Here is a 57,671-nt window from a genome sequence, read left to right on the forward strand (position 1 = left end):
CGCTTCCGCCAGATATAAAAAACCCCGATCATTGATCGGGGTTTTTATTTTTAACTTATTAAAATAATTTCAAATTTTCATTGTTCAAAATGATGTGAATATTAAGGCTAAATTCATTCTGAAAATAAAAATATCAGCACCAAGATTCTGTGTATAAAATTTTATCTACTCTAAAATTTTCGTCTGATTTTTGACTGAATGAACTGATTTTTACAGAAGTTTTGCGAAAATTTATTGCCAAGAAACAGAAATATTTATATGATGGCGGCCATGGAAGCGTGGCAGAGCGGTTTAATGCACCGGTCTTGAAAACCGACGAGGGCTTATACCCCTCCGTGAGTTCGAATCTCACCGCTTCCGCCATACAACACTTTCCAACATTGCTTGGCGCAATATAAGCGATTGATTATATTGGTTAAAGTTGGAATATAACGGTACGACGCACGTTGACACTTGACGTAAATCGACAGTTATAAAGTAGTAAGAAATGTAGTAAGTTAAAACTTACTACATTTTTTTTTGCGTGGTTTTTTATCATGGCACGTACTCAAAATAAGCTCACAGCGCTACAAATTAAAAAACTTAAAGCTGATCCTCAAAAGAGCATAAAGATTGGTGATGGCGGAAATCTTTACTTTCGTGTTGATCCGAATGGTAGTCGGTATTGGATATTTAATTATACCCGCCCTTATACAAACAAGCGCAATGAGGTATCCCTCGGTACGTATCCCGAAATCTCTTTAGAAGATGCACGTAGATTTAGAGATGAGTACAAGATACTTATTCAACAGGGGATTGATCCAGCAACAAAACGTTTACAAGCTAAACACCAACGCCGACATGAAATAGAAAATACCTTTGCCGTGATTGCATCTAAATGGCTAGACAAGCGAAAAGTAGAACAAAAGCAAGACAGCGAAACAATTCGTCGCTTAGAGCATGACGCACTGCCATATATAGGGAAGTTGAGCTTTGATCAATTAACATTGGAGCTATTAGAGGATCGGGTATTTCAGCCTATTCTTGATAGAGAAGCTTATGCTGTTGCTAAAAGGTTAAAGTCAGACTTAAATCAAATCTTTAAATTTGCTAGAAAAAGAAAACTCATTACTTACAACCCGATTGAAGATATTGAATTACCAACACCACCGAAAAAAAATCATCCAGCCGTAACTGAGGCGAAAGACTTAAGTGCATTAGTCAAAGCAATATGGAGTTACCCTGAGCAGTTCCCAAGAAGCATGATTACGACACAAGTGGCACTCAAGATCTCTTTATTGATCTTTCAACGCCCTGGAGAGATTAGAAGCCTTAAGAAAGCATATTATTATAAAGATGAACGATGCTTAAAATTTGTAAGCAGTAAAACTAAGCAAGATCATATCGTACCACTGTCAATACAAGCTATTGAATTGCTTGAATCCATCATTGACTTATATCCCGATAGTGAATACTTCTTTATTGGACGAGATGGAAAGAACTATATTTCTGAAAATACCATGAATAAAGCACTTGAAAGATTAGGCTTTGCAGGAAAGCATACAGCCCATGGATCTAGAGCATCAGCAAGAACAATCCTTGATGAAGTGTTAAAGAAGCGTATCGATTATATTGAGCATCAACTGGCGCATCGAGTCAAAGATCCAAATGGACTTGCTTATAACCGAGCAAAGTATTTAGAAGAGCGTAGATATATGATGCAGGATTGGGCAGATCACTTATATGAGCTTATGGGTAAACCGAGACTAAGACCTAAATATAATTTATATATATTTAAGCCTGTCTAGTGACAGGCTTTAAGAGAAATAAAATAGTCGCTATGCAACTGTATTTTTACTTGCTAACCATTCATTGATTTGATTCTCAGACCATGTTGGCATGCTTGCAGTAATATAGGTCGGAGCGGGGAAGTCTCCACGTCTTACAAGCTTCCAAAGCATGGACTCTGAGATATTGAGTAAGCCAGTGGTTGCATCACGATGGGAGAGCGTTCGTGTGCGACCAGAACGGTCTACATAGACCTTACCAGCACGTGCTGGATAGTTTACGAGATCTTTCACTCGATAAAGTTTTGCAATAGACATTGTTTGTCTACTCCTTATTTTTATAACTAAGCAAGATTGCTTAATGAGGAGCTTAGCAAAAGAAAAAAATAGACAAGTCCAAAAGTATAAAATGGAAGAAAAATAGATAAAAATTTATATAAAGGTTTCTACTAGAATTAATATGTAAATTTTTTTAATTTCTTCATATAGGATTTTTTTAACAAAAGAAGATGGTAATACTCCCACAATTTTTTATTGAAAGTTAAAATTAAACTCTGATTTTATTGAAAATTATTGTAAAATATGGATATTAATGAAAATCTTTAAGTTTAAAAATGAATAAAATTAGAATTGTATTTACTGCTACTATGAGTGCAGGCAAAACTACATGTATTAATGCGCTTTTAGGCACTGAATTATTACATTCAGCGAATGAAGCAACTACTGCTACGATAACAGAGATACAAGCTAGTGATGTAGAGTTGATTAGAGCTTTTGATAGCAATAAAGCAATAGTGAAAGAAGTAGATGCGTTAACTGCTGATACTTTAAAAGTATTAAATCAAAGCCAACAGGTACAGGAAATCTTAGTTAAAGGGAAATTTAATTTCTCTGAGAATTTGGTGCTTATTGATACTCCTGGTCCAAACAATAGTCGAGATGAAAGTCACAAAAACTTAGCGTATGAATTCATTGAGGAAGAAAATTTTGATTACTTGGTGTATGTGATAAACGCTACCCAACCATTCATTAATGATGATGTCAGTTTTTTAAAATTCATAAAACGAACTATAGATTCGGATAAAATAATTTTCTTGGTTAATAAAATTGATGATTTTGATTTAGATAAAGAATCTATTGAGAGTTTCATAAATAACTTAAAAAATTATTTGAATGATCTCGGTTTTGTAAAGCCGATAATTTTTAGTATAAGTGCTTATAGGGCATTGCTAATTAATAAATTTATTAGACAAGAGAAACTTTCTAAAAAAGAAAAAAGAGAATTATTTAGTTTTTTAGAAAATGAACATGAAATTATTAACCTTGCTTATACTCCTTTTTCACCTGAACAAATTGCACATATTAAAGCACAGAAACGATTTGAATGCCTCGGTGATGAATTTGAGGATTATGAGTATTTGAATCATATATACTGTAATACAGGTTTTCCATACTTTGAATTTTCTATTAAAAACCAAATATTTTTATTAAATAAGTAGGGGCGGTTAAGTGAATTATATTGAAATTAAACATAATCCATTTTCAATTGAAACACAGTTTTTTGTGAATGGTCAGGAAGTTTTAGGAAATAATATTTTATCTCATCTCAAACAACGTAGATTACAGTTGTGGGTAGATCAGCTTCCTAAGCTTCTATATGATTTTTTTAATCAAGATAGCAATATAGAAATCAGTTTTATAGGATTAGAATCGGATTATATTGATCTTAAAGAAGAAATTGAAAAAGCAAATTTAGAGCATAGAACTAATTTTAAATTAACTCCTTACTTTCCTGTAGAAAGTGTCGATATTCGACTTGAAAAAATAAAAGGAATGATTGAATTCGCAAAGAAAAATCCAAAATTTTTTAGTTATTTACAGAATAATTCGAAAGTTTCAGATGCTTTGAATGAAGCATTTAATAATGATTTTGATGCTTATGTAGTTGCTACAATGTCATCAGGGAAGTCAACATTCATTAATGCAATGTTAGGCACAGATTTATTACCTGCTCGTAATGAGGCGACTACAGCAACTATTGCAAAAATTTATGATACAAAATCAGATACTTACTATGGTAGTCGTTATAATTCTGATGGTGAGATTCTAGAAGAAAATATAATTTTAAATAGTGAGGTTTTGAATTCTTGGAATGATCAAAAAGATACACATACAATCAATATTACTGGTCCAATTTATGGAATGAAAAAAAGAGACAATGTAAGACTAGTACTTACTGACACACCTGGGCCAAATAACAGTCGTGATGAATCTCATGCTCGTTTGACAATGTCTTTCATTCAAGATTCGCAACGTAGTCCTTTAATTTTATATATTTTAAATGCCACACAATTAGGCATTAATGATGATAAAAACTTATTAGAGCTAGTTGCTAAGGAGATCAAGAAAGGTGGCAAGCAAGCTAAAGATCGTTTTATTTTTATCGTAAATAAATGCGATGAATTTGATCTAGAGAAAGAATCTTTGGAAAAAGCTTTAGATAATGTAAGAGCCTACTTAATAGAAAATGGTATTCAAGATCCTTTGGTATATCCTATTTCAGCATTTGCAACCCGACTGATGCGCAATGATGAACAACAGTTAACAAGACGTGAACGTAGCAAAAAGAATGATTATATTGATCAATTTTTGGAAGATGAATATAACTTTATTAAGTATATGCCTTTAACGTCAAAGGTTGCACATAAGGTTGAAAATTTAAAGCTCATTGATGATGATGAGTTAAATACCGCATTAAAAAATAGCGGCATACCAGCTGTAGAAATGATGATAGATGAATATATTGAAAAATATAATCTTCCACACCGACTAAATCGGGCAAAAGAAGCATTAGATACCGCAATAGGGTTAGCATTAAATGAAGAGCAAATGAATGCCGCATTAGAACAAGATGAGAAAGAGTTAGAGAATATTTTAGCATCCATTAAGCATCTAGAAGCTAAGCGGGCTAAAGGTTTTGAAACAGCCTCATATAAGGCAAAACTTAAAGAACGTAAAAATCATGTCCCTGAGACTATTCAGTCTAAGATCAAATCACTAAGACGTGGAATAGAAGACAAATGGAGTTCGATTACTAATACCATGCAAGGTGATGTGAGTATTGATCAAGCGAATGACAAATTAGAAAAGTTAGAAGATGATTTGAAATTTAAATTTAATGAAGTCATTAATGAGTTGGATAATGCATATTTGGCTATGCAAAAAAATATTCATAAGGAATTAAATACAGAATATCAAAAGTATATTTCAGATATTTTTGAAGATGTGAAAGACTTGAAAATTCCTGTGTTGAGTGGATTAGAAAGTAAATTTAAAAATTTCGATATCGCAGTGACTAAAACTACGCGAAATGAAATCAAATCTCGCACTGTTGTAGTGGGGCAAAGAGAGGTTAAAACTTCAAAATGGTATAACCCATTTTCTTGGGGTAACAAGAAAATTGTAGATGTTACTGAGGAAAGAGAGTTCATTTCCTTAAAAACTGCTTGGGATAAACGTGGAGCAGAAATAAGAACGCAATTTAATAATCTTATTCAACAGGGTACAACGCATATCACTGAAGGTGGAAATAAAATTATTGATATGTATACAGAATTTTTGACTCAAGAGTTTGACAAAAAATTTGAGCAAATCATAAAAGAGATCAAAGGGAAAATTCAGGATAAAGATTTACGTATAAAAGCTATCGATCAGGCAAAATCTGAATTAGTTTGGATTGAGAAAATGCGTCAAGATTTAGATGATATTTTAAAGATTTAAGGAGAAATACCTAGTGTTTAAGTTAAAAGAAGAGATCATTGAAACTCTTGAAAATTGTAATCAAAAAACAGAAATAAAAAAATTAATTGAGATTGATTCGGATTTCGCTGAATTGGATCTTGATTATGGCGAATTAATTTCTACACATACTTTATATAATGAAAATGATTTTTATGGATCATTAGATCTATTAAAGAGAAATTTTAGTAAGGAGAGGCTTGATAGTGTAATTGGCATAAAACTTTGGTTAATTGATCATGAAATTCAAGGTTTTGTAGATGTTGTCCAAAATGAAACTATTGATATTGAAGAAAATTTCATTAACACTAACGCTAATTTAGAGGAAAGTGTAGATCAATTGAATCTTAAACAGAAAGAAAATAAATTTTCAAATAATTTATTTGATCATGCTTTTTCATCAAAAGATCTAGATAAGATTAAAGCTATTCTTTTAAATCTAATTATTGATCGAGAAGTTAGCACTTTAAAGTTGACAGAATATGGAAAAGTTCTTCATGAGAAAATTCCCGAAATATTTGAAGTTTATAAGGAAGATATTTTTAATGAAAAAATGAAGATCGATCAGGATAAATGGGATTCACAATATTTACAGGATCAGCATTTATCTTTACAGACAAATTTTTCCTTAGATCGTTATAACCACGTACTTGAAGTTAGAAAATTTCTAGGTATAAATAATGATGGCTTTTTGAATAATCCAAATCCAAATCCAAATGTGGAATCAGATAATGTGACTGATGATAAGAATCCTAATAGAGATGATTCTGGTAAAAGTATTATTGAAGAACTTCTTGATAAAATTGTTGATGGTTTGAATAAATTAAAAGATGTTGGTTGTAATTTAATTGAAAAAATTAAAGCTAAGTTTAAGTAATTTAAATAATAGGGGGGAGGATATGAATAATCAATTTAACCGAAAATTGGTAAGAGAGGAAAGAACAGAAAATTTAGAAAGATCATTATATTCAGCTGAATATATGATCAAGAAAAGTTATCTAACTGACTTACCAAACATGTCTATTCTCCCTACTTTTAATATTGAGCAGATTAATTTTAGTGCAGAAGTTCGTTTATTTAGATTAGAGCGTTTAGTACAAAATAATAAGCAATCAGTATTAGAAAGTTTAGTTGCTATTTACACTGCGCTTGGTAAAGCAGGTCATAGTATTTTCTTTATTTTTGAGAGTAATGGTGATACTACCCAAATTTATATTGGTGTAAAAAGTAAATCGGGAGATTTTGAAGGGCAGAATGCTGGTGAGTTGCTAAAGTCAACATTTGATGGGCAATTCTCCGGTAGTAAATTAACAGGAGTATTAAATACTGAATTAAAGGAAATTTTTCAAACTACCGTAAATCATGAAAAAAATGATTGTAGTGGTGTTACGGCTGTGACTTTGATTCCATCATTATCAGTAGATAATCGAGAAAACTTTATCCAAGGTATGGAGCGATTTATTGATGCTGCTGAAGGAAAGATCTATCAAGCAATTTTTTTAGCAGAAGCGGTCGAGGAAGCTGTTTTACATACTATTCGCCGAGGTTACGAACAAATATATACTCAAATATCACCTTATTCGAAGAATACATTTAGTTATTCAACACAAGAGTCAGAAAATATTGCTCATGTACTTGGTTCAAGCGTAACAGAGACTCTAGGTAAAAGCATTGCTTTAACTGAAACTAAAGGAACTAGTATTTCAAATGGGGTAAATGAAAGTTCACAACAAGGTTCATCTTCTTCCCGAAATAAAGGGGGAGCTGTAGCTAGTGCTGGGGCTGGTATTGGTATGGGAGTTGGTACAGCTATAGCTGGCCCTGCTGGAGTGCTTATAGGTGGGGCAGTGGGTGGAGTAGTTGGAGGCCTTGCAGGAAGTCTATTAGGATCTGACAGTGAAAGTTCATCTCAAACAAAAGGAACTAGCTATACAGAGTCTGAGAATCTTTCAGAAGGAAAAACTAGTACAAATACAAGTTCAACAGCTAATACATCAACGAAAAGTACAAGCAAGGGTACGACATACGGCACAAATCGACAGAGTACTATAGAATTTCAAAATAAATCTGTACAACAAATTCTCAATAAAATCGACCAAAATTTAGCAAGACTCGATGATGTCGAATCTTATGGCGGGTGGAATTTCGCTGCTTACTTTATAGGTGAAACACCTACCGTTTCTCATACTTTAGGTAGTATTTATTATGGTTTAATGAAAGGTGATGATTCGAATTCGGAAGCATCTACTATAACTACTTGGACTAGTGAGGATAAATCATTAATCTTAAAATACTTAAAAAATTTACAACATCCACAATTAAAAGTATCCACGCAATTAAATGTACAAATACCATTTTTAAGCCCGACGAGTTTATTGTCTACCAAGGAAATAGCGTTAACATTAAACCTACCTCATCACTCTACATCTAGTGTAAGTGTTGTTGAAACAGTACCTTTTGGACGATCAATTCAGTATCTAAGTGATATTAAAGCGTTTAATGAAAATGCGATTGATTTAGGAGTATTGCGTCATTTGTGGAAAGATTCTAATCAACCTGTGTTCTTAGAAAATAAGCAATTAACGCAACATACATTGGTATGTGGATCAACAGGATCAGGTAAAAGTAATACTTTATATACAATTTTAAAAAACTTACGCCAGCGGCAGATTCCTTTTTTAGTGATTGAACCTGTAAAAGGAGAATATAAACATGTGTTTGGTAATTATTCAGATGTTTCTGTCTATGGGACTAATCCGAAACATACTGATTTATTGAAATTAAATCCATTTAGTTTTCCAGAGGATATTCATGTCTTAGAACATGTAGATTATTTAGTTGAAATTTTTAATGTATGTTGGCCAATGTATGCCGCGATGCCAATTGTTTTGAAAAAAGCAATTTTATTGGCTTATCAACGGGTAGGTTGGAATTTAGATTTATCAGAGAATATACATAGACAGCAAATCTTTCCGACCTTCACTGATGTGTCATTGACACTGAAAGAGATTATTGAAGATTCTGCTTATTCTGAAGAAGTAAAAGGTAATTATATTGGTTCGCTAGAAACTCGTATTATGTCTTTGACGGATGGATTAAGTGCACAATTATTCACATCAAATGAGATAGATAATTCCATTTTATTTGATCAGAATGTCATCGTTGACTTAAGTCGTGTAGCTTCAGCAGAAACAAAATCGCTTATCATGGGTATATTAGTGATGAAGTTGAATGAATATCGTACGAGCCAAAATTTAGAAATGAATTCAGATTTAAGGCACATTACGATATTAGAAGAAGCCCATCACTTGTTAAAGCGTACAAGTATTGGCCAATCTACAGAATCCAATAGTTTAGTTGGAAAGTCAGTTGAAATGCTCAGTGATTCTATTGCTGAAATGCGAACTTACGGTCAGGGTTTTATCTTAGTTGACCAATCACCGAATGCATTAGATATTTCTGCAATTAAGAATACAAATACTAAAATTATTTTGAGGCTTCCTGAAGAGCAAGATCGCCAAGTGGTAGGAAGTTCTATTTCTCTAAAAGATGAACAATTAGCTGAGATTTCTAAATTACCCCAAGGCGTTGCCATTGTTCATCAAAGTCATTGGTTAGAACCAATATTATGTAAAATTAATTATTTTAACTCGGATCATTCTAAATTTTATTTTGAAAGGTCATTTGAAAATATTTTAACTAAAAAGCAAATTGAACAAGAGATATTGCTCTTTTTATTATTTATCGGTGAACGCTTGCCTTCAGATTACCGACAACCTAATCTAGATTTCCTTCTAGAAAATCTAGTCATTATTTCAGATACGGTAATGAGAATTGAGCTTGGACAGCTTTTACAAGGATGTAAAGATGCTAATTTACAATTGAGTATTAAGAACTTTGCTAAAATTAGTGAATATATTGTAAGAATATTAAATTTAGAGAATAAACTAGAAACATTATTAAAAATATCAGTGGATATAAAAGATTTTGACGAAAAATTAAATGAATTGATCTTTAATGAAGATTTTATTATTAAAAATCAAATCAAGCAGGCCTGTTTGAAATATCTAACTTGTATTGATAGTGGTTATTTAAAAGCTTATCAGACATGGGTAGAACATGTAAATAAACAAAATGTTTCTTGATAAAAGAGAAAATTATGGAATTAATTTCAGTATTGGCTTCTACTCTAGAGAAAATAAGTGAAAGTAGTGCATTGGAGAACACCTGGTATAAAGATTCAGCTATGGACCAGAAAGTTTTCTATGATATAGGACAGTTAGATCGACCATCTTATCTACAAAATAAGATGCATCTGACTGAATTATCGGATGAAGGCAAAGAGAATCTAAGAAATGAAGGATACGGTGAGAAAACATTAGAAGCTATTCGCTCTGAAGAGGAGGCGGATATTTATAATGAGGCTGGGCTAGAATCAAAAGAAATTAATGGTAGGGAATGCTTAGTTCGCTCTGATATAGATTATGAGCAAATTGATGATCGTGGCAGAACAAACCTAGAACGTATGGAAAAGGGATTGTCACCTTTAGATAAAGATGGTCAACCCTTTGAGTTGCATCATATTGGTCAAAAAATGGATGCTCCTTTAGCTGAATTGACTAAGAAAGAACATATTGCAGATGGTAATTACAACATATTACACGAATCAAAAGAGTCTGAAATTAGTCGTCCCGATTTTAATAAGGAGCGTGCAGATCATTGGAAAGCACGTGCAGCAGAAATAAAACAGGAAAGAGCAATCACATGAATATTTTAAAAGATTTTATTAAGTCAAATGCTATTGATGTTATTTCAGTTAGTGAAGAGCAAATTCTTCAAGCACAGCAGATTTTAAAACTTGATTTTGACACAGATTATTTATCTTATTTACAAATTTGTGGGCAATTAGAATTTGAATATTTGGAATTTTATGGATTAGGAGTTAATCCGAATTCACACTTGAATGTCATTAAAATCTATAGTCTATTAAAGGAAAATGATACTTATCCGAAAAAAGCATTGCCTCTTCTAGACCTTGGTGATGGTCACTATTCTATATATGACATAGAAACAGGATCTGTTTTGGAATGGACAAAAGATGGATTAGTGGGTCAATTAAGTCAAGATTTGGAACAGTATTTATTAAATACTTTAAATCAAGTGAAAGCATGAAAAAATTGGTAACTGTCATAAAAGATGTGAGTTAGTACAATTTAAATGATCTAAATATTCAAACTGAATTGATTGTCCCTTATAGACAGTAGTAAAAGTAGCATTATCCTTAAGCAAGCCTACCTGTAGCTACAAAAATCAATCCTACGGATTACTTTTTGGTACGCAACAGGGCTTGTCAGGGGCGACCCCCTGAACCCCAAACATAACTGATTAAATTTAGGGCAGGAACCTATGATTTTTGAGTTATAGTCAAGAGGTGCAAGCATTACTCAAAACAGATATTCCTTTTGATTGATTCAATAATCAAAAAGGCTAGAAAGATATTTAAAAAGTGGTTACATAAGCTTTCTCTATTTCGAAAACATATGTATAGTATTTTTATATTGGTCATTCAGACCACAATAGTTTTTTCGAGGTTCGCATCGCTCGCTTTGGGTTTAGGCCTGGTGAGCAAGATAGACTTTTACAATCCTGTATCGATACTCGCGTTTGGAATCCAATTCGCATCACTGATGTTAACACTCAACGATTTAACAAAATTAATGCTTACAAGAGGAAAATGATGATTAGAAATAATGTATACGTTTGGTTCGGTCAAGGTGAATAGCCACCAATTTTGTAGACATCTTTTAATTAGATATGGAGGTTAAGTTGACCTTAAATATTATTACTTCCTATATTCCTTAGAAAATTTAGCTTTATGAGAGTAATACGAATAATCAGAAAGCGTTTGACTTAGCAAGGACATAGTCTTAGGCTTTGCATCTGCTTCAGGTGCTTCCATAGAGAAGTGAAACTGGGAAGTTAGTACACGTATGTGTAAGCTAACACTGCCCCCGCAACGGTGAATAGGTTTAACCCTTAAGTCCGGAGACCGGCCTGTTGCATAACCTAACTAATGCGGCGGGCGTTAAAGAAGGGATTGCATACTTCAATTATATTGAGTTGGTATTGCTTACCCAAAATCCGTCCGCGTGCTTCACATTTATATTCGCACGGGCGGTGCGAAATTTTGGGGTATACCATGAATCAAATATATACAACCGCTTTAGGTGGTTTGTTAGTCTTATCTCCATTGTCTATGGCAATGGCAGCAGAAAAAACTGTTTTCCAACTTCCTAAAATTAATGTCGTTGCTAACTTGGTTGAGCAAGCAAATACTGATACGTTAGCTGCTGTAACAGTGATTGAACGTGAAGAAATTGAACGTAAACAGTTTAGCTCTTTACAAGATTTATTACGTACGATTCCTAGTATTAGTTATGTCAATACAGGTGGATTAGGTCAGACAACGGGTCTTTCAATTCGCGGTACAAATTCCAATGCTGTATTGGTTATGGTTGATGGGCAAAAACTAGCATCAGCAACAACTGGTCAAACAGCAATTGAACATCTACCAATTGATCAAATTGAGCGTATCGAAGTTGTTCGTGGCCCACGTTCTAGTTTGTACGGTTCTGAAGCTGTAGGCGGCGTTATTCAAATTTATACACGTAAAGGTACTGCAGACGGTATTAAACCTTACGCATCATTAAAATATGGATCACACGAAACTTATGATGCGAATGTAGGTGTTGATATCCGTAAAGAGAATACCTGGGTGAGTGCGAGTTTAGCTGGCCTAAAAACGCAAGGTCTAGATGTTCTTACGTCAAAAACCGAAGAAGATAAAGATGGCTATGAGAATGTTTCTGCATCCTTAAAAGCGGGTCATCAATTCAACAAACTCTTCGCTATAGATGTCAATGCTTTACATGTTCAAGGGGAAGCTGAGTATGATGGTGGAGTGAATCCTGAAAATGAGATTCAACAGAATGTATATGGTGCTGGCTTAACGTTTACTCCAAATGATATTTGGACAAGTAAATTCAATGTTGGCATTAGCCAAGATAAGTACGAGACTTTCGATTCAAATAAAACAACCGGTAAGTTTGATACAGAAAAACAAACTGTTTCATGGTTAAACACGATTGAATTTAATAAAAATCATAGCTTGGTAGCAGGTGTGGATTATCTAAATGATAAAGTAACCAGTTCAACCGACTATGATGAAAAAGAACGTAATAACATTGGTTTGTTTGCACAATATATCGGTCAATTTAATGCGGTAAATTTACAAGCTGCTTTACGTTCGGATGATAATGAGCAATTTGGACAGCATACGACAGGAAATATTGCTTTAGGTTATCAATTTAATGATTACTATAATGCTTATATGTCTTATGGAACGGCTTTCCGTTCACCAACATTTAATGATCTTTACTATCCTGGTTACGCGAATCCAAATTTAGAACCTGAAGAATCTGAAAATATTGAAATTGGATTCAAAGGCTCGCAGTTATTAGATTGGGAACTTATTGGTTTTGTAAACAAAATTGATAACCTGATTGCCAACCAAAATAACGGACAAGCAAAAATTAAAGGTATTGAACTCGGTCTGGGGCAAAATTTTGATGCTTTATCATGGAATGTAAACTATACCTACCAAGATCCGGAGAATCAAAATCCAAATGCTAAAGGTAAACAACTAACATTTAAGCCTGCACAATTATTTAATGCGAGTCTCGATTATAAAGTTGAAGATTGGACAATTGGTGGCTCGGTACATGCAGAAGAAAAGCGTTATACAGATGCACTAAACACAGCAAAATTAGCAGGTTTTGCAATCGCGGATGTGCGTGTAGCGTACCAAGTAACACCTGAATTTAGTGTACAAGCTAAATTAGCAAATATGTTTGATAAAGAGTATTACACCAACAACTCTTGGACCGGTGATGTTTATCGTCAAGATGGTCGTACTGCTTGGGTGACCTTGCGTTATGCGATGAAATAATAATTCGTATTGGAAACTTAGGGAACTTCATTTATACGTGAAAATTCTTCAGTCAAAGCTTATGTGGTAATAGATTTAATTCATTGTTATTGTTGGTTTTTTTATGGTTGGATTCTATCCAAACTTACCTAAGAAAACACCATTACAGTCTTGTTGTTATACCTTCAATACTCCCATTTTGAATGTAATGCACCTGAAAGCCAGACGATTTGTCGTCTGGTTTTTCATTCATAGCTACAAAATACTGGAAAGACATCTTTTTCCGTTGGGAAGTATATCCATCAACGACAATTTTATTTTTTACAAAATGTGCTTTTCAGAAGTCATTTTTCATTTGGTTTATTTATGCAAAGTAATACATCTCTTAAAGCGAAGGCTCAATATGCGAATAATAAAGTGGAACATATCGGTAGTTTTTTAAGAGCGTTGAAACTCAAAAAAGCACGTTACGATTTTGCTGATCGAGTGATTTATGAGGAAACTTTAAGACAAGTTGAAGATGCAGAAATTGACAATCTGATTGATATTCAGCTTGATCTAGACTGTACCGTTATGACAGACGGTGATTTTCGCCGTACTTGGTGGCATTTCGATTTTCTTGAGCAATTGCAAGGCATAGAAAGCTACAAAGTACGTGATGGATTGAAATATAAAGATGCGATCAGTAAACCGACTGATATCCGTGTCACAGGGAAAATTGCTTGGTCAGAAGAACATACAAGTCTGATTCATTATCGTTATCTACATAAAGCAATTGAAGGTTTTGCAACTGCTAAATATTGCATACCAAGTCCAACTATGTTGCTTTTTCCACACTTAAGAAACAATCGGTTCTATGCAGATCGTATCAATGACTATATTGCAGATATTGGGCAATCTTATCGAGAAGCAATTCAAGCGCTTTACCAAGAAGGTTGTCGATATTTACAACTGAATGATGAGTTTTGGGCCTATTTAAGTGATGAAGAATATAGAGCAACTGAAATCACTTCTGGTATGTCAGATCATGACTTAGCAATGCTAGGTGTAGAAATACTCAATCTTGCACTCAAAGATAAACCAGAAGATTTATTTATATCGTTGCATATTGACCGTGGCAACTTTAGTTCGAGCTGGTTGTATCAAGGTGATTATCACTTTATCTCTACATATATTTTCAAACAGTTGACCAATATCGATCGTTACTTATTGGAATTTGATACAGATCGGGCAGGTGGATTTGAACCTATTGCGCTACTCAAAGGCACACAAACAGAAGTATTTTTGGGCTTAGTCTCTTCGAAAAAAGAGTATGTGGAAAGTGAAGATGACATTTCACAGCGTATCCATGACGCAACTCAATTTTTACCCATTGAGCAATTAGGGCTGTGTTTACAGAGCGGTTTTGCTTCAACGGAAGAGGGCAACAAAATTTCCTATGATACCCAGTGGGAAAAAATTAAGTTAATGAATAAGGTCGCAAAAAAGTTCTGGCCTTAATTTCATCATTGACGTCTTGTAAAAGTGATCAGTCAAAGTATGCGTATTATTGCCTTGGTAATAACTGTAAATGCTTTAATTAATCCTTTTGCAAGATATTCAAATTAATCAGTATGTTTAAAAGTTTTAAGTAAGTTATCCAGTGGTTTGAGAGTAAAGATGTTAAAGGATAAAGAGTTTATTGGTCGAGTATGTCGAATGACAAATACCAATAACCCAATTGATTTTAGTGTGTTAAAGGTAATACGTTCTACGGAAAGTAGTATTCTAGGTTTCGAGATATCTAGAAAAAATACAAATGGTGCTCAATCAGAAACGGCTCTAAAAGATGATGTGAAATTTCAGGATCATGACAATTGGATAAGCGGTTCTGATCTGATCATTCAGCTACTTGAGCAAAAAATTAATACGCTTAGGCGTCAAATTAAAATCAGCTCAGCTAAAAGAAAATAAAGAATGTGAACAGGAGAGAACATTCAAATTGTATTTATCTACAATGACATGTTCTTTCCTGAATTTTAAATAATGTTTTAGCTTTAGGATATTTGGTTAATCAAGGGACATGCTTAATTTTTTTCAACACTTAGAACATTATAAATTTTGTATTTTAGTTGAATATTTGACTTCATCTAAAACTCAACATGTAGCACAAGATATTGCGGGTTTCTCAGCTTTTATTGCAATTGCTGACCGTGTCCATTCAGACCATGATATGGCACCGCTTGAGGCTAGTCAGCATTATTCAAAATCGAGCGATAAAGTTCTGCATTTTTCTGGGAAAGATCGAGATATTCAGGATTTTGAATTATTTTTAGATCAAGCCAAATCAGCCAATATTAAGAATCTTTTATTGCTGACAGGCGATAAGCTCAAAGAGCACAGTTATGGGGGGGATGAATCTGGACGTACCCGATATCTAGAATCGGTGAATGCCGTGATGGTAGCCAAGCGCCGTGGTGGATTTCATCTAGGTGTGGCCTTTAACCCGTTCAAATATGCTGAAGCTGAGCGTGACGCACAATATCTAAAACTACACAAAAAGATGAAGGCAGGCGCAGATTTTATTATTACCCAATTAGGGTATGACATGGATGCTTTAAAACAAGTAAAGGCTTTTTTAAATCGTCATCATTACCAACAAAAAATACTTGCTTGTGTTATGCCGCTGAGTTTTGCTCGTGCCAATTTTATGGTGAAAAATAAAGTCGCTGGTATTGTGATTACACCCTATATGTTAGGGGTGTTGGCTCAGGAAAAACAGGATGGGTTGAGTGATCGGGTTCATTTACGCTGTGCTTTACAGATCCTGATGTGTAAACATCTTGGGTTTGCCGGAGTTCACCTTTCAGCCTGTTACAAGCCTGAAGAGCAGATGCTTTTGGAAAGCTATATAGAACAATATCGGCATCTGGATTTGAATGCACTTGAAGCTCTCTGGAATTCATTATGGCAAGTGAAGACTGGAAAAGAGTTCATGCCAGAATTGCCTTATTACTCCCGTCAGCCGACATCCAGTCAGTTGATTAAATATCAGCAACTACATTTCATGCATGAGGCATTGTTTGAGTCCAAAATTGCCAAGGGTATCGGACGCTTTATTTTTAAAGCCTCATTTTGGGAGCATACACCTGCTGCAAAAGCATTACTGAAAACTGAATTTATCTCTAAGCATGGCGTTGTGGGCTGTGAAAGCTGTGGTCAATGCAGGCTAGGAGATACTTTATATATCTGTCCTGAAACCTGTCCAAAAGGATTGGCGAATGGTCCTTGTGGGGGGACTACCTTAGACCGCTGTGAATTTGGAGATCGGGAATGCATTCATTCTGTGAAAGCCCGGCTTGCCAAAGCCGTGGGACAGACTGACGTTCTAAAAGAAAAATTGATTCCAACTGTACCACTTGAAGTACGTGGCACTAGTTCTTGGAAAAATTGGTATACAGAAGCTTAATTCATTACATTAATTACGTTTAATGAATATCAAAATCAAAAGAATAGGCGTGATCAAAAGATATAGTGAAATAAAACCAATACTGTTTCCATAATGTGAGCAAAGTGGAAACAAGGATAATCCTAAAAGCAGTATTCCTAGAAATCTAGAGATCTGGGGATACTGACTAAGTACAGCAAAGCGACTTTGTTGTGTTTTTATACGCTGCTTTGAGCTCACTGCAAAAAATAACAGCATAGCTAAAATGATCAAGCCTAGACCAATGATAAGTTTCATTTAGCGTATACCGTTTATAAACTGATTTTGAGTCACTTGGTTTGATGCAATTGGTGCTATTTTTTGATGTAAAAATATAGCCAACAAAGCAAACAGAAGAATGAGTAGATCAACTCTCAAGAACATCCAATACGATGAGAATGAAGAAATAAGATGATGATTGAATAAGTAGCATAGGTTTATGATAGGTAGTATAAGAGCGAGAATGATGAAGCCCTTGAGTAAGCTTTTCCAAAGTTGATGCTGTGGCATTAAACAAGCGATTAAAAAGCAAATGAACCACACTGAGAAAAATGTAGTAATTTCATAATTGGGTAAATTGTAAGGTGCTGTCACTAAGCGGTTTATATAGAAATAACTCAGTACGGCAATACCAAGACCTATAGTTGCAGTCATATTAAGTCTGTTGACCAGATATGCACCAAGATGAAAGCTTTGTTTTTTATTTTTTATCTGTCTTTTTAAGCTCCATAAAAATAAGCCTGAAGCAATCATTGTTGCTCCGAGTATGCCCGATAAAAACAAGATGAATCGTAAACTCGGCTGTGCATAACGTGCCATGTGTAAGCCATATATTCCATTATTCAAAGTTGCTAATGCACTTGTATTTCGATTGTTTTTAAGCAATTCACCTGTATGTGCATTAAAAATAAACTGATCTTGGTTACGTGTGATCGTACGATCTTCTTTTTTATTAATTGTTATATGGGCCGATGATGTATTTGGACTTTTTACTGTAATTGTATCTAAGGGTGCAACTCCCCATTGTCGAGTCGTGTGCTTTAAAAAGTATTGTATAGGGCGCATTTCTGCTTTTTCAGGAGTTGAAAGTAAATCCTGCTGAGGTATTGTACGGATCTCTTCAAAATACTGAAAAGGATTGTCAGGATAGCTGAGTTTTAAATTTGCAGGGAAGAGTACATAAAAGAACATCGCCAAGCCTGTAAATGCCGTCACAAAGAAAAACGGCATCGCTGTGACAGCGGATACAGTATGATAGTCAAGATAAGAGAGTTGTCCCTTATTAGTACGTAAAGTAAAAAATTCGATCAGTAATTTTTTATGAGTAATCACACCAGAAATCAATAAAATTAATAAAATAAAGGCAGTAAAAGTGACGATGATCTGTCCTGTCATATAAGACATGCCATAGAGTTGAAAGTGCAGTCGATAAAAGAAATCACCACCTTGGGTATTTAATAACTGTAATTCACTGCCAGTTGAAGCATTTAATATTCTATTTTCGAAAGCACCTTCAGCCGTTTGCCAAAAGACACGATTTACAGGTGCATTATCATGAGCAACATGGATAAACCAACTTTTTGCATCGGGAGCATGTGTTTGTAAATAGGCAAAAGCGGATTGAGCTGCCTCATTAGAGCTAGTTTGCATAGTTGCAAATTGAGGTTGCATCCAGTAATTGATTTCAGTTTTATACAAACTCAATGATCCCATCACAAAAATGAGAAAGAGCAACCAACCAAAAATTAAGCCTAGCCAAGAATGCAAAGTTGCCGTAGATTGTCTAATCGATTTCAGCATGAATTATCCTAAAAACTTGTGTGTAAGAAATAAAATGCTGAGTACAATCAGGCTTAATAGAGACAACCATTTCAGGTTCTTGATACAAAAAATCAAAATGACAAATGCGATATAAAAGATAAGTGCGACCAATGAGCCAAGCAAAACAGATTCGGCTTTAGGTAAAAAAGATTGGCATAAATGAATCAAATTGAGGGCAAAAAAATAAGTGCATAGATAGCCAATACCAAAGCCAATCATAAAGCGATAAAGTGTAATTAAATGAAGTTTCAAGGCGTTTGATCGCAGTATATTTGATGATGAAATTGAAAGCTAAATAGCCAATCTTAGAGAGTTTTGATCTGTATAACTCTTTTGAATTACAAAGATGAGATACCCAAATAGATTGGCTATTTTAGCGTATTAAGTCGCGTCATCCATGGCATTCGAATAGAATTTCACACCTAATTTAATCCGTTCACGACCTTGGCTCATACGCCAACGGTTGGTGTCGCGCAAGGAATAGACACAGCCACAATATTCTTGTTGGTAGAACTCTTCCTTCTTGCTGATTTCGAGCATACGAACAGCACCACCATTTTTACGCCAGTTGTAATCCCAATAGGTAATGCCTGGGTAATGTGAAGCAGAACGATGACCACAGTCATTAATCTGCTGCATGTTCTTCCAACGGGAAATACCAAGCGAGCTACTTATTAGACTGAAGCCATTTTCGGCTGCATATAAAGCTGTACGCTCAAAACGCATATCAAAGCACATGGTACAACGGATGCCTTTCTCAGGTTCATTTTCCATACCTTTGGCACGTGCAAACCAATTGTCAGTATCGTAATCACAGTCGATAAAAGGGATATTATGTTTTTCGGCAAAGCGAATATTTTCTTCCTTACGAATTTCATATTCTTTTATCGGGTGAATGTTAGGGTTATAGAAAAAGATTGAAAAGTCGATACCTGATTCAATCAAGGTTTCCATCACTTCACCTGAGCACGGCGCACAGCAGGAGTGAAGCAGGAGTTTGTCATGACCTTCTGGGAGAGTCAGTTTTTGACGTTCAAGTTTATTTGACATGGAAATAGGGCTTAAATCTAAACCCTACATCTTAACAATCTAATCTCATGGTTAAGGTGATTTTTGCTCATGTTTAAATGAGTGATCTTCAGGATGTAAGTTGTGAATTAAATTCATCTTTTGGTGAGGAAATATCGTTTTACTCATGTATTGGTGTGGGTATAAATTGCACTGGTGAAATATGATTAGAGCTTAAACAAATCAATTGAATGAAGCCAAATTTTAAAATTGAAGGCTGAGCTATTTTTTCTTTGGAAAAGCTAAAAATAGCTCATTAATTTGAATACTTAAATTTCGCTAAAAGTCATAAAAAAATTGAATCGGGTTCTAAACATATTTTGTTCAGTGTATATCTAAGCCGTCATCATTTTTTTTTGTACAAATATAAATGAGAGCCGACTTATTTATATCTTTTGATTTTTTATCGAATGATGATGGTCTTTCATGGAATATGTAGAACACAACACCTCCACGGTCAATCCAAATTCTAAAACACGTGTTTTATTTGCGAGTCTGGTAGGTACAACAATTGAATTTTTCGACTTTTATATTTATGCCACGGCTGCTGTACTGGTTTTCCCGCATTTATTTTTCCCTGAAAGTAGTGGTAGTGCCGCATTACTGCAATCTTTAGCCACTTTTTCAATTGCATTTATCGCACGTCCAATTGGCGCTATTATTTTTGGACATCTTGGTGATCGAATTGGCCGTAAAGCCACACTCGTTTCTGCATTGCTATTAATGGGGATTTCTACAGTTTGCATCGGACTATTACCGACCCATGCACAAATTGGTGTGGCTGCACCCATCTTGTTAGCATTGTGTCGTTTAGGGCAAGGGCTTGGTTTGAGTGGCGAGTGGAGTGGTGCGGTATTATTCGCCACAGAAAATGCACCAAAGGGTAAACGTGCATGGTATGGCATGTTCCCACAGCTCGGTTCTCCAATTGGTTTTATTCTTGCGGCAAGCTCATTTTTATTATTAGGTGCATTTTTATCAGATGAAGCCTTTATGCAATGGGGCTGGCGAATTCCGTTTATTGCAAGTGCATTGCTAGTATTCGTTGGCTTATATATTCGATTAAAACTACACGAATCTCCAGCTTTTCAAAATGTTTTAAACAAGCAATCAGCAGTTAAAGTACCTTTGAAGGATGTGCTCACCAAACATATTGGAAAAGTGGTATTGGGTATGTTGGCGACAGTATGTACCTTGGTTGTATTTTATTTGATGACGATATTTGCATTGAATTGGGGGACAACCGCATTAGGGTATAGTCGAGATACTTTTTTAAAAATCCAACTGATTGCAACAGTGTGTTTTGGTCTGTGTATTCCTATCTCTGCATTATCCGCTGAGAAGTTTGGTAGAAAAATAACATCCATTGCCATTTGTATTCTGACCATGATCTTTGGATTGTTCTTCTCAACATTTTTTGTTGCTGATAACGTATTATCAGTATTGGTGTTCCTGTGCCTTGGTTTAAGTATTATGGGCTTAACTTATGGACCACTTGGGACCATTTTGTCTGAAATTTTCCCTGTTTCAGTTCGATATACAGGAACAGCCTTGTCTTATAATTTTGGTAGTATTTTAGGCGCATCATTTGCCCCTTTGATTGCAACTCAATTGGCTCAAAATTATGGTTTGCATGCTGTGGGATATTATTTATCTATCGCGGCAGGTGTTTCTCTATGTGCTTTCATGTGTATTCGTGAAACAAAAAATGAAAACATTATGAGCTGATTGTTTTATTGCACATGATGCTCAATTTCGGGCTTATTCAATCGTATATTTTAAAATGAATAAGCCCACAACTCAGATACACCTTATCCCAACTCGTTTTCTCATCATTAAATGTTCATCATTGTATCGATATACAGATGCATTCGATTTCTATTTAATACGTGTCCAACACTTGATCTTTCAATATGGATATTTGATGAGGCGATCTCATCCATTGCATGTTAAAAAAACACCAACATGAGATTTACTCATCTCATCCTGAATTTATATCGTTTTACTCATTTTATGATTCACGTTTAAATAAAGCCATTCAGAAATTTAGATTTTGTAAAATTTTTTAGGTGGCAATCTCCATGAGTCAGAAATTTGCATGTTCAATCAAACGCATTCGTTTCGATGAAAACTATGAACCAGCAAACAATACACGTTTAACCACGAATTTTGCTAACTTGGCCCGTGGTGAAAGCCGCCAAGAAAACCTGCGTCGTACACTTGCGATGATCAACAATCGTTTTAATAGTTTGGCTACAGTCGACAATCCAAAAGGCGATCGCTATTCACTTGAGATCGATATTATTTCTGCAGAGATTGATATTGAGGGCAACGGTCAAACCTTCCCATTTATTGAAACACTAAAAAGCACCATCATTGATCATAAAACCAATCAGCGCATTGAAGGCATGATCGGAAACAGTTTTTCTTCTTATGTTCGTGATTATGACTTTAGTGTTGTGCTTCCTGCATTAGGCTGTAAGTTTAATGAGATGCCTGAAGATTTTGGAGACTTGCATGGCAAGTTATATTTACATCTAGTGAACTCTGAAGTATTTAAAACAGAATTTAGAAACAATCCTGTTATTTGTTTAAGTGTTTCTACAACAAAAACTTATTACCAAACAGCTAACGTGCATCCAGTACTCGGTGTCGAATACACCAATGATGATTACTCACGTACTGATGCCTACTTTGCCAAAATGGGCTTAAGCGTTCGTTACTTTAAGCCTCAAGGCGCGAATGCACCATTAGCTTTCTACTGTGCAGGCGATCTACTTCGTGACTACACTGATTTTGAATTGATCAGTGCGATTGCGACTATGGAAAGCTTCCAAAAAATCTACCGTCCTGAAATTTACAATACCAACTCTCCGGCAGGTGTGGAATATCAACCAAGCTTGAGCTATGGCGATTACTCACTGACACGTATTGTTTATGACCGTGTTGAACGTGGTGAATTGGCGGTGAAACAAGGTAAGTGGACAGAAGAAAACTTCATCAAACCGTATAAAGACATTTTGGACGAGTGGGCTGCGAATTTTAAAATTGAAAATGCTCAGCAAGACCAAGCGGCTTAATCCATTGCATTGATAGACGAATTTAAAGAAAGAAGATTAGACATGGCTATTTTATTACCAACATCAACAGCAGGCAGCTTACCGAAACCGTCATGGCTCGCTGAACCTGAAAAATTATGGTCAGCATGGAAACTTGAAGGTGAAGAATTATTGGAAGCAAAACGTGATGCTTTAAAATTATCACTTCATGAGCAAGTGACTGCGGGTATTGATATTGTCAGTGATGGCGAGCAGACCCGTCAGCACTTCGTAACCACGTTCATTGAACATCTTGAAGGTGTGGATTTCGAAAAGCGTGAAACCATGCGTATTCGTAACCGTTATGAAGCAAGCGTACCTTCAGTGGTCGGTGAAGTATCACGTAAAAAAGCTGTATTTGTAGACGATGCTAAATTCTTACGTAGCCAAACCAATCAACCGATTAAATGGGCGTTGCCTGGTCCGATGACCATGATTGATACACTTTTTGACGGTCACTACAAGAGCCGTGAAAAATTGGCTTGGGAATTTGCCAAAATTCTGAATCAAGAAGCTTTAGAGCTCGAAGCGGCAGGTGTCGACATTATTCAGTTTGATGAGCCTGCATTTAATGTGTTCTTTGATGAAGTAAATGATTGGGGTATTGCGACATTAGAGCGTGCGCTTGAAGGACTCAAATGTGAAACAGCTGTCCATATTTGCTATGGCTACGGCATCAAGGCAAATACGGATTGGAAACAAACATTGGGTAATGAATGGCGTCAGTATGAAGAGTCCTTCCCTAAATTACAAAAGTCAAAGGTAGATATCATTTCGTTAGAGTGCCAAAACTCACGTGTACCGATGGATTTAATTGAACTGATTCGTGGCAAAAAAGTCATGGTTGGGGCAATTGATGTGGCAACCAATCAGGTTGAAACGGCTGAAGACGTGGCAAATACTTTGCGTAAAGCATTGCAGTTTGTAGATGCTGACAAACTCTATCCTTCAACCAACTGTGGTATGACGCCACTTTCTCGCCAAGTTGCACGTGGCAAGCTTGAAGCCCTAAGTGCAGGTGCAGCCATTGTTCGTAGAGAATTAGAGGCTTAATCAAACGCAGTTTGATGCTTAGCAGGGTAAATGCTTACTGAATCATTTGTCCTGTTCTAAGCAAAAGCACTTGATTATACATTTGAGATAAAAAAGATGATTGAAGCAACAGACTTTAGAAATGCAATGTCTTTACTAACGACTGCAGTAAATGTGATTACAACCACAGGCGAAGCAGGGATGCATGGCTTTACTGCATCTGCGGTATGTAGTGTCACAGATACTCCGCCAACATTATTAGTCTGTATGAATCAATCCTCTCGTTCTCATGCTCAGTTTATTGAAAATCAAGTCTTAGCTGTAAATGTACTGAGTACTCAGCATGAACAGCTTTCAAATGCGTTTGCTTCAAGCAAGTTCAGTTCTGAAGATCGTTTCAAACTAGGTGATTGGAGTAGGTTGGAAACAGGATCACCAATTTTAGAAGATGCTTTAGTCAGTTTTGATTGTCAGATTGAGAATGTTCAACAAGTCGGTACACATAGTATATTTTTATGCCGCGTACTTGCAGTAAAACACAGCGATCAAGAAGAAAGCTTGGTGTACTTTAACCGCGCTTATCATCAAGTGGGTCAGTTAGAAACGGCTTAAAGCCCATTGCTTCAATACTCTATTCTTTAAAAGTCAGTATATCGTGGAATTAATCATTTTTTTTGCCATCGGGGCGCTTGCAGGATTTGCAGCAGGACTCTTTGGTGTTGGTGGTGGAGCGATCATCGTCCCATTACTCTTTATTGTTTTTACTCAGATGGACTACAGTCCTGATGTCATTATGCATTTGGCATTAGGAACCTCATTAGCCACCATTGTTGTCACTTCAATTAGTTCATTGATGGCACACCATAGAAATGGTGCAGTGATGTGGTCAGTATTTAAAAATCTGGCGCCACCGATGGCGATTGGCTGTTTTGCCGGAGCAGCGATTGCAGGATGGCTCTCAGGAATACATCTTCAACTCATCGTTGGTTTATTCTTGATTTGGGTGGCATATACTATGTTCATGGGGGCTAAAAAGGTCGTGGACTCAAGTAGAACACTGCCTTCAACTGGTAAGCAGGTGGCTGCAGGTTCAGTGATTGGGGTGGCTTCAGCTATTTTTGGGATCGGTGGTGGCAGTTTAACCGTCCCGTTTCTCAACCGTTATGGCGTCGTCATGCAAAAGGCAGTGGGAACATCTGCCGCTTGTGGTTTACCCATTGCGTTCGCTGGTGCTTTAGGCTTTATGATTTTTGGGATGAAAGCACATGCTGCTGTGCCTAACAGTATTGGCTATGTACATACTTACGCATTCTTAGGCATTAGCCTGATGAGTTTCTTTACAGCTAAGTTGGGTGCAAAAACAGCGCATGCTTTATCACCGCAAATGCTGAAAAAATGTTTTGCGGTATTGTTGAGTATCGTTGGATGCTTTTTCCTGTTTAAAGGATTGAGTTAAGAGATATTCAATTAATTTGATATGAAGAACAGGCTCACTCAGTGTGGGCTTTTCTGACATTATAGTTATTGTTTGGGATTTACATGATAGAAATACGACATTTGAAAACACTGACAGCCTTGAGAGAGCACGGTTCATTGGTTGCAGCAGCAGGTGACCTATGTCTGACTCCTTCGGCTGTATCTCACCAGTTGCGAGAGCTAGATCAATGGTTTGGTGTAGAAGTTGTCAATCGTCGTACACGTCCTATCAGTTTCTCTAATGTTGGCTTACGTCTATTGAAATTGGCCGATGAAGTATTGCCACAAGTTCAAATTACACAAAGCGACATTACACGTATTATTCATGGGCAAACTGGTCGGATTACTTTTTCTTCCGAATGCCATAGTTGTTTCGATTGGCTCATGCCCTTACTCAATCAATACCGTATTCAATATCCCGATGTCGATTTGGATTTTGCATCAGGATTTGAAGCAAATCCACATGAGTTATTGCAAAATGGCGAATTTGATTTATTGATTACTGCAGATCCGATTGCTTTGAAAGGTGTTGAATACTTTCCAGTGTTTGAGTATGAGTCTCGACTTGTCTTATCGACAACACATCCATTGGTGCGTGCAGAACACATTACTGTTCAAGAGTTGGCTGAAGAAACGCTTATTACATATCCAGTGGATAAACATCGTTTGGATATCATGTCTAAGCTATTTATTCCTGCAAATATTCAGCCGAAAAATATTCGAACCACCGACTTGACCCAAATGTTGATTCAGTTGGTTGCAAGCGGTCGTGGTATTGCCGCATTGCCTGATTGGGTGGTGAATGAATATGAGCAAAAAGGTTGGGTCACTTCACGACGTCTTAATTGTGTTGCACCTGAAGGTTTACGTCGTACCTTATATGCTGGTTTTAGAACGGATGAAAAAGACAAAGATTACTTTGATGGTTTCTTAAAGCAGCTTGAGCGATTCTCAAAGAAAAGAATCTCTTACTACAGTTAGTTCTCTGAGTCTTTATCATTGCATTATCCTAGGGGGATTTAGACAATAATAGTTTTATGATTCAATGCACTAAATCAAATTGGGGTTCACATTGGGTAAAAAATAATTGCCACATTTTTTGCCACACTTTTTTTAAATCCTATCAAAAACTATCAAATGAAATTATATAAATTATTGAAAATACAAACAATTATATTTGATAGATTTTGATAGAGTTAAGCTTTAGCGGGTTCAACTCCCTGGTCCGCCACCATTTTTTTAAAGCTCACTATCCGGTGAGCTTTTTGTTTTTCTGAGATATAAAGATAATTTTAAAAACAAGGGGATAAAAAAAGTTGATTGATTTAATATTATTAGATAGCGCTTTAATAGATATTGTCGCTGAATAATCATCCTATTTTTTTATTTCTCTCTCAAATTCCACATTTACGATTCCCAAAAAAAATAATTTGCTAAAGTTTCTTTCAGCACTCAGTAATGTTGTTTTGTAGCCATGCTTAGAAAAGCGATGAGGTCTGTAGCCACATACAAAGAATGATTCAACGGCTTGTAGCTACAGCATTATCTGTAAAGAGATCCTTGTAGCTACAACCTAAACGAACACATTACTGACACCACAATAAAAATAATAACAGGTGAAAGAATGAAACAAGGCAATCGAAATATTGTCAAAAGACTAAGATTTCTAGATCTACAGGCGGAGCAGCTTGAACAGTTGCTCGAGTGGAAAGGAATAAGCTTTACCGACCTAGTCCATGCACTCATTGCACATGAATATGCAACCAGTCAGCCCTATGTCCCGCGAGAGATCGAATCTCAAAACAGCATCGTACGTGTGAAGAATGTAGCCACAAAAGTCAGTCGTGTAGCCACATCCTATTGCAAGCTTGATCCTGAGTTTCTCAGAGAGTTAGGGCGGATTGGAAATAACATCAATCAGATTGCCAAATCTCTGAATATCCTTTGTCTCAGCCAACAAAAACAGAAGATGGATTTTTCATATATCCAATGCTTGGCTGTCTTAGAAAATATTCAAAAGGAGCTTCATCAGCATCTAGATCCTTTACCCATTATCACACGCTCCGAATATCAGGTTGAACGTCGTAAAGAACAAGCTTTACGTTATGTGACTACACAAAGGGAAGAGGCATGATTATTAAGTTTCTTCCTCACGGTAAAGGTGATCCTTTTCGTGCTGCTGCTTATGTGATGGATGATAAGGATCATCTGAATTTGCCACGTACAGGTGTAGAAGTACTTCGAGGTGACCCAATGACCTTTGCTTCGATTGCACAAAGCTCACCACATAAATATCGCTATACCTCAGTGGTGATTGCATGGGCCGCAGAAGATGAAGTGGGTCTTGATGAAATCAACGAAGTCCTTGATGCCTTTGAACAACATGCTTTTGCAGGCTTAAAACCACATCAGTACCACATGACGGCTGTGATGCACGAAGAAGAGAATCGATCGAGACATATCCATATCCTGATTCCTCGTCTTGAACTGAGTACTGAGAAATCCCTCAATATCGCCCCGCCTGGGCATCGGCATTACTTCGATCCACTGCGAGATTACTTCAATCATAAATATGACTGGGCAAGACCTGATGATCCTGCTCGAGCGAGAAGCTTACAACTTCAACACCATGAACTTAAGCAGAATTCGGCTGCTTTAAGAGCCAATTTGATTGAACAGCCTAAAGCAACACGAATTGAGCTGATCAATCAGTTTATCGAACACCGTATGTTACAAGGCGTGGTCTATGACCGTCCGACCATTCTGCAAGCACTCTCTGAAATCGGCACGATCACACGGGTCGGACAAAACTATATTTCACTTCGTACCGAGGCAGGTACAGACAGATTAAAGGCTGCATATTATGACAAACAGTTTTACCTCTCAGATTACCTTGAAGATCAAAGAAGAAGAGACGCTCTTGGATCTCCATCAATTGAGGATTCAAGAAAGCTTGCAGAACGGACTCGAGCATTGCGAGAAGCTGAGCAACGCATTCAAGACGTACGAGCAAAACGCCAGCAGTACAATGAACGAACATATCGAGACCCTGAACCAATATCAGCAGCAATTGGCAATGATCAACGAAGCACATACGCAGTTGAGCCAGCAGTTGAAGAAGTTACAATGCTACAAGATCCATATCGAGGAGGAGAACGAACAGCAGAACAATCAGATGGGGGAAATACTCTTACAGATGCAAAGTCATCAACAATCACATTTGGAGATCTTAGAGGCGATAGAGAAAATCAAAAAAATAGTTTTGAATTCCTCGATGTCGAGCGACACACGATTCAAAGAGATCAGCCAACAACTCAGGATGAAACCCGATCTCAATACCATAGAGGAGATTCAGCAGAGCATCGCCAAAACACCTACATTTATTTTAGTGCTCTTGCTGATACTGACTTTCAGCAACAGTCTCATTTTAATCTACACCAACATAAGAGGTATCTAAATGCCCGAATTCCATACCGAGTTACAACATCTGACTCAGCAACAACTGCAATTGTTACAACAAGAAAATCAAGCTTTGAAAAGTTACTTGCAAGAGATGAAGGACGAGATCAAAGAAGCCAACAATACCATCGCATTGCAGCAAGCTTATCAAGACAAATTGCAACAATTGATCGAACAATTGAACAGCGAGCTACAGCACAAGGATCAGCATATCCAACAGTATCAGAATTATTTATCCAGCAACATCGACGTGCCAGATCAAACAAACTTATCCAATATCTTGGTGCCGTTATTGAAAGAGTCACTGAATACTTATCTCCAATCAGAACAGTTTCAAATGCAGTGGCAGAGGTATATCGAGGCAAGGCTCAGCAGTTATTCGAGCAGTTTAGAGATGCTACATACGATCAACTGGTCAAGTTTGCAATATCCCGAGAAAAGCATCGAAAAAGAGTTAGACAATGTGCTGAGCGAAGTCATGAATATGAGCAACGATTTAAGCAAGCTCATCAATTTATATCAACAGCGCTAGATTGGTCGATACAACGTATTTTTCCGAAGTACCGCTTGAGTCATTTCATCGATAACATCGTGCAACAACATCCTGACCAAGACTTCACCATGATGAGGGTCTATGCAGAAAGGGTGGATGATCAAATCACAGATCATATCCGTTTCTTGATCGATGAAAATAAAAAGGGGAATCGCTATCCAACAGAGGAAAAACTAAAATTTGCTCGAGAGTTTAGGTTGTGTTCGGAAAAACTCATTCAAAATATTCATCTATTTAGAAAAGATGATCCGAATATCTTAGGATTTTTAAACACCATGGATCATTACATGCAGATGATTGATCTCAACCATCCTCGACCACACCTGAAAGAAGAAAATACACCTTTGATCAATGCGAATGATGCTTCAAGGCTTGATATGAAAGATTGTATGAATGAACTTAGATCTTATCTAGAACCTTATAACCACAAGAAGTCTGATGAGCAAACTGAGCGTAAACAAGACATGCAAATCGTACCTAAAACACCAGAACCGAAGAGAAAGAACTTACGGGATTTAGAGTTCTAAAAGAGGGGATGTTTTGACACTCGGTCAAAACATTCCTAGTTCTAATACATCAATTTAAATTAATTTTTAAAAGTCGTCCGTTTAGGGCGTAGCTTAGTACGTTTTGCCCACATTTCAGGATATTGTGTGGCTACATTTGTATGGCCAATTGTGTTGGAAGAACGGCTATCATTCTGTGGAATACGATCTTCTAAGCGTTCAATGAGAACATAAAGATCTGTAAGGCGTTGCAGATCCTCAGTTGGGATTTTCTTGGCAACGTTTTGAATCAACTGCGTGACGATGCGCTTTGCTGAAATTTGATTTTGCATAATGATGCACTCCTAGATTGGGATATACACCACCACAACTCATTTCCACAGAGCTGAGGTGGCAACAGACAGGGGTGGAAATACTGAATCTAGGATCAGCCAACACGAAGTTGCCCTGTCATGCTGCCATAAAGACTGCATAAAACAGTAAGCAAAAAAATAGCCGCAAGTGCGACATTTCATGCACCTAGATCGTATCAGGTTTCCACGCCTGAACACAGATTTTGCTGTGTAATAAATACGCTATCAGTGGTTAAAAAATGAGTCAATAAGCTTTTACATCAGATTAGGTAAGGGATGCCAATATAAAAGTTTTCCTCTATTTTTAATATTTAATTAATTCAATGTCTTACAACCTGTAATTATCTTATCTTCGCTGTTAAACATCATTAATAAGTCGATAAACGGTATAAGTCATGTCCTAAAATTCAGGCTAAATGTAACAAAATTTTTTGTAGTAAGAATTGTAGTAAGAAAAAAATATTATTTAGGATATATAATATAAAACATATAGATAGTGGTTTAATTTGACTGACACCGCTTCCGCCAGATACGAAAAACCCCGATCATTGATCGGGGTTTTTTATTGTCTATTCATTGGGGTTTATAGCTCAGACTCAGAGGGAAGGCTGCCTTGAATTTCCTGTTGTATCCATGCAACAAATTTTTCAATCAGCGGTGAGCTTTCTTGGCTGGAATGGACCAGATAATAGCCTCGTTTCCTTTCTAAGGTCTTGCTGGATACCAGCACCAATTCCTGCCGCTTTAATTCTTTTTCAATTAGCATTTGTGGAATCAAGGCCATTCCCATGCCATGGCTAGCCACTACAGCGAGCATAGAAAACAGTTCATGTCGTTGCCCCTGCAAAGGATTCGGATGCTGGATCTGATGTAACTTGAACCAGTCTTCCCAGATATTCGGCCGGGTGGTTTGCTGTAATAAAGGAAGTTGAACCAATTGTTCAGCACTTAAGTCATAGCTGTAATCATTAATCTTCTGTGCATCGGGAAAATACTGTTGAATCAGATCAGGCGCACAGACAGCAACTACATCTTCATGCATTAGAAAATGGCTATGCGTACCAGGCCATTGTTCGACCTGTTGAGGTGTTCCTGCATAAATGGCAGCATCGAAAATCTGTTCCTGAAATAGAAAAGGGCGGGTGCTGGTTTCCAGATGTACCGTAATTTCAGGATACAGTCGATTAAAGCTCTGGAGTTTAGGTAATAGCCAGCGAGTCGCAAACGTAGGCACTACGCCCAGTTTTAAAGTGCCGCCGCGGCCTTGATGCGTAATGACATCTAGTGTTGCCTGTTCCAGTCCTTTGAGATGCGGAGTGATACTTTGTAAATATTGCTGTCCAGCATGATTGAGTTCTACACCATGCCGCGTACGAGTAAATAAAGCTGTACCTAAATACTCCTCCAGTTGCTGGATCTGGCGTGAAACTGCACTTTGAGTTAAAAACAGTTCCTGCGCTGCATAAGTATAACTGGCATGACGTGCAGCAGATTCGAAACAGATCAGTGCTTGCAGGGAAGGTATTTTTCTACGCACCTGTTCATCCTTGAACTTAAAATGGTCAGATATCAATAAATGGTATATCACTCTTATACTACTATACGACTTTGGTATAAAAAATAGGCAAATTGGCTAAGAAAATAATTTCTAGAAATAGCGACTTATATAAGATATGCGTAAATTGCATAGTTGCATGCAAATTTATTGTTTGAACAAGTCACGATTCATGCTTAGAGTCAATCTGAAGGATAAAACAACATCATCTAATAGATAGATGAAGGATTGGCAGGGAATACTATGAATCAAATGGTCGATACGAAAAAAACCAGCAAGGTCTATTTTAACTGGCAGGATCCGTTCTTACTGGAGCAACAACTGACTGAAGAAGAACGCATGATCCGTGACAGCGCGCATGCGTACTGTCAGGATAAGCTGATGCCGCGTGTATTAGAACAGTTCCGTCATGAAAAAACTGATCCCACTATTTTCCGTGAAATGGGTGAACTCGGTCTGCTGGGTCCAACCATTCCTGAGCAATACGGCGGTGCCGGCTTAAATTATGTCAGCTATGGTCTGATTGCTCGTGAAGTGGAACGTGTGGATTCCGGTTACCGTTCAATGGCCAGCGTACAAAGCTCGCTAGTGATGGTACCCATCAATGAATTTGGGTCTGAAGAACAAAAGCAGAAATATTTGCCAAAACTGGCGACCGGTGAATATATCGGTTGTTTCGGTCTGACTGAACCGGATCACGGTTCTGATCCGGGCAGCATGATTACACGTGCCAAAAAAGTCGATGGGGGTTACCGTCTGACTGGCGCGAAAATGTGGATTACCAACAGTCCGATTGCGGATGTCTTTGTGGTTTGGGCAAAAGAAGTGTCTCCTGAAGGCAATGTTGGTGATATTCGCGGCTTTATTTTAGAAAAAGGCTGGGAAGGGCTTTCTGCACCAGCGATTCACGGTAAGGTTGGCTTACGTGCTTCGATCACCGGTGAAATCGTGATGGATAATGTATTTGTACCAGAAGAAAATGCGTTCCCGGAAATTCGTGGTCTAAAAGGTCCATTTACCTGTCTGAACAGTGCGCGTTATGGTATTGCCTGGGGTGCGATGGGTGCAGCTGAATTCTGTTGGCATACAGCGCATCAATACACCATGGATCGTAAACAGTTTGGTCGTCCATTGGCTGCGAATCAGCTGGTTCAGAAAAAACTGGCAGACATGCAAACTGAAATTGCGTTGGGTCTGCAAGTGGCTTTACGTTTTGGTCGTATGAAAGATGAAGGCATTGCATCAGTTGAAGGCACTTCACTGATCAAACGTAATAACTGTGGTAAAGCTTTAGACATTGCCCGTTTAGCGCGTGACATGATGGGTGGTAACGGGATCTCTGATGAATTTGGTGTGGCGCGTCATTTGGTGAACCTGGAAGTGGTCAATACTTACGAAGGTACACACGATGTACACGCCTTGATTCTAGGTCGTGCGCAAACAGGTATTGCTGCATTCTCCAATTAAAAGAAGAAAATTTTTCGTGCAGGGTATGGCTTTCAATCGCCTAACCCTGCATCATTTTCTTACTCCAATTACATTCCTTTGCCGAAGTGATGTTTGACTTTGGCATTTTTTATATCTCTATGTTTGCAAGAATTCATCTAAAACTTGAGTGAAAATAGTCACATTTCGGTTGACGCGGTATGATAGACAGATTCAGTCATTGGAACAGATTATGAAAATTGTCGCAGATGAAAATCTGGCATTTACCGATTATTTCTTTGCAGAATTTGGCGATATTCAGCATCGTGCAGGAAGAACTCTCACTGCAGAAGATGTAAAAGATACAGAGGCTTTATTGGTCCGTTCCGTGACCAAAGTCAATGCAGCACTCGTACAGGATAGTCAGATTAAATTCGTCGGCAGTGCCACCATTGGTACAGATCATCTGGACATTGCTGCACTAGAACAACAGAACATCCGCTGGAGCAATGCACCCGGTTGTAATGCACAGGCGGTAGCTGAATATGTGATTACGGCTCTATTATATTTACAACCCCAATTGATCAATGCAAATAAAGAATTCACCTTGGGCATTGTTGGTCTAGGAAATGTCGGTTCGCGTTTAGCAACAATGGCCAAATTGCTGGGCTGGAATGTGATTGCCTACGATCCCTTTGTACAGCGCGATCAGGTTCATCAGGTTGAATTTGAACAACTGCTAAAAACCGCAGATGCTATTTCCATTCATGTACCTTTAACCAAAACAGGTCAGCATCCGACTTATCATTTAATTAATGCTAATGCTCTTGGACAAATGAAGCCAGAAGCCATTTTAATTAATTCAGCGCGTGGGCCAGTTATTGAAGAAGCGGCACTAATTACCGATATTCAGGCAACTCAACGTCAGGTTGTACTGGATGTCTTTGAGCATGAACCGGAAATTTCTGAACAGCTGCTGAATCTGATTACTTTGGTGACGCCGCATATTGCAGGTTATAGTCTGGAAGGTAAGGCACGCGGTACTCAAATGATTTACGAGGCATTTTGCCAGACTTTTGGCTTTGAGATTAATAAGCAGTTTGAAAGCCAGTTGCCTGTCTGTGAACAGCTTTTCCAGAATCAGGATTTAAAACTGGCGCTACAACAGCATTTAACCCAGATCTATGATATCGCCCGTGATGATGCCAATCTGCGTGCTTGTTTAAAAGATGGCAAAGTCGATCAGAAAGCATTTGATCATTTACGCAAGACTTATCCTTTACGCCGTGAATGGGCCGCTCATGGAGGGCCAAAGGCATGAGTCAAACAGTATCTTATCAACCGACCTGTGACTTAAAAGCTATTAAAGCGCGTGCCAATATGTATACCCAGCTCCGTCAGTTTTTTGCTGAACGTGAAGTGCTGGAAGTGGAAACCCCGATTTTATCTCAGGCTGGTGTGACCGATGTGCATCTGGCTTCGATTCAGGCCCAGCGTCATGTCATGGGCAAGCTCGGCACACATTATCTACAGACCTCACCCGAATTTGCCATGAAACGTTTATTGGCTAGTGGTAGTGGGCCGATTTACCAGGTCTGTAAAGTGTTTCGGGATGATGAACACGGCCGTAAGCACAACAGTGAATTCAGCATGCTGGAATGGTATCGACCGGGCTTTAGTCTGAAAGATCTGATGTTTGAAGTGACAGATTTATTAAATGTGACACTTAAGGCTCGTTTTGGGGAAATCCGTCCCACTGTACTCAGCTATAAGCATGCCTTTATGGATCGCCTGGATCTCAATCCTTTACAGGCCACTTTGCAGCAACTCAAAGATTGCTGTCGCCGGGTAGGTCTCAATTTGGACTTGGGTGATGACCGTTTAGGGTATATCGACCTTTTGTTCTCGCATATGGTTGAGCCAAGCCTGGGTTTCGATACGGCTGTATTTTTGACAGATTTTCCACCGGAACTGGCATCGTTGGCTAAAACTAGAATCGATGAAGATGGGGAGCTGGTTGCGGCACGTTTCGAACTGTATATCGAAGGACTGGAACTGGCCAACGCGTATGATGAGCTGATGGATGCTGAAGTTTTGCGTTCCCGCTTTGAAGCAGATAATGCGGAACGGACAGCGCTCGGCTTGCATGTCATGCCGATTGATGAGTATTTGCTGGCGGCATTGCCACAAATGCCGGAATGTTCAGGTATTGCCCTAGGTCTTGATCGCTTGTTGATGATTGCAACCAATCAGATGAAATTAGAAAAAGTGATTACTTTCCCTGCTGAAATTTCATAAATTAAATCTACGATTGATCAGCTGGTTATGACTGGCTGATCATTCCAGATGCTTACGAAATCCAATACTGTAAGTGTCAAATCCTAGTCCTTGATAAAAGGCATGTGCAGGGTAGCGTTCTTCGCGATTTCCGCTGTTGAGCTGAATCATCTTGAAGCCTTGTTCTTTTGCAATCTGTTCAATAGCAGCCATCAGTTGCTTGCCAACGCCTTTTCCACGATGGGCCTGATCAATTACAAAAGCCTGAATCCTTAAATATCCACCGTCAAATTCCCAGGTCTATTCCTGAATAAAACCTGCATAGCCGATCACATGTAAATCCTGTTCTATAACCAGTGTTTGATAATGACTGTCTTGATGGAGATGCTCCCAACGCTGTTTGATATTTTCCAGCGTAGATGGTTAGCCAAGCTGAATCGTGAGTTGATGAACGTCATGCAGGTCTTTTTCAAGATCCAGTGGACGGATGAGATAAGTCATTAGACATGGTCTTAGCTAAAAATAATATCAATCATAATTAATATTTAATTTGCTTAAGTGTTGAAATTACATGATAGCTTCAAAGAATTATTGCTATTTATATAGAAAATCGAGATGAGTGAGATTTGAGATATGGCGGATTCAAGCGGCAAGTGCAACAGTATAAAAACCAGCCATAACTTCACTAGGCGTATACCAACCTAGTGTTTTTCTAGGACGATGGTTGAGTGCAAATTCTATCTGCTCTATTTGTTCGTTTGACACGTCATCAAACGATGATGATTTTGGCAGATATTGCCGGATTAAACCATTCGTATTTTCATTCCTTGCTCGTTGAATAGACTTGTAAGGATCAGCAAAATACGTATCTATGCCGGCATCAGTGATTCTTTTGTGTTCGGCAAATTCCTTACCATTATCAAAAGTAACACTATAAGCATGGCTCATCCGTAAACGATCTAATGCACAAGTAATCGTTTGAGAGGATGCTCTCGTTGGCCCTAAATGAACAATATGTACGTACAGGCTCTTTCGATCAACGAGAGTTAATAAAGCACCTTTATGATGTTTACCAATTACAGTGTCACCTTCGAAATCTCCTAAACGTTGTCGTTGATCAATGACCTGGTCTCGGCAATGAATACTTGTTTTATCAATGATTTGCCCCCTACGATCCGTGTTTTTGTAACCTCGTTTTCGATATTTCTTCTGATGCCTTAAATGTAGGTGGAGTTTACCGCCTTTTGATTTATCTTCATAAATGTACTGGTAAATCCACTCATGTGAAGGTACATCCAGCCAACCGCGTTGTGTTAAAGCGCCTAAAATTTGTTCTGGTGACCAGTCCAAGCCAATCAAGTAATCAATATAAGCGAAGGCAAATGCTGTCATGGGTGATGAAGGACGGTACCGTCTTTGACTTGCAAATTTCGCTGCCTGTTGAGCTCTATATCCACGTTGCCCAGTATTTCTTTTTAATTCACGGTAGATGGTTGATCGTGAACGCCCTAACTCCCGAGCAAGGCTAGCGATTGAACTTTTACTTTTCAAAGTAGCATAAATTTCGTATCTTTCATCTTGAGAAAGTTGGGTGTATTTCTTCATTGTGTGCTTTCCAATTGCGAGTTGAAAAAGTCCAATGATTCTACGAATACACCTAACTTTTTCAACTAACTACAAATGTGTCGCACTTGAGATTTGAATCTGCGTATTAAAAAGGCTCCCGAAGGAGCCTGATGTTTAAAGTATAGCACTGTGCTGTTCTTTCAGTTCTGCCAGAGCTGCAATCCGTCGTTCAATCAGCATTTCACCAATATCCGGACCTTGAATCTCTGGAGGCAAATCTTGAGCTTTAATGCTACGTACGACCTGCATGGCATCCAGCACATATTGAGCCTGAGGATAAGCACGATTTTCCAACCCCAAGCGGCCGCGAGAGTCACATTCACAGGCCTGTACAAAAGCTTCAACACGTTCAGGACGACGCAATACATCTAGACGCTGCAATAAACGCCATAACGTGCCAGGTTTTAAGTTAAAAGCCTGATGGCATTTTAAGTGTTCTTTACAGACAGCCAACGCCAGCTGTTTGGTATGAGTTGGAACTCTTAAGCGTTCACACAGCTCATTCACCGGTTTGATCCCACGTTCTTCATGCATGATATGGCGTGGTAATTCTTCCACAGGGGTTAATGCCTTACCAAGGTCATGAACCAGAACCGCAAAACGTACATCCAGACTATAATTTTGGCGACAAGCTTGCTGTAAAGACATCATGGTATGAATACCACAGTCAATTTCAGGATGATATTCAGGACGTTGCGGAATGCCATATAAGGCATCCAGTTCCGGGAACAGTACTTTTAAAGCACCACAACTACGTAATACTTCAAAATACACATCTGCATCTTGTTCCATCAGTGCGCGTGTGGTTTCTTTCCAGACCCGCTCAGGTGTCAATGCATTAAGCTCGCCCGATTCCGCCAGCTGCTTCATCAGCACCAACGTTTCTTCTGCAATGCTAAAACCCTGATGTTGATAACGCGCAGCAAAGCGGGCAATCCTTAAAACACGTAAAGGATCTTCGACAAAAGCTTCTGATACATGACGCAGTACACGATCAGCCAGATCTTTTTGACCACCATAAGGATCATAAATCTTGCCTGAATCATCCATGGCCATGGCATTGATGGTCAGGTCACGGCGGATCAGATCCTCTTCCAAGGTGACATTGATATCGGTATAAAATTCAAAACCATGATAACCATAGCCAGACTTGCGTTCGGTACGTGCCAGAGCATATTCGTCTTTGGTTTCAGGATGAAGAAAAACAGGGAAGTCCTTGCCAACAGGTTGAAAACCTTCAGCAAGCAATTGTTCCGGCGTCGCGCCGACAACCACATAATCTTTTTCGTGATAGGGGTGTCCAAGTAAATGATCCCGAACTGCACCGCCTACTAAATAAACTTGCATGAAAAAACCTCTATTCTTACAAGCATCATGCTACAGAATAGAGGTTTTCTCAAGTCAAGAAGTTACGCTGATGCGTACATTCCTTAGAGCGCGTTTTTTTCTGCTTCCTGAATTTCAGCGACAGTTAATGCAGTCATATTCACTACGCGACGAGTCGTTGCAGTTGGTGTCAGGATATGAACAGGTTTCGCAGCACCAAGCAGGATAGGACCAATGGTCACGTTGTTACCTGAAGTTGCTTTTAACAGGTTAAACGAAATATTGGCTGCATCCAGATTTGGCATGATCAGCAGGTTTGCAGAACCTTTGAAACGAGAATTAGGGAATGCAAACTGACGGATATTTTCGTCTAATGCTGCATCACCATGCATTTCACCTTCAACTTCAAGCTCAGGTGCAGTTTCAGAAAGAATTTCATATACGCGACGCATTTTTTGTGCGCTGGCATCGTGCTGGTCTGAACCGAAACTAGAGTGAGAAAGTAGGGCAACACGCGGTGTAATACCGAAACGACGCACTTCTTCAGCAGCCAGAATCGTCATCTCAGCAAGCTGTTCAGCCGTTGGATTACGGTTGATGTAAGTATCTGCGATGAACAGGTTACGCTCTTCCAGCATTAATGCGTTTAAGGTGAAGAAGGTATTATGGCCATCCTGTTTGCCGATGACATTGCTGACAAAGTCCAGATGGATGTCGTAGCTTGAGTAAGTACCACATAACATACCGTCCGCCATGCCATGACGAACCAGCATCGCAGCGATCAAAGTAGAGCGGCGACGCGCTTCACGGTGTGCATATTCAGGCGTTACACCTTTACGTTGCATCAGGTTGTAATAGTCGTCTGCAAATTTTTCGTAATCCGGGTTCTTTTCTTGATCCACGATGGTGATGTTGACACCATCTTCAAGACGTAAGCCCAATTTCTTGATATTGGCTTCGATGACTGCTGGACGACCGACCAGAATCGGTTTAGCTAAGCCTTCATCCACTGCAATTTGTGCAGCACGAAGTACACGCAGGTCTTCACCTTCTGCATAAGCGATACGTTTAGGATCTGTTTTGGCTTGTGCAAAGATTGGTTTCATCATGAAAGCTGAGTTATAAACAAACTCAGATAGACGTTGACGATATGCCGAGAAATCCTGAATAGGACGAGTCGCTACGCCAGAATCCATTGCAGCTTGTGCAACTGCAGGCGCAATTTCCAGAATCAGACGTTGATCCAGTGGACCAGGAATCAGGTAATCACGACCGAAAGAAACTGATTTTTCACCATAAGATGCAGCATCTGCTTCTACATGTGCCATGCGTGCAATTGCGTGTACGCAGGCAATTTTCATCTCTTCATTAATGGTGGTGGCACCAACGTCTAATGCACCACGGAAGATATAAGGGAAGCACAGTGCGTTGTTCACCTGGTTTGGATAGTCAGAACGGCCAGTTGCCATGATCACGTCATCACGAACTTCGTGTGCATGTTCAGGCAGAATTTCTGGATCTGGGTTCGCCAAGGCAAAGATAATTGGATCTTTAGCCATCAGTTTCACCATTTCTTTGGTGAGAATACCGGCTGCAGAAAGACCCAGGAACATGTCTGCACCTGCAATCACGTCACCGATCTGAGAGGCATCAATGTCTTGTACATATGCTTTTTTAGATTCGTCCAGACCTTCACGTTTAGTTGTTAATAAACCACGTGAGTCAGCAACGATGATATTTTCTTTTTTCGCACCAAGAGCACAAAGCAAGTTCAAGCAAGACAGGGCAGCAGCGCCGGCACCTGAAGCAATGATCTTGATTTCATCAATTTTTTTGCCGTTTAATTGCAAAGCATTAAGAAGAGCAGAACCTACAATGATTGAAGTACCATGCTGGTCATCGTGGAACACAGGAATTTTCATGCGTTCACGAAGTTTCTGTTCAATATAGAAACATTCTGGAGCCTTGATATCTTCCAGGTTGATCCCGCCAAAAGTGGGTTCTAGAGAAGCGACAATATCAACAATCTTGTCTGGATCATTTTCAGCAATTTCGATATCGAATACATCAACACCCGCAAATTTTTTGAACAGTACGCCTTTACCTTCCATGACTGGTTTAGACGCCAGTGGGCCAATATTACCCAAACCAAGAACTGCTGTACCGTTACTGACCACTGCAACCAGGTTACCGCGTGCGGTATAAAGTGCAGCTGTTGAAGGATCGCGTTCAATCTCAAGACATGGTGCGGCAACGCCAGGCGAGTAAGCAAGGGCTAAGTCACGTTGGTTGACCAATTGTTTGCTTGGTGTAACGCTGATTTTTCCTGGAGTAGGGAATTCGTGATAGTAAAGAGCCTGCTGCTTTAAAGATTGTTCGTCCATCTGTATCTCTATCGTTGTAAAGATTACCCAGAAAGCGGGTAAAAAATTGCATTTATGGCTCTGAATATAACATTTGTTAAGCACTTAGCCCAGTCAAAGTCGACCATTTTTGCGACAATCTTATTCGAGGTAGATATAGACTTAGACTTGATATATATAAGTTTCAGCAACGCGATTCTGTTCTAAATATGCAGTTGCTTCCAGTTCAGGCAATGGTTTGGAGAAGAAGTAGCCTTGGGCAATATCACAATCTAAATCACGTAGATATTGCAGCTGTTCTTCAGTTTCAATACCTTCAGCGACGACAGTCATGCCCATGGCTTTACCCATCGCGACCATGGCACTGACAATCGCTTCCTGTTTATGTTCGCCAATTTTAGAGACAAAACTGCGGTCAATTTTGAGAATGTCAATAGGAAAATCGGCAAGATAGGATAAAGAAGAATAACCGGTTCCAAAGTCATCTAAAGAAATATTAATCTGGCGCTGCTTGATCTGGTTCAGCAGATTTTTGACAGATTCAGAGTTTTCAATCAGTGAAGATTCAGTAATTTCCAGTTCCAGACTGGTGCCAGAAATCTGGTTTTCGGTAATGGCCTGATCCAGATCATCAAGTAACTGACCACGACGCAATTGCTGTGCCACGATATTCACAGAGACACAGATATTATGAAAGCCAAGATCATTCCATTCACGAATCTGTTTGGCAGTTTGCTGAATCACTAGACGGCCGATCTCGGAAATCAGGCTGGTCTGTTCGGCTAAAGGAATAAACAGGCCCGGTGGGATGATGCCTTTTTCTGGATGTTTCCAGCGCACTAAAGCTTCAAAGCCATAAATGTGCTGGTCATTGAAATTAATTTTCGGCTGATAGTAGACTACTAGTTCGCCATTCTGAATAGCTTTACGCAGATCACGTTCAATGAAAATTCCTTGCTCTAGCAAAGCCGTATTTTCATTGGAGTAGAAATGGATAGTATTCCCACCAAGATTTTTGGCTTCACTCAGCGCCTGTTCAGCACAGTTATTTAAATAATCTAGCTGACGACCATGATCCGGATAGAAGGCCACGCCCATCGATAGAGTAATCACATAATCTTGTCCAAAAATATGGAAAGGAGCCTGGAAGGCTTCAGCAATTCGTTGACAGTGTTCCTGTACAGATGGGCGAATATGCGAGATTTCATACAAAATCGCAAAGTCATCGCCATTTAGATGGGCTACAAACAGGGCTTCAGCATTGGTCAGACGTAAGCGCTGTGCCACCTGACGCAACAGCTCATCACCACCATTATTAGACAAGTATTCATTCAATGGACGGAAACGATCGATATTGAGTCGAATCACCGCCATTTTCTTGATGGAATCTTTTTGCGTCATCAGATACTGATGCAGCTGGTAGTTATAGTAAAAACGGTTTGGCAAATCAGTTAGCGTGTCATAATTTTCCAGATAAGACAGGCGCTGTTCCTGTAATTTACGCTCAGTCAGATCAGAGACAATGCCGATATAGTGGGTGATACGGCCTTCATCATCGGTAATCGCATTGATATGCAACCAGAGTGGCATTTCTTTGCCGGACAGGAATTTTTCACTCAGTTCGCCATCAAAGGATCCGATTTTCACGACTTGCTTGATGATATTGGAATGAATGCTGCGTTGCTGTGATTTATGGCTTGCAGTGATATCAAACAGATATTTACCCAAGATATCATTACGTTCAAAACCGGACAAATTCTCGAAATAAGGATTCACTTCGATATAACGTAATTCATCATTTAAAATGAAAATTCCTTCAGCTGCCTGCTCGATCACACTTGCTGCCAGTTTCAGGCGTTCTTGAGAACTGCGTTCCTGCTGAATATCACGCAAAATTCCAACCATGCGTAAAGGACGGTGAGTTTCGGGATCGCGACTGATCACCCTGCCTACATCATGTACCCAGCTCCAGACTCCCGGCGCTTGCTGAATCCGGTAAGTTACTTCATAGCGCTCAGTTTTCCCACGCAGATGCTGTTTCATATTGCTTTTGAACGCAGCCAGATCATCGGGATGAATCATATGCTGTAACTGCAGATGATGTTCGCTGGATTTCCGTTGTACCTTCTCATCTTTATGATTGGTCAGCAAAATACTGCGGTCTTTGATATTCCAGTCCCATGGACGGATACCGGCGATTTCATGAGTCAGCTCAAGGTTTTGCTGCTGGTTTTTCAGATCAATATTTATCTGTTCAATATCATAAGTACGTTCACGAACTTTCTGTTCCAGTAACTGATTGCTGAGCTGTAGCTCCAGTTCGATATCTTTTGATTTATTGACTTCAGTCTGTAACTGTTTGCACAGTTCATCCGTCCAGGCGACCTGCTGTTCGGCATTGCTCACCAGTAATTCATTTTCCGCATAAAGGCGGGAAGTACGGGTGTGAATACGATAGGTACTATTGGCACAGAGCAGGATCACAATAACTGCAAAATTTAAGGCCAGGCCAAAGACAGGATTAGCACCAGAAATATGAAAAAACTGAAAGAGCAAAAAGGGTACTAATGAAGGTAAAAATACCAGTGAAAAGTAACTGAGCTTCTGAGTTAAATAAGTCAAACCAAAAGCTTGGGTAACAATTAACAGCAAGGCTGATAGAGTCAGTGCTTCTATTTCATCAAAATTGATATTGGCCTGCGGCAAGTAATAATAAATCAGGGAAATACCGGAAGCGATACAGCAACCTACCGCAAGGCTCTGAATCTGTAACCAGTAATGTGCATTTTTCAGTTGATATTGTTCAGGCTTAAAATACAGGGTATTGATGAGCCAGCACATGCTGACGGTAATTTCAGTCAAGATAAACCAAAGATTAAAATAAGTATTCGATAAGCTATATTGAATGTGATAAACACAAAAAATATAGAGGCAAATAATCATGATACTTAACAGAAAATATCGGCTATGTCGAAGCGTGTTCGCAATCTGAGCACGATGTAAGTGCTCTTTGATATAAGCCTCTTGATTATCAATCATATAATTAAGTGCCTTGTATTCGTCCTGAACGGTTCTTACCCTAGATTTTAATTTTTATTCAAGCCTGAATGATTCTTAAATCAATCAATATGTGTTTCATTATTATTGACTCAAGAGTAGAGCGCTTATAAATAAAAATCAATAAAATTAATAACTAAATTTTACAATTTTGACCGCTTAAATAGTGTAATTCAAAATTGAGAGGGCAACGACAGGAGCAGTTTCGGTACGCAGGACACGTTCACCAATACACCAGTTAACAAAGCCTTGGGAATTCGCCGCTAGGATTTCTGCTTCACTCAAGCCGCCTTCAGGGCCAATCAGCAAGGCAATATCCGGCGTGGCATTCGCCAGAACATCAATTTCTTCTTTATTTGGCGCTAGCACCAGTTTGGTAGTAGGAAGATCAGTTTCCAGCCATTTTTCAAGTGACATTGGCGCTAAAATTTTAGGAACAATATTCATTCCACACTGTTCACAGGCGGCAATGGCTACACCTTGCCAGTGATCCAGTTTCTTTTGATCACGATCGTATTTCAGGCGCATTTCACAGCGTTCAGAGGTTAGAAGTTGAATTTCAGATACACCCAGTTCAACTGCTTTCTGGATCGCATAATCCATGCGGTCACCTTTACTCATGACCTGGCCAAGCAAGGCTTTAAATTTAGGTGTGCGATCAGTAGGATTGTAACTATTGACCTGTACAGCAGCCGACTTTTTGGAAACTTCGACCAGTTCAACTTCATATTCACCACCTTGTCCATTAAACAGGGTGGCTTTTTCGCCGACTTGAGCACGTAAAACTTTAACCCAATGATGAAACACTGTTTCAGTCAGTTCTACAGTGGTATCTACTGCTAAATCAGCTTCAATAAAAAAACGTGGCATTAAAGTTTTACTCTCAAATCAGGTATTTTACTTATGCAAGACCGAGGTCTTTAACAAGTTGACGGGTTGGATCAGTGGTATTCATGGTGTAGAAATGCAGGCTCGGTGCACCACCAGCAATCAGGCGTTCGCAGAATTTCACCACGACTTCATGACCAAAGGCTTTAATGCTTGCAGTGTCATCCCCATAGGTCGCCAGTTGCTTGCGAATCCAGCGTGGAATTTCAGCACCTGTACCATCTGCGAAGCGAATCAGGTTGCTGGCATTGGTAATTGGCATAATACCTGGCGCAACCGGAATATCGATTCCAGCTTTCTGAATGCGGTCTACAAAGTAGAAGTATGCATCTGGATTAAAGAAGAATTGGGTCAATGCAGCATTGGCACCTGCATTTACTTTATCCACAAAGTGCTGAATGTCTTTGTCAAAGCTATCTGCTTGTGGATGCATTTCAGGATAAGCAGCAACTTCGATATGGAAATGATCACCTGAATGTTCACGGATAAAGCGAACCAGATCCTGTGCATAAGGCAATTCACCTAGGCCCACCTGACCAGATGGCAAGTCACCACGCAGTGCGACAATACGATCAATCCCTTGTGCTTTATACAAATCAAGTAGTTCAGCGATACGCGCTTTGTCATCGCCGATACAAGACAGGTGAGGAGCAACGGGTGTGCCTTTACCGTTAAAATCATTAATCGTAGATAAAGTACGTTCACGTGTTGAACCGCCAGCCCCATAAGTCACAGAGAAGAATTCTGGATTCAACTGTTGCAGTTCTTGGTGAACCACTTTGAGTTTTTCCGCACCCGCATCAGTTTTAGTCGGGAAAAACTCAAAAGAAATTGGAATCTGTTTAGACATGTTCAAATCCTTTTTATAAATACTTGTATTTTATAGATTACCCTCATCCTAACCTTCTCCCAGAGGGAGAAGGGACTACCATTGTGATAGTTAAAGTCTTTAAGATTTACCCTATAACAATTTTCACAATGGAAATCTCCCTCTCCTTATAGGAGAGGGCCGGGGTGAGGTGGAAATCAAAAATTAGTATTTATAAGCATCAGACTTGAATGGACCTTCAACAGGTACGCCTAGGTAGTCTGCTTGTTCTGAAGTCAATTGAGTCAGAACACCACCAAAACCGGCAACCATTGCAGCAGCAACTTCTTCGTCTAATTTCTTAGGAAGTAGTTCTACACGAATCGCTGCTTGTTTTTGATCTTCTGGAAGATCAGCAAATTTCTCAGCGAACAGGTGCATTTGACCCAATACTTGGTTGGCAAAAGAACCGTCCATAACACGTGAAGGGTGACCAGTTGCATTACCCAGGTTCACCAGACGACCTTCAGAAAGCAGGATCAGGTAATCATTTTCATTTTCTGAACGATACACTTGGTGTACTTGAGGCTTCACTTCAACCCATTTGTAACCACGTAGGTAATTGGTATCGATTTCAGTATCGAAGTGACCAATGTTACAAACTACTGCACCAGCTTTTAGTGTATCTAGCATCGCAGCGTCACATACGTGGTAGTTACCAGTCGTAGTCACGATCAGGTCGGTATTTTGAAGAAGATCAACGTTCACATCTTCTTTTTTGCCTGTTTGAACGCCGTTTTTGTATGGAGAAACCACTTCATAACCGTCCATGCATGCTTGCATCGCACAGATTGGATCGATTTCAGATACACGTACGATCATACCTTCTTGACGAAGAGACTGAGCAGAACCTTTACCTACGTCACCATAGCCGATCACTAACGCACGACGGCCAGAAAGCAGCATGTCAGTTGCACGTTTGATCGCATCGTTTAGTGAGTGACGGCAACCGTATTTGTTGTCGTTTTTAGACTTGGTTACTGAATCGTTGACATTGATTGCAGGAACTTTCAGAGAGCCGTCTTTCCACATTTCTAGAAGACGTGCTACACCTGTAGTGGTTTCTTCAGTAATACCGTGGATTTTTGCAATCAGTTCAGGATATTTTTCGTGAACAACAGCAGTCAAGTCACCGCCATCATCCAGAATCATGTTGGCATCCCAAGGTTTGCCATTTACATTGATCTGTTGCTCAAGACACCACATGTATTCTTCTTCTGTTTCACCTTTCCAAGCAAATACAGGAATACCGCGAGCAGCAATTGCAGCAGCAGCGTGGTCTTGAGTAGAGAAGATGTTACAAGAAGTCCAGCGAACTTCAGCGCCTAATTCAACCAGAGTTTCAATTAAAACCGCAGTTTGAATAGTCATGTGAATACAGCCAAGGATTTTGGCACCAGCAAGCGGTTTAGCAGCTGAGTAGCGCTTACGCAGACCCATGAGGGCAGGCATTTCAGCTTCTGCAAGTTTGATTTCTTTACGGCCGTAGTCAGCTAGGGAAATATCAGCAACTTTATAATCTGTAAATGAAGCATTAACCGCGTTCATCACGATCTCCTTATAAAAAACAATAATTGATCATTCAGTTCGCGGATGCCGTTGTTGGTCTGTCTAGAAAAAGTTGGACCGATCGTCGAGCCTGGCGCTTTTACATTTCGTACCTGTAAAACGTCGCAGCATCCCTCGACTAGCGGGGTATTGTACTTGGATTTAAAGTGATAGCCAAGTTGTAAACAAGGTAATAAAAATATATTGTTCTAAAATTAAACTAAGGAAATATTATGGATGATTTAGAAGAGGTTACTAAATATATAGATGTACTTATGCAAGAGAATCCATTGGTTTTCTTGGGGGAGAATGAACTAAAAGCAGGTCACAAATTATTAATAATGGATCTGTTAATCAACTTTAATAAATTAGAGGTACATTTAAAAAGATTAGTAACTTATATGGAAATTGCAACCTATAAAGGTCAAGTAAAAACTTTACCATTGGCACAGCTGATGGAGTGTCATGAAATACAAGAGTTCTTTACTCCTATAACAAATATATTATTTGAAAAAATAAAAAAGAATCTATACATTAGGAATTTAATAGCACACTCTATACCAAGTCTAATAGATGATAAATATATTGTATTCCTCTCACATGATATAAGTGAGTTAAGAAAAATACGTGCGAATCTTACACGTGAAGACTATAAATATTCTAAAACTCAAAGAACAAAAGTCTTATTGAGACAGCAAGAAAAAATTGATCATAGTAATTTTAGTGTAATGAGGTTTCATGATCTTATTCGTTTAAATGAAATGCTAGATGATTTAATTGAACAAGTAGAAAGTATAGTAAATAAAATTTAATAATAAAAAGCCCATCATCTGATGGGCTTATTCTTTATTCTATGTCTTGCTCAATTTCATCTGCTTTCTTAGTCCAGTAATCTGCCTGTATGTCATCAGCGACCACACCAAGACCATTGGCATAAATAAAGGCAAGATCACGCATGGCTTGAACTTCGCCCCATTCAGCTGCTTGTTTCACCAGAGCAATGGATTTTTCGACATCTTTTTCTACCACATCACCACGTCGGTAAAAGCCAGCCAGCTCCAAAGTTGCCGCAGGGTGTTTTTCGAAATTGGCTTTACTCAACCAGTAATAGGCTAACTCAAAGTGAGCTTTGGAATCTTCAGGGTCTTCCTCAGCGATTTCTTTAGCATAAACCGTATAACCCTCACCGAGCCAGTACATGGCTTCAACCCAGCCGCCATTGGCTGCTTTCAATGCCCATTCTTCAGCGAGCATGATGTCATCATCATGCTCGCTTTGCATATAGAGTTCGGCAAGCTCAAATTGGGCTTCAGCATTGCCTGCCAGTGCGCGGTTTGCCAGCGTGGCAGGGGGAGAAACACGCTCAGTCATGTCAGTATCTCAAATATCTTTGTATCTAGATTAAAAGGTTCAAAATAAAAAAGCCAATCCGAAAATTGGCTTTTTTATAAAAGTCGACTGATAGTGTTTAAAACACGCAAACTAAGCTATTTGTTTAGAGAAATAACAATAAAACGAATAGAAAGAGAACAAAAATAAATTTAAATATTTTTCAATGCTTCAGAAAGCAAAACAGCGGCTCGAAAGCCGCTGTTGATATACGATTAATTAGCTAGAAACTTAGTCTTGCTGGATTCCTGCAACCACCCAATCTTGCTGAGAGCCGGCAGGTTTGACAAAGTGCCAGATTTCAGCAAACGGTTGAGGTTGGCTATTCAGGTCTTCACTTACAGTACCAGTGAAGCGTACGCTTACTACGTATTGACCATTCTCATTCGATGAATCCACAACCATTGCATTCAGGTTAGAGAACTCAGCTACGTCCTGATCCTGATTCGCCATAATGTCGTTATACATCGACTGGTAAAGATCAGGGGTCAGGTAACGTTTAATTTCTGAAATGTTGCTCGCCGTATTCATTGACTGAATGTGGTTGAAGCGCTGACGTGCCACACGTAAGAAAGTCGCAGGCTCTGTACCATCCGGAAGCTGGTTGCCGCTATTGGTATAGGCTGCACCAAATGGGGCGTTATTTACCGGAGCTGAACCAAACGGAGCATTCGTGCTTGGCGTGCTACCACCCACGTTCTGACCAAAAATATTGGTGTTGTCACCACCGCGAGGAGGTGTCTGACCAAATGGTGCTGAATGACCAGCACCACTATTTGGAGCATATGGATTAGAAGCTACTTTTTTTTTTGCGCCCATCTTACGGAAAATGAAGAAGGCAACAGCGGCAGCAAGTAAAATCCAGATCCAGCCAGGAATACCACCTTTTTCCTCTTGTTGCTGTTGAGCTGCTTGAGCTTCAGAAGCCGCTTGTACTTCTTTGTCATCAGCCAGCGCATTGGCAGCAACGGCACCCACTGCAGCACCTGCTACACCGGCAGCAACCATACTACCTACGCCTGGGCCAGATCTTTGCTGAGTTGCAGCACCAGCGGCTGGAGCCTGTTGTGCTGGCGCAGCTTGACGAGGTTGTTGATAAGATTGAGTAGGCGCAGCAGAACGTTGCATACCATGGCTTTTACCGCCACCGGCACGTTTTGCTTCAGCAGTTAAAGGAGCAACCAGTAATGCTGCTGTTAAAAGACCTGCAATCAAACCACGCTGTCGAACTTCCATTCAATTTTCCTATGTGAAAAAAACTTATTTGAATACTCTATTTATATAGGCTTTATAGGGGATTTCAATCAAAAATGTGTATTTTTTTAAGCTTTTTGCAAGATTTATCGATTAAAACTAACTGAGTTCATCACTTAGGCTCATGGCTTCACTCAGGGCTTCATGCAATCGGGCTACAGCAATGACCTGTACGCCGGGAATCGGTTTTTGCGGTGCATTGGCACGCGGTAAAATAATATATTTAAAACCATGTTTGACTGCCTCTTTCAGACGTTCCTGACCATTCGGCACTGGACGAATTTCACCAGAAAGACCAACTTCACCAAAAACAGCCAGTTGCTGAGGCAAGGCTTTGGTCCGGATACTGGATGCACACGCTAAAAGTACAGCCAGGTCAGAACCAGTTTCGGTAATCTTTAAACCACCGACGATATTGACATAGACATCCTGTCCGGATGTTTGTACGCCACCATGACGGTGCATCACAGCAAGCAGCATATTCAGACGGTTTTGCTCTAAACCCAACGCTACACGGCGTGGCTGGCCATGAGCATCATCGACCAAAGCCTGAACTTCAACCAGGAGTGGGCGAGTTCCTTCACGGCTAATCATGACGATGGAACCTGGAATCGCTTCATCATAACGACTGAGGAAAATGGCAGATGGATTGGCGACTTCACGCAGACCTTTATCGGTCATGCCAAAGACGCCAAGTTCATTGACTGCACCGAAACGGTTTTTGACTGCGCGGATCATACGGTAACGAGAATCCGACTGGCCTTCAAAATACAGCACACAGTCCACCATATGTTCCAGTACACGCGGACCTGCTAAGGCACCTTCTTTAGTCACATGACCGACAATAAACAGGGCAGTGCCGCTATTTTTGGCGAAACGGGTCAATAGGGCGGCAGACTCACGGATCTGTGATACACCACCTGGCGCAGACTGCAAGGTTTCGGTATATAAAGTCTGAATCGAGTCCAAAATCGCAACAGCAGGACGTTCCTGAGCCAGCACTTCACAAATACGTTCCACACAGGTTTCTGCCATGACTTTCAGTTGGTCAGTTGGTAAGTCCAGACGCTGGGCGCGTAATGCCACCTGAGATAAAGACTCTTCACCTGTCACATATAGGGCAGAGCTATTGCCTGCTGCCATATGGGTTGCGGTTTGCAGCAGAATAGTTGATTTACCAATCCCCGGATCACCACCAATCAGAACCACAGAACCTGTAACGAGACCACCACCGAGTACCCGGTCAAATTCGCCAATCCCTGTTTGCAGCCGGGTTTCATGTGAAACGGAGACTTTATTTAAAGTGGTAATCGCAGCTGCCTGACCGGCATAGCCGCCAATTTTTGGCTGAGCACGATGTGTGGTTGCAGGCGCAATACTGACTTCTACCAGGCTGTTCCATTCCCCACATTCAGAACACTGACCCGCCCATTTGGGATGGTCGGCTCCACATTGCTCACAACGATACACACTTTTTGCTTTAGCCATAATTTCCGAAAATAAATATTGGGAATGGGGGCTACAGCATAGCGGTGAATGAGACTGAAAACCAAGACCTTTCGCTGAAAAAGTCAGTGATTTACGTCAGCATATGACGCTTATGAATTCACCTTTCTACATGAAAGTGAAATACCTTCTATAATGAGAAAATTCATCACGGGTATAGGAAACCTGACATGCCACAACTTTTAAAACATATCGATGCGATCGCACGTGAAAAAGACCGTGATGTATTATTTGTACATTTTGAAAATTATGAACATGAAAATGCCGATGCTGAGTCCTATCATTTACGTCAGAACCTGATGGAATGGCTGGAGCAACGCCAAGTTGACTTTGCACCTTGCATGGGGATAGAACAGCCTGGTGTGATTGAAAGTTATTCAGGCGATCTTTATATCGATGTGCCATTTGATGAAGCCAATCCAATTTACCAAATGGTCAGTGAACATCTTGAAGATGCTGACGGGGAGATGAAGATTCCAGGTGTGCTGTTCTTTGTATTATCCCTAGAAACTGCGCTGGAAATTGAAGCCGATCGTGAAGAGTTCTTAAATCTAAGTCAAGCTCATGATGATGACGATGAATTTTCTGGCCGTGTAAACTGATATTTTTAGAAAACTTAAATAATAAAAAAGCCACTAAGAAAGTGGCTTTTTTATTAAGGGTTTTAAATTTTATTAATACAGTTCACCTGATTTACGGCGAGCAATAAAATCTTTGGATTCTTTCACGATCACCCCAGACAGCAGTAGCAGGCCGATCAAGTTTGGAATCGCCATCAAACCGTTGAATGTGTCTGCGAACAGCCAGACCAGATCCAGTGTTGCTACACAGCCAATAAATACTGAAGCGATATAAATGATGCGATAAGGGAATACAAATTTTTCACCGAGCAGATAGGTGGCACATTTTTCCCCGTAGTAGCTCCAGCCCAAAATGGTAGAATAGGCGAAGAAGATAATACCGAAGGTCACGATCCAGCCACCGACACCTGGCAGCAGTTTGTTAAATGTAGAAACGGTCAGAACAGCACCGGTTTGTCCACCAAAATCACTGCCGGCCATGATGAAGCCCATTACCAGGACAATACCCGTAATCGAACAGACAATAATTGTGTCAATAAAAGTTCCGGTCATGGACACCAGGCCTTGACGTGCAGGATGATCGGTTTTTGCAGCAGCAGCGGCAATCGGTGCCGAACCCATACCAGCTTCATTCGAGAAGACACCACGCGCGACACCATAACGAATCGCCGCACCAATCGCACCACCTACAGCAGCTTCACCAGTAAAGGCATAGGTGAAAATCATTTTCAGTGCAGGGCCCACTAAATCGAGATGGGTGAAAATAATGATCAAACCGCCCGCTACATAACCAATCGCCATAATTGGAACGATGAAAGAGGCAGCTCTAGAAATCCACTTAATCCCGCCCAGAATCACTAGTGCCGAAAATGCAGTAATCACGATACCTGTAACCCAGGTTTCCAGACCGAAACCATTTTCTACCGCGAGTGCAACAGTGTTGGACTGAACTGAACTACCAATTCCGAAAGATGCGACAGCGCCAAAGAATGCAAAGATCAGCGCCAGCCATTTCCATTTCAGGCCACGCTCGATGTAATACATTGGACCGCCAGACATTTCACCGCGTTCATTTTTAACTCGGTATTTGACGGCCAGTACACCTTCGCCATATTTGGTTGCCATTCCGAACAGGGCAGTCATCCACATCCAGAATACGGCCCCTGGGCCACCCAGTACACAGGCAGTTGCGACACCGGCAATATTACCGGTACCGATGGTAGCTGACAGTGCGGTCATGAGTGAGCCAAACTGGGAAATATCACCTTCATGCGAAGGGTGTTTGCCAAAAACCTGTTTAAAGGCCAGTGGCAACATGCGGAACTGCCAGAACAGCAGGCGGAAAGTCAGGAATATACCGGTACCGACAATGAGAACCAGCATATATGGGCCCCAGACCCAGCCACTGACGGTTTCCATGATGCTTTGTAAATTTTGCATAAATTTCTTCTTATTTATCCGTGTCAGCTTTATTTGAGATGTTGATTGAAAAGCAATTGCTATGCCATGCGCGCTCATCCTAAATGCGAATATTGGCGGATTTGTATTCTATTTTTTACATAGTTTCAGCGCTTTGACAAGAAAAATCCTGTATTCATTACGCCTTAAAACCAAGACTAAAGATAAATGAATATTGATATAAGAAAAATAAATTAATTTGCAAGATTAGTTGGAAAATACAAATGATGCGAATTTTCTTTTTGTATTCCGGGTTTTTTACGTTAATTTGTCGCGATTAAAACTCAAAGTTGAAATGAAATAATGTCAGAAAAATATAGTCACTCATCATCGGAAGATGGTGAGCTACAGCGTAGTTTATCCAACCGGCACCTGCAGTTAATTGCCATTGGGGGTGCGATTGGCACCGGCCTTTTTATGGGTTCAGGGAAAACCATTAGCTTGGCAGGACCATCCATTCTGGTGATTTATATGATCATCGGTTTTATGGTGTTTCTAGTCATGCGCGCGTTGGGTGAATTACTGTTATCCAATCTGCAATATAAATCTTTTATCGATTTTGCCACCGATCTGATCGGGCCGTGGGCAGGTTATTTTGTCGGCTGGACGTATTGGTTATGCTGGATCACGATTGGTATCGCGGATCTGTCAGCCATTATCTATTACTTGCAATTCTTTAATAACGGCCTGCCATTTACTCCGGGCGAAGGCGTGCTGATCAGTATTGCCTCTATTGTATTCATCATGGGCTTGAACCTGGCAACCGTGAAACTGTTTGGTGAAATGGAATTCTGGTTTGCTTTGATCAAGATTATCGCCATTATCGTTTTGATTGGTGTGGGTCTGTGGATGATCTTTACTGGCTTTACTAATGATGCAGGTACGGTCGCTTCATTTGCTCATATCTGGGATCATGGTGGTTTATTCCCGACAGGGACTATGGGCTTCCTAGCTGGTTTCCAGATTGCGATTTTTGCCTTTGTAGGTGTAGAGCTGGTTGGTACTACGGCTGCTGAAACCAAAGATCCAGAGCGTAACCTGCCTAAAGCGGTGAACTCGATTCCGATCCGTATTATTATTTTCTATGTGCTGGCTCTGATCATTGTGATGTCAGTAACACCATGGGATCAGATCAATCCAAATGTTTCTCCGTTTGTGAATCTGTTCAGTCAAGCTGGTATTGCCGCGGCTGCGATCATCATGAACCTGGTAGTGTTGTCATCAGTAATGTCATCAATGAACAGTGGGGTGTTCTCAACCAGCCGTATGCTGTTCGGTTTATCTCGTGAAGAACAGGCACCTAAAGCCTTTGGTCGTTTGAATTCGCGCGCCGTTCCAGCGAATGCTTTGTATTTCTCTGCGATCTGTTTATTGTTGGGTGCAGCATTACAGTACTTCGTGCCGAATACGGTTGAAGCATTTACCTTAGCAACGACTCTATCGACTATTCTGTTTATCTGTGTATGGCTGATTATTATCTGGAGTTATATGATCTATTACCGTACCCGTCCAGAATTGCATGCTAAATCCATATTCAAGCTGCCTGGTGGATTGGTGACTTGCTGGATCGTGATTATTTTCTTTGTCGGTATGATTGGTGTGTTATCGCTGGAAGACGATACCCGCCGTGCCTTGATGGTCAGCCCGGTCTGGTTCATTTTGCTGATTATTGGATATTTAGGCTTCTATAAACAGAAACATAAATAATCCATATCAATAAAAACGTCAGCGATCTGCTGGCGTTTTTTTATGTCTGAATATACTCTCTAGCGTTTAGCGCTTTGGTCATACGGATGATCGCGTTATACTTCATCGAAAATACTCATATAGGTGGTCAGATGCGTCAGGTCATTTGCTGCATCAGTTTAATTACAGTCGGTTTTGCCTTGGTCGGTTGTGGACAGTCGGGAGCTTTACATCTTCCAAATGATCCAAACTACGATAAACGTGCCAAGTATTTACTCTATAAAAATACTGAATCTGCACCGCAAGTATCAGATGAACAACAGGATGCGCCGGTCAAGCAGCAGTTTGAAGCACCTGCTGAATCCGATTCAACACCATCTCCTTAAGACTTTCAGAGAAAGGATACATTCATGAGTTTCACCCGCATTAATGGGGTATTGCATGCTGAGCAATGTTCACTGCAACAGCTCGCAGAGCAATTTGGCACACCACTTTATGTTTATTCAAAAGCAACTTTTGAAAAGCATTATCTGGACATGGACCGTGCTTTTAGCTTTATCGATCATCAAATCTGTTTTGCGGTAAAGTCAAACTCTAATCTTGCGGTATTGAATGTATTGGCCAAGCAGGGTGCTGGTTTCGATATCGTGACTGGTGGTGAACTGGCTCGTGTCTTGAAAGCCGGCGGTGAACCTTCGAAAATCGTATTCTCGGGCCTGGGTAAATCAGAAGCAGATATTAAAAAGGCATTAGAAGTAGGCATCGCCTGTTTTAATGTCGAGTCATATGCCGAACTGGATCGTATTCAGAAAGTAGCGGCTGAACTTAATGTTAAAGCGCCTATTTCACTACGTGTTAATCCGGATGTCGATGCCAAAACCCATCCATATATTTCCACTGGTTTAAAAGAAAACAAATTCGGTATTCCATCCGACAGCGTATTTGAAACTTATCAATATGCAGCGTCATTGCCAAATCTTGAAGTGGTCGGGATTGACTGTCATATCGGTTCGCAGTTGACTGAAACCCAGCCTTTTGTTGATGCGCTGGATCGTGTCATTGTCATGATCGATAAGCTTAAAGACATGGGCATCAACTTGAAACACATCGATATCGGTGGTGGTCTGGGTGTGACATATAAAGATGAAACACCGCCATCGGTTGAAGAATATGCCAATGCCATGCGTCCTGCTTTAGAAAAACTGGGTCTGAAAGTTTATATGGAGCCGGGTCGTAGTATCTCTGCCAATGCAGGCGTGTTATTAACCAAAGTGGATTTACTGAAACCAACCAATCACCGTAACTTTGCCATCATTGATGCCGCGATGAATGACCTGATTCGTCCTGCTTTATATGAAGCATGGATGGATATTCAATCCGTGACACCGCGTACAGATGTGGAAACAAAAGAATGGGATGTGGTGGGCGCGATCTGTGAAACTGGGGATTTTCTGGGTAAGGAACGTGAGCTTGCCATTAAAGAAAATGATGTGCTGGCAGTTCTTGGTGCAGGTGCATACGGTTTCGTAATGAGTTCGAACTACAACAGCCGTGGTCGTGCTGCTGAAGTAATGGTGGATGGTGATCAGGTGCATCTGATTCGTGAACGCGAAACGATTGAATCACTTTGGGAACGTGAGCGTTTATTGCCTTAAGGAGAATAAATAATGTTGCTTGAATTTACCAAGATGCATGGCCTGGGCAATGATTTTATGGTGGTAGACCTGATTAGCCAGCGTGCTTATCTGGATACTCTCACTATTCAGCGCTTGGCAAATCGTAACTTTGGTGTGGGTTTTGACCAGCTCTTGATTGTTGAACCGCCTGATATTCCAAGTGCAGATTTTAAATACCGTATCTTTAATGCGGATGGTTCTGAAGTTGAGCAGTGCGGAAATGGTGTGCGCTGTTTTGCCCGTTTTGTGCATGAGCGTCAATTGACCACAAAAACCAAAATCAAGGTACAGACCAAAGCTGGAATTGTAGAGCCTGAACTTGGTGCCAACGGCTGGGTGCGAGTGAATATGGGTTATCCAAAATTCCTGCCTCAGGAAATTCCATTTGTGGCGGAAGAACCGGAAAATCTGTATGACATCGATCTGGCGGGTGGAGAGAAACTGACGATTGATGTGGTGAATATGGGAAATCCACATGCAGTGACGATTGTTCCGGATGTGCTAACTGCCGATGTGGCTAAAATTGGTCCACAGGTAGAATCCCATGTGCGTTTCCCGGCACGTGTTAATGCTGGCTTTATGCAGATCATTGATGAAAAGCATGCACGTTTACGTGTTTATGAGCGTGGTGTAGGCGAAACACTGGCTTGTGGCACCGGTGCCTGTGCGGCAGCAGTGTCTGGTATGCGCCGTGGTTTGTTATCTAGCAAGGTCGAAATTGAACTTGCGGGTGGCAAATTGCAGATTGAATGGAAAGAAGGTGATGTGGTCTGGATGACGGGTCCAACCGCCAATGTTTATGAAG

At 39.6% G+C, this 57,671-nt stretch carries 46 protein-coding genes, 2 tRNA genes and 1 riboswitch (2 of these 49 cut by a window edge); of the genes, 31 read left to right on the forward strand and 17 right to left on the reverse strand.

Annotation, left to right across the window (positions count from 1 at the left end; genetic code table 11):
• The 3 genes from AC4MCC_RS04285 to AC4MCC_RS04295 form a co-directional block, all read left to right on the forward strand.
• Positions 1-11: transfer RNA gene (locus tag AC4MCC_RS04285), tRNA-Ser, on the forward strand; it begins 80 nt to the left of the window's first position.
• Between the two features lie 261 nt (positions 12-272).
• Positions 273-363 (forward strand) — tRNA-Ser (locus tag AC4MCC_RS04290).
• Positions 364-533: 170 nt separating this feature from the next.
• Positions 534-1,787, forward strand: coding sequence for a tyrosine-type recombinase/integrase (locus AC4MCC_RS04295; RefSeq protein ID WP_491885846.1), 1,254 nt, complete (start codon positions 534-536; stop codon positions 1,785-1,787).
• A gap of 30 nt (positions 1,788-1,817) precedes the next feature.
• On the opposite strand, the gene AC4MCC_RS04300 is transcribed toward AC4MCC_RS04295, so the two are convergent.
• A complete protein-coding gene (locus AC4MCC_RS04300; RefSeq protein ID WP_491885717.1) occupies positions 1,818-2,084 on the reverse strand; it encodes a helix-turn-helix transcriptional regulator in 267 nt (88 codons plus the stop codon).
• 296 nt (positions 2,085-2,380) lie between these two features.
• Between AC4MCC_RS04300 and AC4MCC_RS04305 the strand changes: the two genes are divergently transcribed.
• From AC4MCC_RS04305 to AC4MCC_RS04350, 10 genes are all read left to right on the forward strand, one after another.
• Positions 2,381-3,265 carry a dynamin family protein gene (locus AC4MCC_RS04305; RefSeq protein WP_067765978.1) on the forward strand — a complete coding sequence of 295 codons (885 nt, stop codon included), beginning with the start codon at positions 2,381-2,383 and terminating at the stop codon, positions 3,263-3,265.
• 10 nt (positions 3,266-3,275) lie between these two features.
• Positions 3,276-5,546 carry a dynamin family protein gene (locus AC4MCC_RS04310; protein ID WP_491885718.1) on the forward strand — a complete coding sequence of 757 codons (2,271 nt, stop codon included), beginning with the start codon at positions 3,276-3,278 and terminating at the stop codon, positions 5,544-5,546.
• 13 nt (positions 5,547-5,559) lie between these two features.
• Positions 5,560-6,441, forward strand: a complete 882-nt coding sequence (locus AC4MCC_RS04315) for a hypothetical protein (protein ID WP_067765972.1) — start codon at positions 5,560-5,562, stop codon at positions 6,439-6,441.
• 22 nt (positions 6,442-6,463) lie between these two features.
• A complete protein-coding gene (locus AC4MCC_RS04320; RefSeq protein ID WP_491885719.1) occupies positions 6,464-9,709 on the forward strand; it encodes an ATP-binding protein in 3,246 nt (1,081 codons plus the stop codon).
• A 14-nt stretch (positions 9,710-9,723) separates the two neighbouring features.
• Entirely contained in the window at positions 9,724-10,332 is a 609-nt protein-coding gene (locus AC4MCC_RS04325) for an HNH/ENDO VII family nuclease (RefSeq protein WP_067765966.1), read from the forward strand.
• Positions 10,329-10,736 (forward strand): SMI1/KNR4 family protein, encoded by a 408-nt coding sequence (locus tag AC4MCC_RS04330; protein ID WP_067765963.1) that lies wholly within the window; start codon positions 10,329-10,331, stop codon positions 10,734-10,736. The genes AC4MCC_RS04325 and AC4MCC_RS04330 overlap by 4 nt, the downstream gene beginning before the upstream one ends.
• A 758-nt stretch (positions 10,737-11,494) precedes the next feature.
• Positions 11,495-11,636, forward strand: a riboswitch (cobalamin riboswitch).
• Positions 11,637-11,763: 127 nt separating this feature from the next.
• Positions 11,764-13,572 (forward strand): TonB-dependent receptor domain-containing protein, encoded by a 1,809-nt coding sequence (locus AC4MCC_RS04335; protein ID WP_491885720.1) that lies wholly within the window; start codon positions 11,764-11,766, stop codon positions 13,570-13,572.
• Between the two features lie 345 nt (positions 13,573-13,917).
• Positions 13,918-15,051 (forward strand): 5-methyltetrahydropteroyltriglutamate--homocysteine S-methyltransferase, encoded by a 1,134-nt coding sequence (locus AC4MCC_RS04340; protein WP_491885721.1) that lies wholly within the window; start codon positions 13,918-13,920, stop codon positions 15,049-15,051.
• Positions 15,052-15,210: 159 nt separating this feature from the next.
• Positions 15,211-15,504 (forward strand): hypothetical protein, encoded by a 294-nt coding sequence (locus tag AC4MCC_RS04345; RefSeq protein ID WP_075175391.1) that lies wholly within the window; start codon positions 15,211-15,213, stop codon positions 15,502-15,504.
• 109 nt (positions 15,505-15,613) lie between these two features.
• A complete protein-coding gene (locus tag AC4MCC_RS04350) occupies positions 15,614-16,999 on the forward strand; it encodes a methylenetetrahydrofolate reductase C-terminal domain-containing protein (protein ID WP_005267252.1) in 1,386 nt (461 codons plus the stop codon).
• Positions 17,000-17,275: 276 nt separating this feature from the next.
• Here the strand turns inward: AC4MCC_RS04350 and AC4MCC_RS04355 are convergent, their stop codons facing one another.
• The gene (locus tag AC4MCC_RS04355) at positions 17,276-18,817 is read right to left on the reverse strand and encodes a PepSY-associated TM helix domain-containing protein (protein ID WP_075175392.1); all 1,542 of its coding nucleotides are present in this window, start codon (positions 18,815-18,817) and stop codon (positions 17,276-17,278) included.
• 402 nt (positions 18,818-19,219) lie between these two features.
• Positions 19,220-19,888: an epoxyqueuosine reductase QueH gene (locus AC4MCC_RS04360; protein WP_491885722.1), complete on the reverse strand. Its 669-nt coding sequence runs from the start codon at positions 19,886-19,888 to the stop codon at positions 19,220-19,222.
• Between the two features lie 444 nt (positions 19,889-20,332).
• Here AC4MCC_RS04360 and AC4MCC_RS04365 point away from each other — a divergent pair, with 444 nt between their 5' ends.
• From AC4MCC_RS04365 to AC4MCC_RS04400, 8 genes are all read left to right on the forward strand, one after another.
• Complete coding sequence (locus AC4MCC_RS04365; protein WP_067728744.1) at positions 20,333-21,634, forward strand: MFS transporter; 1,302 nt, start codon at positions 20,333-20,335, stop codon at positions 21,632-21,634.
• Positions 21,635-21,987: 353 nt separating this feature from the next.
• The gene (locus AC4MCC_RS04370; RefSeq protein WP_067728746.1) at positions 21,988-22,986 is read left to right on the forward strand and encodes a putative oxygenase MesX; all 999 of its coding nucleotides are present in this window, start codon (positions 21,988-21,990) and stop codon (positions 22,984-22,986) included.
• 42 nt (positions 22,987-23,028) lie between these two features.
• On the forward strand, positions 23,029-24,057 hold the full coding sequence (locus AC4MCC_RS04375) for a methionine synthase (RefSeq protein ID WP_491885723.1): 1,029 nt from the start codon (positions 23,029-23,031) through the stop codon (positions 24,055-24,057).
• Positions 24,058-24,153: 96 nt separating this feature from the next.
• Entirely contained in the window at positions 24,154-24,648 is a 495-nt protein-coding gene (locus AC4MCC_RS04380; RefSeq protein WP_005267227.1) for a flavin reductase, read from the forward strand.
• Positions 24,649-24,691: 43 nt separating this feature from the next.
• Positions 24,692-25,492 (forward strand): sulfite exporter TauE/SafE family protein, encoded by an 801-nt coding sequence (locus tag AC4MCC_RS04385; RefSeq protein WP_491885724.1) that lies wholly within the window; start codon positions 24,692-24,694, stop codon positions 25,490-25,492.
• An 83-nt stretch (positions 25,493-25,575) separates the two neighbouring features.
• Positions 25,576-26,493 (forward strand): LysR family transcriptional regulator, encoded by a 918-nt coding sequence (locus AC4MCC_RS04390; protein ID WP_253150973.1) that lies wholly within the window; start codon positions 25,576-25,578, stop codon positions 26,491-26,493.
• Positions 26,494-27,136: 643 nt separating this feature from the next.
• Positions 27,137-27,646, forward strand: a complete 510-nt coding sequence (gene mobC / locus AC4MCC_RS04395) for a plasmid mobilization relaxosome protein MobC (RefSeq protein WP_144725259.1) — start codon at positions 27,137-27,139, stop codon at positions 27,644-27,646.
• A complete protein-coding gene (locus AC4MCC_RS04400) occupies positions 27,643-30,051 on the forward strand; it encodes a hypothetical protein (protein ID WP_491885725.1) in 2,409 nt (802 codons plus the stop codon). Before mobC ends, AC4MCC_RS04400 begins: the two co-directional genes overlap by 4 nt.
• Positions 30,052-30,110: 59 nt before the next feature.
• Here AC4MCC_RS04400 and AC4MCC_RS04405 read toward each other — a convergent pair whose 3' ends face one another.
• Both AC4MCC_RS04405 and AC4MCC_RS04410 read right to left on the reverse strand, forming a co-directional pair.
• Positions 30,111-30,362 carry a hypothetical protein gene (locus AC4MCC_RS04405; RefSeq protein ID WP_144725255.1) on the reverse strand — a complete coding sequence of 84 codons (252 nt, stop codon included), beginning with the start codon at positions 30,360-30,362 and terminating at the stop codon, positions 30,111-30,113.
• Between the two features lie 604 nt (positions 30,363-30,966).
• Complete coding sequence (locus AC4MCC_RS04410; protein ID WP_419375302.1) at positions 30,967-31,920, reverse strand: LysR substrate-binding domain-containing protein; 954 nt, start codon at positions 31,918-31,920, stop codon at positions 30,967-30,969.
• 261 nt (positions 31,921-32,181) lie between these two features.
• Here AC4MCC_RS04410 and AC4MCC_RS04415 point away from each other — a divergent pair, with 261 nt between their 5' ends.
• The 3 genes from AC4MCC_RS04415 (at position 32,182) to epmA (ending at position 35,661) form a co-directional block, all read left to right on the forward strand.
• The gene (locus tag AC4MCC_RS04415) at positions 32,182-33,405 is read left to right on the forward strand and encodes an acyl-CoA dehydrogenase (protein WP_419375303.1); all 1,224 of its coding nucleotides are present in this window, start codon (positions 32,182-32,184) and stop codon (positions 33,403-33,405) included.
• Between the two features lie 211 nt (positions 33,406-33,616).
• Complete coding sequence (locus tag AC4MCC_RS04420; RefSeq protein ID WP_419375304.1) at positions 33,617-34,684, forward strand: 4-phosphoerythronate dehydrogenase; 1,068 nt, start codon at positions 33,617-33,619, stop codon at positions 34,682-34,684.
• Entirely contained in the window at positions 34,681-35,661 is a 981-nt protein-coding gene (gene epmA / locus AC4MCC_RS04425; RefSeq protein ID WP_419375305.1) for an EF-P lysine aminoacylase EpmA, read from the forward strand. Before AC4MCC_RS04420 ends, epmA begins: the two co-directional genes overlap by 4 nt.
• A gap of 39 nt (positions 35,662-35,700) precedes the next feature.
• Here the strand turns inward: epmA and AC4MCC_RS04430 are convergent, their stop codons facing one another.
• Positions 35,701-35,910, reverse strand: a complete 210-nt coding sequence (locus AC4MCC_RS04430; protein ID WP_491876841.1) for a GNAT family N-acetyltransferase — start codon at positions 35,908-35,910, stop codon at positions 35,701-35,703.
• 108 nt (positions 35,911-36,018) lie between these two features.
• Here AC4MCC_RS04430 and AC4MCC_RS04435 point away from each other — a divergent pair, with 108 nt between their 5' ends.
• Positions 36,019-36,144, forward strand: coding sequence for a hypothetical protein (locus AC4MCC_RS04435; protein WP_419375306.1), 126 nt, complete (start codon positions 36,019-36,021; stop codon positions 36,142-36,144).
• A gap of 138 nt (positions 36,145-36,282) precedes the next feature.
• On the opposite strand, the gene AC4MCC_RS04440 is transcribed toward AC4MCC_RS04435, so the two are convergent.
• The 7 genes from AC4MCC_RS04440 to ahcY all read right to left on the reverse strand — a co-directional run bounded on the left by AC4MCC_RS04440 (position 36,283) and on the right by ahcY (position 47,316).
• On the reverse strand, positions 36,283-37,245 hold the full coding sequence (locus tag AC4MCC_RS04440) for an IS30 family transposase (protein WP_005095842.1): 963 nt from the start codon (positions 37,243-37,245) through the stop codon (positions 36,283-36,285).
• A 135-nt stretch (positions 37,246-37,380) separates the two neighbouring features.
• A complete protein-coding gene (locus AC4MCC_RS04445; RefSeq protein ID WP_004784716.1) occupies positions 37,381-38,613 on the reverse strand; it encodes a multifunctional CCA addition/repair protein in 1,233 nt (410 codons plus the stop codon).
• Positions 38,614-38,696: 83 nt separating this feature from the next.
• Complete coding sequence (locus tag AC4MCC_RS04450; protein WP_419365421.1) at positions 38,697-40,976, reverse strand: NADP-dependent malic enzyme; 2,280 nt, start codon at positions 40,974-40,976, stop codon at positions 38,697-38,699.
• 141 nt (positions 40,977-41,117) lie between these two features.
• A complete protein-coding gene (locus AC4MCC_RS04455; RefSeq protein ID WP_419375307.1) occupies positions 41,118-43,994 on the reverse strand; it encodes a putative bifunctional diguanylate cyclase/phosphodiesterase in 2,877 nt (958 codons plus the stop codon).
• A 177-nt stretch (positions 43,995-44,171) separates the two neighbouring features.
• Complete coding sequence (locus tag AC4MCC_RS04460; RefSeq protein WP_159124482.1) at positions 44,172-44,882, reverse strand: 16S rRNA (uracil(1498)-N(3))-methyltransferase; 711 nt, start codon at positions 44,880-44,882, stop codon at positions 44,172-44,174.
• Between the two features lie 31 nt (positions 44,883-44,913).
• Entirely contained in the window at positions 44,914-45,750 is an 837-nt protein-coding gene (gene metF, locus AC4MCC_RS04465) for a methylenetetrahydrofolate reductase [NAD(P)H] (protein WP_284879109.1), read from the reverse strand.
• 183 nt (positions 45,751-45,933) lie between these two features.
• Entirely contained in the window at positions 45,934-47,316 is a 1,383-nt protein-coding gene (gene ahcY / locus AC4MCC_RS04470; protein WP_419365418.1) for an adenosylhomocysteinase, read from the reverse strand.
• A 233-nt stretch (positions 47,317-47,549) separates the two neighbouring features.
• Between ahcY and AC4MCC_RS04475 the strand changes: the two genes are divergently transcribed.
• Positions 47,550-48,128, forward strand: coding sequence for a hypothetical protein (locus tag AC4MCC_RS04475; protein WP_491880190.1), 579 nt, complete (start codon positions 47,550-47,552; stop codon positions 48,126-48,128).
• A 34-nt stretch (positions 48,129-48,162) separates the two neighbouring features.
• Here the strand turns inward: AC4MCC_RS04475 and AC4MCC_RS04480 are convergent, their stop codons facing one another.
• From AC4MCC_RS04480 to radA, 3 genes are all read right to left on the reverse strand, one after another.
• Positions 48,163-48,687 carry a tetratricopeptide repeat protein gene (locus AC4MCC_RS04480; RefSeq protein WP_419374719.1) on the reverse strand — a complete coding sequence of 175 codons (525 nt, stop codon included), beginning with the start codon at positions 48,685-48,687 and terminating at the stop codon, positions 48,163-48,165.
• A 249-nt stretch (positions 48,688-48,936) separates the two neighbouring features.
• Positions 48,937-49,941 (reverse strand): Tim44 domain-containing protein, encoded by a 1,005-nt coding sequence (locus AC4MCC_RS04485; RefSeq protein ID WP_166137751.1) that lies wholly within the window; start codon positions 49,939-49,941, stop codon positions 48,937-48,939.
• Positions 49,942-50,058: 117 nt separating this feature from the next.
• Positions 50,059-51,447, reverse strand: coding sequence for a DNA repair protein RadA (gene radA / locus AC4MCC_RS04490; protein WP_166137748.1), 1,389 nt, complete (start codon positions 51,445-51,447; stop codon positions 50,059-50,061).
• Positions 51,448-51,635: 188 nt separating this feature from the next.
• Between radA and AC4MCC_RS04495 the strand changes: the two genes are divergently transcribed.
• Positions 51,636-52,067 carry a hypothetical protein gene (locus AC4MCC_RS04495; RefSeq protein ID WP_419374718.1) on the forward strand — a complete coding sequence of 144 codons (432 nt, stop codon included), beginning with the start codon at positions 51,636-51,638 and terminating at the stop codon, positions 52,065-52,067.
• 72 nt (positions 52,068-52,139) lie between these two features.
• Here AC4MCC_RS04495 and AC4MCC_RS04500 read toward each other — a convergent pair whose 3' ends face one another.
• Entirely contained in the window at positions 52,140-53,486 is a 1,347-nt protein-coding gene (locus tag AC4MCC_RS04500) for an alanine/glycine:cation symporter family protein (protein ID WP_005236738.1), read from the reverse strand.
• A 321-nt stretch (positions 53,487-53,807) separates the two neighbouring features.
• On the opposite strand from AC4MCC_RS04500, the gene AC4MCC_RS04505 reads away from it, so the two are divergent.
• From AC4MCC_RS04505 to dapF, 4 genes are all read left to right on the forward strand, one after another.
• Positions 53,808-55,211, forward strand: a complete 1,404-nt coding sequence (locus AC4MCC_RS04505; RefSeq protein WP_166137739.1) for an amino acid permease — start codon at positions 53,808-53,810, stop codon at positions 55,209-55,211.
• A gap of 131 nt (positions 55,212-55,342) precedes the next feature.
• Positions 55,343-55,576, forward strand: coding sequence for an LPS translocon maturation chaperone LptM (gene lptM, locus AC4MCC_RS04510; RefSeq protein WP_419365431.1), 234 nt, complete (start codon positions 55,343-55,345; stop codon positions 55,574-55,576).
• A gap of 24 nt (positions 55,577-55,600) precedes the next feature.
• A complete protein-coding gene (lysA, locus tag AC4MCC_RS04515; protein ID WP_491880189.1) occupies positions 55,601-56,845 on the forward strand; it encodes a diaminopimelate decarboxylase in 1,245 nt (414 codons plus the stop codon).
• A 12-nt stretch (positions 56,846-56,857) separates the two neighbouring features.
• Positions 56,858-57,671: the 5' portion of a diaminopimelate epimerase gene (dapF, locus tag AC4MCC_RS04520; protein ID WP_004784684.1), read on the forward strand. It continues 32 nt past the right edge of the window; only the first 814 of its 846 coding nucleotides appear in the window; the start codon lies at positions 56,858-56,860; its stop codon lies beyond the right edge, outside the window.

The organism is Acinetobacter sp. CAU_H_56 (genome assembly GCF_058599425.1).

Bases quoted from the DNA above. Each gene is read 5' to 3' on its own strand.
- AC4MCC_RS04300 (WP_491885717.1), bottom strand. From the start codon at position 2,084: ATGTCTATTGCAAAACTTTATCGAGTGAAAGATCTCGTAAACTATCCA.
- AC4MCC_RS04305 (WP_067765978.1), top strand. From the start codon at position 2,381: ATGAATAAAATTAGAATTGTATTTACTGCTACTATGAGTGCAGGCAAA.
- AC4MCC_RS04320 (WP_491885719.1), top strand. From the start codon at position 6,464: ATGAATAATCAATTTAACCGAAAATTGGTAAGAGAGGAAAGAACAGAA.
- AC4MCC_RS04325 (WP_067765966.1), top strand. From the start codon at position 9,724: ATGGAATTAATTTCAGTATTGGCTTCTACTCTAGAGAAAATAAGTGAA.
- AC4MCC_RS04330 (WP_067765963.1), top strand. From the start codon at position 10,329: ATGAATATTTTAAAAGATTTTATTAAGTCAAATGCTATTGATGTTATT.
- AC4MCC_RS04335 (WP_491885720.1), top strand. From the start codon at position 11,764: ATGAATCAAATATATACAACCGCTTTAGGTGGTTTGTTAGTCTTATCT.
- AC4MCC_RS04340 (WP_491885721.1), top strand. From the start codon at position 13,918: ATGCAAAGTAATACATCTCTTAAAGCGAAGGCTCAATATGCGAATAAT.
- AC4MCC_RS04345 (WP_075175391.1), top strand. From the start codon at position 15,211: ATGTTAAAGGATAAAGAGTTTATTGGTCGAGTATGTCGAATGACAAAT.
- AC4MCC_RS04350 (WP_005267252.1), top strand. From the start codon at position 15,614: ATGCTTAATTTTTTTCAACACTTAGAACATTATAAATTTTGTATTTTA.
- AC4MCC_RS04355 (WP_075175392.1), bottom strand. From the start codon at position 18,817: ATGCTGAAATCGATTAGACAATCTACGGCAACTTTGCATTCTTGGCTA.
- AC4MCC_RS04360 (WP_491885722.1), bottom strand. From the start codon at position 19,888: ATGTCAAATAAACTTGAACGTCAAAAACTGACTCTCCCAGAAGGTCAT.
- AC4MCC_RS04365 (WP_067728744.1), top strand. From the start codon at position 20,333: ATGGAATATGTAGAACACAACACCTCCACGGTCAATCCAAATTCTAAA.
- AC4MCC_RS04370 (WP_067728746.1), top strand. From the start codon at position 21,988: ATGAGTCAGAAATTTGCATGTTCAATCAAACGCATTCGTTTCGATGAA.
- AC4MCC_RS04375 (WP_491885723.1), top strand. From the start codon at position 23,029: ATGGCTATTTTATTACCAACATCAACAGCAGGCAGCTTACCGAAACCG.
- AC4MCC_RS04380 (WP_005267227.1), top strand. From the start codon at position 24,154: ATGATTGAAGCAACAGACTTTAGAAATGCAATGTCTTTACTAACGACT.
- AC4MCC_RS04390 (WP_253150973.1), top strand. From the start codon at position 25,576: ATGATAGAAATACGACATTTGAAAACACTGACAGCCTTGAGAGAGCAC.
- mobC (WP_144725259.1), top strand. From the start codon at position 27,137: ATGAAACAAGGCAATCGAAATATTGTCAAAAGACTAAGATTTCTAGAT.
- AC4MCC_RS04400 (WP_491885725.1), top strand. From the start codon at position 27,643: ATGATTATTAAGTTTCTTCCTCACGGTAAAGGTGATCCTTTTCGTGCT.
- AC4MCC_RS04405 (WP_144725255.1), bottom strand. From the start codon at position 30,362: ATGCAAAATCAAATTTCAGCAAAGCGCATCGTCACGCAGTTGATTCAA.
- AC4MCC_RS04415 (WP_419375303.1), top strand. From the start codon at position 32,182: ATGAATCAAATGGTCGATACGAAAAAAACCAGCAAGGTCTATTTTAAC.
- AC4MCC_RS04420 (WP_419375304.1), top strand. From the start codon at position 33,617: ATGAAAATTGTCGCAGATGAAAATCTGGCATTTACCGATTATTTCTTT.
- epmA (WP_419375305.1), top strand. From the start codon at position 34,681: ATGAGTCAAACAGTATCTTATCAACCGACCTGTGACTTAAAAGCTATT.
- AC4MCC_RS04435 (WP_419375306.1), top strand. From the start codon at position 36,019: ATGGAGATGCTCCCAACGCTGTTTGATATTTTCCAGCGTAGATGGTTA.
- AC4MCC_RS04440 (WP_005095842.1), bottom strand. From the start codon at position 37,245: ATGAAGAAATACACCCAACTTTCTCAAGATGAAAGATACGAAATTTAT.
- AC4MCC_RS04445 (WP_004784716.1), bottom strand. From the start codon at position 38,613: ATGCAAGTTTATTTAGTAGGCGGTGCAGTTCGGGATCATTTACTTGGA.
- AC4MCC_RS04450 (WP_419365421.1), bottom strand. From the start codon at position 40,976: ATGGACGAACAATCTTTAAAGCAGCAGGCTCTTTACTATCACGAATTC.
- AC4MCC_RS04455 (WP_419375307.1), bottom strand. From the start codon at position 43,994: ATGATTGATAATCAAGAGGCTTATATCAAAGAGCACTTACATCGTGCT.
- AC4MCC_RS04460 (WP_159124482.1), bottom strand. From the start codon at position 44,882: ATGCCACGTTTTTTTATTGAAGCTGATTTAGCAGTAGATACCACTGTA.
- metF (WP_284879109.1), bottom strand. From the start codon at position 45,750: ATGTCTAAACAGATTCCAATTTCTTTTGAGTTTTTCCCGACTAAAACT.
- ahcY (WP_419365418.1), bottom strand. From the start codon at position 47,316: ATGAACGCGGTTAATGCTTCATTTACAGATTATAAAGTTGCTGATATT.
- AC4MCC_RS04475 (WP_491880190.1), top strand. From the start codon at position 47,550: ATGGATGATTTAGAAGAGGTTACTAAATATATAGATGTACTTATGCAA.
- AC4MCC_RS04480 (WP_419374719.1), bottom strand. From the start codon at position 48,687: ATGACTGAGCGTGTTTCTCCCCCTGCCACGCTGGCAAACCGCGCACTG.
- AC4MCC_RS04485 (WP_166137751.1), bottom strand. From the start codon at position 49,941: ATGGAAGTTCGACAGCGTGGTTTGATTGCAGGTCTTTTAACAGCAGCA.
- radA (WP_166137748.1), bottom strand. From the start codon at position 51,447: ATGGCTAAAGCAAAAAGTGTGTATCGTTGTGAGCAATGTGGAGCCGAC.
- AC4MCC_RS04495 (WP_419374718.1), top strand. From the start codon at position 51,636: ATGCCACAACTTTTAAAACATATCGATGCGATCGCACGTGAAAAAGAC.
- AC4MCC_RS04500 (WP_005236738.1), bottom strand. From the start codon at position 53,486: ATGCAAAATTTACAAAGCATCATGGAAACCGTCAGTGGCTGGGTCTGG.
- AC4MCC_RS04505 (WP_166137739.1), top strand. From the start codon at position 53,808: ATGTCAGAAAAATATAGTCACTCATCATCGGAAGATGGTGAGCTACAG.
- lptM (WP_419365431.1), top strand. From the start codon at position 55,343: ATGCGTCAGGTCATTTGCTGCATCAGTTTAATTACAGTCGGTTTTGCC.
- lysA (WP_491880189.1), top strand. From the start codon at position 55,601: ATGAGTTTCACCCGCATTAATGGGGTATTGCATGCTGAGCAATGTTCA.